Source organism: uncultured Anaerococcus sp. (assembly GCF_937934665.1).
Taxonomy (GTDB): Bacteria; Bacillota; Clostridia; order Tissierellales; family Peptoniphilaceae; genus Anaerococcus.
Window position 1 is genome coordinate 1 of record NZ_CALGYW010000042.1, and the last position, 43,358, is coordinate 43,358.

Sequence of the window (43,358 nt, forward strand, 5' to 3'; positions counted from 1 at the left end):
TATTCATAAAATCTCCTCTCTTTTTTTATTTCTACCCATTTTATAAAATTTTTCATAGAAAAACTCCTTCCGTCTGTGGAAAGAGTTTTGTTTTCATATATAGTTTCTTTTGCACTTATCTTCTATACCTGTGCTTAGGATTAGAAAGCCGATGCCTAGACCTGTAACAAGGCCCCTTGCAAGGTCTGGCAAGTCTTGTCCTAAAATTAGTGCTAGGCTTATAAGGGCTAGTCCTATTAGCATATAGGCTTTGTTATTTTTTATCAATTTTCAGCCATCCTTTCAAATTCTATGGAGAATTTATTTAGGATTTTTTTCTCAAGTCTTGATACAGTCATCTGGCTTATATCAAGGCTTTCTGCTATGTCAACCTGGGTTCTGCCCTCATAGTACCTAAGTTCTAGGATTTCTTTTTCTAGGTCGGTTAGCCTTTCCTTGGATTTATCTATCAAGTCCTTAAGCTCGATTGAATCGAAGTTCTTATCTTCTTCACCTATTATTTCTGCAAGGTCGATAGAATTTTCTCCCTTTTGGACAGTGTATTTCATATCGAGGGACTGGGGAGTGTAGACCTTGCTTGCTTCCATGGTTTCAAGGATGGTTTCCTCATCTTCTCCCAGGTAATCAGCTATGTCTGCTATGGTTGGCACTCTTTGGAGTTCCTGGGGAAGGATTTTCTTGGCTACATTTATCTTTTTGTAAAGATTTTGGATACGTCTTGGCACCCTTATTACCCAACCCTTGTCCCTAAAATATCTCTTAAGCTCTCCCATAATTGTCGGAGTTGCAAAGGAGGAGAAGGCATAGCCTTTAGTTGGGTCAAAGCGGTCTACAGCGTTTATTAGTCCTAAGCTTGCTACCTGGTAGAGGTCATCTTTTTCGATTCCCTTGCCTACATACTTATTTGATAGGATATCAACTATATACATGTGCTCTTCGATTAGCTCATCTCTTAGCTTTTTATCGCGAGTTTTATAAAATTCCTCAAACTTTTTATTTATTTCTTCCTTGTACTCTTGGCTGGCATTTGGCTTAGGCATGAGTCTTCCTCATAGTTATACTCAAGAGGTCTCCCTCGGTTTTTATCTCATCTGCAAGGGCTTCTAGGATCGCATCTCTCATGGCTATAGCCCTTGGATCGTCTTTTTTATCTTGGCCAACTACTTCTAGGGTTAGCTTTTCATCTCCTACAAGGAAATTTAGGTCAAGACCTTCTCTTCCCATCTTGTAGTTTATAGACTCACTTACTAGGACCTTCAAATCTTCGATTTGCTCTATATTAAAACCCATTTCTGAGCCAAGGCCTGCTACAAAGAGTCTTACTGACTTTTGGTATTTTTTGTTAGCTGGTATTTTTATACTTATCTTATCCATACTTACTCCATATTAAAGACATCTGTTAGGTCTGTAATTTTGAAAAGTTTTAAGATATTTTCCTTTGGATTTATTATGGATACTGACCTATCTTTTTCCTTGGCAATCTTATAGATTTTCATAAATAGGCCCAGGCCTGTAGAATCTAGGTAGTCAAGGTCTTTTATATCTATTAAAATATCCCTATCTGCCCCTTCGATTTCTCTTTCTATAAAACTTTTAAATTCATCTTCTGCATAGATATCAAGATCGCCTTTTACTTCTACTAGGAGAAATTTTTCCTTATCGTAAATCTTACTTTCAAACATCTTTTTCCTCATCTTCCAACATGTTATCATAGGTTGTAACTGAAACTATAGCATCTTCTTCGCTGGCGAGATTTTTAAGCTTAACACCTAGGGTATTTCTGCCTGTAGTTGATACATCTCTCGCTACAAGTCTTATCATATCACCTTTTTTAGATACCATCATGATATCTGTATCTAGGTCTACTGGGAGGGTATCTACTACCTTGCCGGTTTTTTCATTAACCTTATGGCATCTTACACCCTTGCCGCCCCTGTTTTGGTTTTTGAAGTTGTTAAAGGAGGTTTTTTTACCAAATCCATTTCTTGTCACAACTAAAAGATAGGTCTCATCGCCCTTGATATTCATACTTACTACTGCATCGTCCTTATCAAGTCTTATAGCCCTAACCCCCATGGCGGTCCTGCCCATGGTTCTGACGTCTTTGGTGTTAAACTGGATAGTCATACCATTTTGAGTAGAGATAATTAACTCTTCGTCCTTTTCAATCTGTCTTACAGATATTAGCTTATCGTTATCTTTTAGGGAAATAGCTATAATGCCATTTCTTCTAATATTGGTGAAGTTTTCTGCGTCGGTTTTTTTGATTTGACCGTTTTGGGTTTGAAGGACTACCTGGCTATTTTTATCTATTTCCGAAAGGGCCATCATTTCTGTGATTTTTTCGCCACTTTCTAGATTTAGGATATTTATTATAGCCTGTCCCCTTGATGTACGGCTTCCTTCTGGAATCCTGTAGGCTTCTAGGGAGTAAACCTTACCTAGGGAGGTAAAGATTAAGAGGTCTTCGTGGGTGTTGGTTGTGATTATCTTTTTGATAAAGTCACCTTCCTTGGTATTGCCAGCTGCAATGCCCTTACCACCCCTATTTTGTACCTTGTAGGTATCTATAGGAAGTCTCTTGATGTAGCCATCCTTGGTTAGGGTAATTAGGATATCTTCTTCTTCTATTAGCTCGGTTATATCAAGTTCTCCCTCATCTGGGACTATCTTTGTACGTCTATCATCGGCGTATTTTTCCTTGATTTCTGTAATTTCATCAATTATTAGGTTAATTAAAGTCTCTTCAGAGTTTAGGATTGAGAGTAAGTACTCAATAGTTTCTTTAAGTTCCTTATTTTCTGCCTTTAGCTTTTCAATTTCTAGACCTGATAGACGTTTTAATTGCATGTCTAAAATCGCTTGAGACTGAGCATCTGATAGTTTATACCTATCAAAGAAGATCTTTTTGATTTGGTCATTGTCATAGGAAGACCTAATAATTTTTATGATCTCATCTATGTGGTCTATGGCTATAATAAGACCCTCTACTATATGTTTTCTCTCGCGGGCCTTGGATAGGTCAAAGTTGGTCCTACGGGTTACCACTTCCTTTTGGTGCTCTACGTAGTTTGCTATAAGGTCTTTGAGAGTTAAAACCTTTGGCTCCCCATTAACAAGGGCTAGGTTTATAATACCAAAGGTATTTTCTAGTTGGGTATACTTATAAAGGTTATTTAGGACTATATTTGCATTGGAATCTCTCTTGATTTCAATGACAATTCTCATGCCCTTTCTGTTAGATTCGTCTCTGATATCAGAAATGCCCTCTACTCTTTTTTCCTTAACAAGGTTGGCAATTTTTTCTATAAGTCTTGCCTTATTTACCTGGTAGGGAATTTCTGTAATTATTATTCTTTCCCTATTTTTCTTAAAAGGCTCGATTCTTGCTACTGCTCTTTGCTTAATCTTGCCTCTGCCTGTCATATAGGCATCTCTAATGCCAGATTTGCCTAAGATATGGGCCCCTGTTGGGAAGTCTGGTCCTGGGATGATTTTTAGTAGGTCATCTATTTCGATTTCTGGGTCTTTCATGTAGGCAATACATGCGTCTATAGCCTCACCCAGGTTGTGAGGGGCCATGTTAGTTGCCATACCTACGGCTATACCGTTTGACCCATTTACTAGAAGATTTGGAAATCTTGAAGGAAGGACAGCAGGTTCCATCTCTTCGCCATCGAAGTTTGGTACAAAGTCTACTGTGTCCTTGTTTATATCCCTAAGCATCTCCTTGGCAATCTTGCTCATCCTTACTTCTGTGTAACGCATGGCAGCTGCCGCATCGCCGTCTATAGAACCAAAGTTACCCTGGCCTTGGGCTAGAGGGTACCTGGTTGAAAAGTCTTGGGCAAGCCTTACTAGGGCATCGTAGATAGCAGAGTCACCATGAGGGTGAAATTTACCCATTACATCTCCGACAATCCTGGCTGATTTTCTGGTTGGTTTATTTGGATCAAGGCCTAGCTGCTGCATACCGTAAAGGATTCTCCTGTGAACAGGTTTTAAGCCATCACGGACATCAGGTAGGGCCCTTGCTACTATTACAGACATCGAATACTCAAGATAAGATGTTTTCATCTTCTTTTCGAGGTCTATATTAATTATGTTTTGATTTTCTGTCATTTAAGCCTCCTATACGTCTATATCTGTAACGTACTTGGCATTTTCTTGGATAAAGTTACGTCTAGGTTCTACCTTTTCACCCATTAATAGGGAGAAGGTATCATCTGTAGTTGTAGATTCTAGGTCTTCTTCAACCCTTAGTAGAACACGCCTATCTGGATCCATGGTTGTCTCCCATAATTGTTCGGCATTCATCTCACCTAGACCCTTATACCTATTTATCTTATAGGATGCACCACCTAGTTCTTTGATAAACTTATCCTTTTCGTCATCGGAATATACATATCTTTCTTTCCTACCCTGGCTAATCCTATATAAAGGAGGAAGGGCTACATAAACGTGGCCTTCATCTATAAGTTCTTTCATGTACCTATAGAAGAAAGTAAGGAGCAGGGTCCTGATGTGGGCTCCGTCCACGTCCGCATCTGTCATGATTATTATCTTTCCGTAGCGGAGTTTTGATATATCAAATTCCTTGCCTATACCTGTACCGAAGGCTGTGATCATATTTTTAATTTCTTCTGAATTTAAAACCCTATCTAGGTGGGCCTTTTCTACGTTCATAATCTTGCCCCTAAGTGGAAGGATAGCTTGAATCCTATTATCTCTTCCGCCTTTGGCAGATCCACCCGCAGAGTTACCCTCGACGATAAATATTTCATTTTCGCCTATGTCTGTTGATTGACAGTCAGCAAGCTTGCCTGGAAGGGTTGCAGAATCAAGGATTGACCTTTTACGTGTTAGATCTCTTGCCTTTCTTGCTGCTTCTCTGGCACGTCTACTTGCTAGAGCCTTATCAATTATAGATTTGGCTGGTTTTGGATTTTCTTCAAGGAAGGCAGCTAGATTTTCTGATACATAAGAATCTACCGCTCCCCTTACTTCTGAGTTACCAAGCTTAGACTTGGTTTGCCCCTCAAATTGTGGCTCAGAAATTTTTACAGATATGATGGCTGTAATACCTTCTCTGATATCCTCTCCTTGGAGGTTGTCTTCATTTTCTTTTATAAAGTTATACTTTCTGGCATAGTCGTTTAATGTTCTTGTTAAAGATGACCTAAGACCTGAAAGGTGGGTACCACCCTCTGGAGTTTGGATATTGTTGGCATAGGATAGGATATTTTCGCTATAGCCATCTGTATATTGGAAGGCAAATTCTACCTCTACCCCTTCTTGGCTGCCGTCAAAGTGAGGAACCATATTCATGATTGGGTCTTTGTTGCGGTTTAAGAAGGTTACAAATTCTGAAATACCCCCATCAAACTTAAAGGAAATCTTAAAATCTTCCCTTTCGTCTTCAAAGATTATCTCTACTCCCCTATTAAGGAAGGCCATCTCCCTAAACCTATTTTCTAAGATAGATCTTTCAAAAACAATTGTATCAAATATTTCACTATCTGGCTTAAAGGTAATAGTTGTACCTGTTTCTGTTGTATTTCCAACTATTTCTATGTCCTTGGTGACTTCTCCTCTAGCAAATTCCATCCTATAGATGTGACCGTCTCTTTTTACCTCTGCTATGAGGTATTCTGAAAGGGCGTTTACTACTGATACACCAACACCATGGAGTCCTCCTGAAACCTTGTAGGCTGAGTCATCAAACTTACCACCTGCGTGAAGAACTGTAAGAACAGTCTCAAGTGTTGACTTATGGGTTGTTGGGTGCTCTTTAACAGGGATTCCTGATCCGTCATCTTCAACACTTACAACATTATCCTTATCAATAGTTACCTTTATGTAGTCACAACGACCTGCTAGGGCCTCGTCTACTGAGTTATCCACTACCTCATAAACTAGGTGGTGAAGTCCTCTTGAACTTGTTGAGCCGATATACATACCAGGTCTTAGTCTAACGGGTTCTAGTCCCTCTAAGACCCTGATATTACCAGCATCATAATTGTTTTCTGTCATATTTATCCTTTCTAATTCTGCCATCTGAGATGTAGGAAATCTTATCAGCTGAAACATTTTCCAAACTCTTGGTGTTGGTTGCTGTGATTATAGTTTGGTAGTCGGATAGATTTTCTAGGAGAAACTTACTCCTAGTCTCATCTAGTTCCGAAAACACGTCATCAAGCAAAATCACAGCCCTATCGCCACTTATCTCCCTCAATAGTTTAACTTCAGCAAGCTTTATATTGATAATAGCTGACCTTTGTTGGCCTTGGGAGGCAAAGAGCCTGGTGTTTTTTCCGTTGATTTTGATTATTATATCATCCCTGTGGATACCAGCTTGAGTGCTAAGGTACTTTAAGTCCTCATTTCTCTTTGCCCTAAAATTTTTATAGTATTCTTCCATATTTTCTGCACTTATATCTGGAAGGTAGTCTATTTCTAACTTTTCCCTTCCTTTGGTAAGGGCTGTTTGAAAGTCCTGGGCATATTTTTCTACAAATTTTACAAACTTTAGCCTTGACTTATAAATCCTATAGCCTTCCTTGACTAGGGACTTATCAAAGGCATCAAGCTGCTCATTAAAGTAGGAGGACGATTTATTTTTAAGTAGTTTATTTCTAGCAATTAAAATCTTGTCATAGTCTTTTTTAACCCTTGCATAGGAAGAGTCTATAGATGTGATTATCTCATCTAAAAGATCTCTTCTAAGGTTGGGACCCTCTTTAATAATAGAAAGGTCCTCTGGGGTAAATAAGACTAGTTTAAAAAGCGATTTTAAATCCTTGTTCCTCTTATATTCTACTTCATTTACGAAAATATTCTTATCAGACCCTTCGACCCTAATTAGGACCTTCTTGAAGGAACGTCCCTTTCTGATAGTCCCTGAGATTTCCATCTTATCTTGGCCAAAATTTATTATGTCCTTATCCCTTAGCTTTTTAAAGGATGTGGCATTGGCCAAGTAATAGCAAGACTCAAGTAAATTTGTCTTGCCCTGGGCATTGTCTCCGATAAAAATATTTGTGGAGTCATTAAAAGAAACTGACTCATAAAAATAATTCCTAAAATTGTATAGTTTTATATCCTGGATCCACATTATTTGATAATTATCTTCACCTCATCGAAGATAACTTCATCTCCTGGGTGGATTTTCTTGCCGGCTATATAACAAGGTTCGTTATTTAATAAAACGCCTTCTTCCCTTATTATAAGCTTGGCTAAGCCTCCTGAAGGGATGAGGTCTGTCGCCTTTAGGAGATCCTTAAGTTTTATTTCTTCTGTTTTAAATTCTAATACTTCCATTATCTTACCTTGCAAGCCTTACTGGGAGAACTAGGTAGGTATAGTCCTCGCCTTCGTGTTTACTAGATGTAGGGTAGATTAGACAAGGATTTAGGCTTGATTTGAAGTTTAGTTTGATTTTTTCGCTATCGCAAGCCTTGACTCCATCTTGCATATACTTGGCATTAAAGGCTATATCGAGTCCTTCTCCTTCTTGGTCTATTTCTATTACTTCCTTAACATCCCCTATTTCAGAATTGCTTCTTAATGTCATGGCCCTATCTTCAATATTAACTCTAATTAGGTTGGCCCTGCCTGGGTCTGATAGGACTTGAGCCCTATCAAGGGCTGATGTTAGGGATGATTTTTCTACTATAACTGAAGTTTCTGAGATATCGTTGATGATATTTCTGTAGTCGATAAAGTTTTTATCTATTACCTTGCATAACATGGTAGTATCTTCTGATACAAACATTAGGTCATTATCATTCTTATATAAAAGAGTCTTACTATCATCAGATACAATCCTTGACCATTCTATAAGAGATCTTTTAGGGATAATATATTCTGTATTTTCAAAATCAGCTGGGTAATCAAGCTTAATTTTTTTAAGAGCTACCCTGTAGCCATCTAGGGCTACCATATTTAGCTTTCCTTCCCTAAGTTCAAAGAGAATACCTGTTAGGGCAAGCTTGGTTTCATCTAGGGTTGTGGCAAATTCTGTTTGGTTTATAGATCTTTTTAGCTTGTCATTATCTATAGAAAGAGCCACTGTATTTGGGATTTTTATTTCTTCCTTGTCAAAATATTCAAAGGCAACTAGGTTGAATTTACTTCTCTTACAAGAGATTTTAATCTTGCCATTATCTAGTTCTATCTTTACTAGCTCATCTGGTAGTTTTCTTATAATATTAGTAATTAAATCTGCCTTTACTGCCATAACTCCATCTTTTATGATTTTTGCGTCAGCTAGGGTTTTTATAGATATTTCACCATCAAAAGAAGTCATTGATAGTCTATCATTTTCTGTACTAAAGTATATTAATTCATGTATCTGTATATTGGTAGATTTAGATACAGCCCTATTTACTATGGAGAGGGCTTTTATTAATTCTTTTTGTTTTATTTCAAATTTCATGGATAGCTCCTTAACTATTATTTAAACTTAGTAGTATTAGTAGTAGGTGGTGTATAAATGTGGATATCTTTTTAAAAGACTTATATTTCAAGCTTTAGCTATGTTTATAAGTTATGGATAAACTGAGGTATAAATCGCTAGTTTTCCACACTTTGCACATAGGCTTTAAGCAAATTCTTTTTAAAAAAGTTATTAACATACTTATCCACAGCCTTATACCCAAATCAGTCCCTAATTTCCTTTATTAGGGTTTCTAGTTCAATTTTAAAATCTTCATCTTCATCTATAAGATCTGTTATCTTATCTATACCATGGATGACAGTTGTATGATCCCTATCAAAGGCATTGGCTATGGTTACTAAAGAATCATCTAGGAGTTCTCTAGAAATATACATGGCAATTTGCCTTGGATTTACTATCTCCTTCTTCCTAGACTTACCCTTAAGGTCTGCAAGTTTTACATTATATTTATTACAAACAGCCTGTTGGATATCTCCTATGGTTAGCTTTTTTCTCTTGTTTTTGACCCTGGTTCCTACGCCCTTTATGGCATCTTCCATTGAAACTTCAACCCTACCATCACTTTTGGCATAGGCTATAGCAGTTGAAAGAGCTCCCTCAAGATCTCTTATATTGGTATCAATCTCATGGGCTATGTAGGATAATATAGAATTATCAATTATAGCCCCCAAATCTTCTAGCTTTTTTTGAAGAATTGCCACGCGGGTTTCATAGTCTGGTCTTGAAATATCAGCTATGATACCATAGTTAAACCTTGATACCAACCTATCTTCTAGGTGTTTTATCTCCCTAGGTGGCTTATCAGAGGTGATTACTATCTGCTTACCTGCATTATAAAGGTCATTAAAGGTATGGAAAAACTCCTCCTGGGTAGCTTCTTTGTTGGCTATAAATTGGATATCATCTATAAGAAGGATATCTGCTGAACGGTATTTTTCTCTAAATTCTTGGTTTTTATTGGTTCTTAAAGCGGCTATCATTTCGTTGGTGAATTTTTCACTAGATAGGTACATAACATAGGCATCATCCCTTGATTCAAGGATTTGATGGGCTATAGCTTGGATAAGGTGTGTTTTTCCAAGTCCACTTGATCCATAGATAAAAAGTGGATTATAAACCTTTGATACATCTCCCCTAGAGATAGTATCTGCTACAGCCTGGCTAATACTAAGAGCATATTGGTTGGACTTGCCCTGGACAAAGTTATCAAAAATATTAGCCTCTTCTAGCTGAGGTTTTGGAAAAGATTTTACCTCATCGATTTTCATCTGTCCGTTTTTGTCGTAGTCTTTACCCAAGGTTAAGATTTTTTGGTAGTTGTCACCATCCTTAGCTACCACTTCTATTTTAAGCTTGCCTCCAATTTTTCCTTCTATACTATTAAGGGCCTGTTGAAGTTTAGGCTTCCAGATACCTTCAAAGATAAAAAGAGTATCTTTTTTAGGAATTTCCAAATATAAAACTCCATTATAGAGGTTTAGAGGTTTTAAAATATTAATCCATGTATCAAATTGCTGGTCATCAGATACATGCATTTTCATTTCTTTTTTTAATTCACTCGTAATGAATTCTAGATTTTTCATCTAAGCATTCCTTTCTTAAGCCTTATCCACATCAAATTTATCTTGCAATTACAAGCTTTTTAAGAAAAATATAGACCTTATCCCCAAAATTGGGATAAGTTGTGGATAAGTCTCTTGTTGATAAAATTAGTCTTGATATTTTAGGATTTGTTAGAATATAAATCATAAATCACCTAGGATTTATAAGTTTTATCCACAAGGAAAAGTAAAAATTCCTGTAAATCCATAGTTTTACCCCTACTTTTACACATCTAATTTTACCATATTCAAGCCATCATTTCAACTTATCCACATTTCCTGGACAAAAACCTTGATAAGTCTAAAAGAGTCAATTAAGAGAGTAAAAAAGTGCTGTTGATATGTGGATAAGTCTGTGTATTTATAAAAGTTTTGTATATAAAAAAATGAAATTTGTCTATTTTAAGGAATTTTATCAGGTACTTAATCAGAAATTTTTAAAAATATTCACCCTAATTTTTTCTTTATAAGTTGTGGAAAAAGAAAAAGTCCCCAAAGATATCAACAATAAATATTTATACAAAAAACCAACCTAAAAAAGAATAAAAATACTTAAATAAGGGCAGAAATTTATTCACAGAAAATAAAAAAATAAACTTGCCTAAGCTTAATAAAAAAAGCAAATAAATCTTGACAGATGAGCTTATTTTCAATATAATAGTAAGAGTCAAAATTTATTAGGAGGTGTAAAAATGAAAAGAACCTATCAACCAAATAGAAGAAGAAGAAAAAAAGATCATGGGTTTAGAAAAAGAATGTCTTCTCCAGGCGGCAGAAGAGTGCTTAAATCTAGAAGAAAGAAAAATAGAAAAAGACTTTCTGCTTAATCATCTCAAATAATATATGGAAAAGAGATTAAGTTTAAGGAAAGATAAAGACTTTACTAAAGTCTACAAAAAAAACTTTGCATGCTATAATAGAGATTTCACAGTCCTTGTTAGAGAAAACGGCCTAGATAGACCGCGATTTGGATTTTCCATATCTAAGAAAATCGGCAAGGCCCACAGTAGAAATCAACTAAAAAGAAAACTTAGAGAGATAGTAAGGATAAACTATAAAAACTTAAACGGAGTAGATATAGTTATAATCCCCAAAAAACATACCACAGAATTTGACTACCAAAGACTAAAATCCTCTTTAGGTCATGCCCTAAATCAAGCATTTAGAAAAAAGAAGATATTTTATGCTAAATAAAGTTTTTATACAATTGATAAGATTTTATCAAAAATTCATTTCTCCACAATTAGGCCATGGAAAATGCAAATACTACCCAACTTGTTCCAACTATGCCCTAGAGGCATTTAGGAAATATGGGCCAGTTAAGGCTTTTTTTATGTCTTTGTGGAGAATTTTACGATGCAATCCATTTTCAAAGGGTGGCTACGACCCAGTAAAATGAGAACTTACCCCAGATAATACCATAGATTAAAATAGATAAAAACGGAGAATATATGTTTAATTTTATAGCAACAATACTCGGTAAGCTAATGAGAGTCATCTATGATTCTCTTGCAAATAACTTTGCCGAACCAGAGTCTATAAGCTACTATGCTATAGCAATCATAATAATGACCCTGCTTGTAAGTTTAATATCGATACCAGTAACCATATCAACCCAAAAGCAAGCAGAAAAAACCAGAGCCTTTAAACCAAAAATGGATGAAATCCAAAAGAAATATGGCTACGACCAGCAAGTACTTCAACAAAAGATGCAAGAGCTATACAAAGAAGAAGGAGTAACACCAGGACTTGCAGGATGTCTACCAATGATAATCCAATTATTAGTCCTCTTTGGCCTCTTTAGGATGATGAGAGATACAGGAGTATATGTATTTCCTGAGGGACTAGAGCACTTAAGAACAGACTTCGCCTGGGTACCAACCCTACTAGAAGCAGATCCACTCTGGTACGGCCTACCACTCCTTACATCCCTATCCCAACTATTAACAACACTTTTCTCAATGAAAACAAACCCACAGCAACAACAAGCCATGGGTGGTATGAATACAATGATGCTAGCCATGCCACTGATATTTTTCTTTACCTTTAGACAACTACCAGCGGGTCTACCACTCTACTACACCCTATCATCAGTATTCAGACTCGTAATAATGGTAGTGATGCACTTAACAATGAAAGGTAAAAAGGTAGAAGAAAAATGAAAAAATCTCTAACAAAATCAGCTAAAACAGTAGATGAGGCAGTAAGGCTCGCCCTAGATGAAATAGGTAAAGATAGAAGCGAAGTCACAGTAGACGTCATAAAAGAAGGAAGCAGCGGATTTTTAGGCCTAATAGGCGGAAAAGACGCTGTAGTAAGAGTATCTTACGACGAAGACATGGACAGTGTCCTAGAAGAAATCAAAACTGAAATCGAAATAGACTCTATAAGAGAAGTAGAAAAATCCTACGACGTCAAAAAAAGAAGAGAAGAAATAAAAAGAGAAGAAGGCATCTTAGAAGACGAAGAAGAAAACACCGTCAAGGAAGAAGCAAGAGACCTAGGCCAAACTATAAAAGAGAAATCTTCCGAAGTTGAAGAATTTATAGAAGAAAAAAGCGAAGAAATCTTTGAAGATGAGGATAAAGATCAAGAAGCTACTCTAGCAGAAGAAAATCAAGAAGATGAAGCAAGAGAAAAAAGAGATTACGCCCTATCAAAGAAACGATCAAACATAGACAACTACTACAAGGCCAAAGAACTTTTAGAAGAAATCCTAAAAGCTATGCACTTTGAAAACGTAAGCGTAATAGGAAACCTAGAAGGATCAATCATAAAACTAGAAGCCAAAGTCGAAGAAAAAGACACAGGCATCGCCATAGGAAAAGGTGGATCTACCCTAGATGCAATCGAATTTATCATAAGAAAAGCAATCGACTCAAGAGCTAACAACCTAAGAGTCAACATAGATATAAACAACTACAAAAGACGTAGAGACGAAAAAATCGCAAGACTAGCAAGAGACACAGCCCAAAAAGTAGCCCAAAGCGGCAAATCATGGAACCTAAGATACATGAACTCCTACGAAAGACGCCTAGCCCACGAAGAAATCGCAAAACACAGAAACGTCTCAAGCCATTCAGAAGGCCGTGAACCACAAAGATATGTAGTAGTAGACTACGTTGAAGAATAAATACAAAGGAGTATCCGAAAGGGTGCTCTTTTTTTATGGGAAAAGTTCATAGGAGGATCTTTATTAAGCGAAAGAGTAAAGTAACTTATAACATCATTAAATAGAAAGGGTGCCTATGAGTGAACGAGCAAAAGAGAATTTAGCCAAACCATTTTTAAAATGGGCTGGTGGGAAAAGTCAATTATTATATGAAATAAGAAAATATTATCCATTTAATGATACGATCAATAAATACTGCGAACCCTTTGTTGGAGCGGGCGCAGTTCTATTTGATGTCATCAATAATTTTGGTTTAAAAGAAGTCTATATTAGCGATATAAATAAAGAAGCCATGAATTTATACAAGGTAATTAGAGATGATGTAGATATTCTAATCGAAATATTAGATGGTTTTCAGAAAGAATATCAAGGATTAAACCATGAACAAAGAAAAATTATTTATTATAGAAATAGAGAAGAATTCAACTTACTAAAACTTTCAAAAAACTCTAATAGTTTAAGAAAAGCAGCTTTATTTATATTTTTAAATAAAACTGGATTTAATGGTCTTTACAGAGAAAATATGAGTGGAGAATTCAATGTCCCTATAGGCTCATATAAAAATCCTAAAATATTAGATAAAGAAAATCTAATAAATGTAAATAAAAAACTTCAAAATGTTCAAATAGTTCACGGTGACTACAAAGAATCTAAAAGCTTTATAGATGCCAATACATTTGTATATTTTGATCCGCCATATAGACCCATAAAACCAACATCAAATTTCACTGCCTACACAAAAGGCAGCTTTAATGATGATAATCAAAGAGAATTGGCTGATTTTTTCAAAGAGATGGATCAGAAATCTGCTCACTTACTACTTAGCAATTCAGAACCAAAAAATTATGATCCAGATGATTCTTTTTTTGATGATTTATATGATGGTTTTAATATAAATAGAGTTGTAGCAAAAAGATTTATAAATTCAGACAAGAATAACAGAGGTTTCGTATACGAACTTTTAATAAACAACTTTAAGGAGGATGAAGGTGAGAGATTTCAACAAATGGCTTTTAACATTCACTAATTTCTTGAGAACATATGAATATTATGTAGATTTTGACAAAGTATATAGAAATGCAAATAAATATAAAGTAGAGCTTAATATATTAAACTCACTTATAGGTTCTGAAAACATAGAAAAAGATTTCTATAACATAATAAAAAAATATCCAGAATGTCTAAAAGCTATACCACTTCTATTAGCTGTAAGAACAATAGAAATCCATGCTTTTGATGATAATGGTGATTTCATTTATTCTTTTGATGAAGTAAATCAAAGTCCCGAACAATATATGTATTTTATGAAAGAAACAGGATTATTTGATTTGATGGAAAACAAAATCACTAGCAATTTATTTGATTACGCTATTGGAGTCGAAACTGGTCTTGACTCCAATGCTAGGAAAAACAGAGGTGGTCATATAATGGAAGATCTAGTTGAAGATTTTATCATAGATGCGGGATTTGTTAAAGATAAAAATTATTTCAAAGAGATCTATGCCAAGAATGTAGAAGAAAAGTGGGATATAAACCTAGGCTCAATAGTTAATAAAGGAAAATCTAGTAAAAGATTTGATTATGTAATAAAAACTGATAAAAATATTTATGCTATTGAAACAAACTTCTACAACAGCGGCGGTTCAAAACTAAATGAAACCGCAAGAAGTTATAAAAATTTAGCTTTAGAAGCTGAAAATATAGATGGATTTAAGTTTGTTTGGATAACTGACGGATTTGGATGGAAATCCGCAAGAAGAAATCTTCAAGAAACTTTTGAATGTATGGATTTAATCTTTAATATAAATGATTTAAAAAATGGTAAACTAAAAGAGGTAATTATATAGATGGCTAAAATAAAAAAATGGGAACCAGATGATTTTGAATTGGAAATGACTACTCATTGGTCTTTTCCTAAAAGAGGAAACTGGGCAACTCATGATGCGAAATGGAGAGGAAATTGGTCACCATATATACCTAGAAATATTCTTTTGAGATATTCAGAGGAAGATGATTTAGTTTTAGATCAGTTTGCTGGAGGAGGTACAACTTTAGTTGAAGCTAAGCTATTAAACCGAAATATAATTGGTGTTGATGTCAATGATGTAGCCTTAAATAGGTGCAAAGAAAAAATAGATTTTAATTTGAACGATAGACCTATGGGTAAGGTTAAACTTGTAAAGGGTGATGCTAGAAACTTAGACTTTCTAAAAGATGAAAGTATTGACCTAGTATGTACTCATCCTCCTTATGCAGACATAATAAAATATTCAGATGATATTGAAGAAGATTTGTCACTTTTAAAGATAAATGATTTTCTAAAAGAGATGGAAAAAGTTGCTGCTGAATCTTATAGGGTACTTAAAAAAGATAAATTTTGTGCTATTTTAATGGGTGATACAAGAAAAAACAAACATATGGTTCATTTAGGGTTTGATGTTTTAAAAGTTTTTGAAAATGAAGGTTTTAAGTTAAAAGAACTTATAATTAAAGAACAACACAATACAAGGGCAACAGGGTTTTGGAAACAAAGAAGCGTAGATTATAATTTCCTATTAATAGCCCATGAATATTTATTTATATTAAGAAAATAAAATAAAGGGGTTGTTTCAAAAGTCCAAACATAGAAAAAGGTGATGTTGTAAAATAGGTAAATCTATTTTGCCATCACCTTTTTAAGTTTTATCCTCATAGAGATTATATTATAATTTTCTAGAATATATCAAACTTCTCCACGTGGAGGTCGTTTTCTAGAAAGGATACGAAGTGGGCTAGTTCTTCTTGGTCTTTGGGGAAGATTTGGAAGTTTAGGATAAATTTCTCGTCTTTAAATCTAAGGTTGTAGCCTTTTTTGTGGAGGCTATTTTCGTCTATGTAGTTATCGATTTTGCCTATTATATTTGAGTTTCTTGATTCTATAAGGGCTGTGTATTGGGAGTGTCTTTGGAAGATTTCCCCTGGGAACATATAGGATTGAAAGAAAACTATGAAGGCTGTGGCAACTATACCTATAAAATACATCCCAGATCCAAAGGCCATGCCTATTATGGATGTAGTCCAAATGCCAGCTGCAGTGGTTAGGCCTGTTACTCCGTAGTTTTTTACAAAGATTACTCCTGCACCCAAAAATCCTACTCCTGACACAATCTGGGCTGCTACTCTTGCTGCATCGAAATTATCTACATCATAAAATCCATATTTCGAGATAATCATTGCAAGGCTTGCCCCAAGACAGACTAGGGTGTGGGTCCTTGTACCAGCTGATTTGTTTTTATTTTCTCTCTCAGATCCTATTATAAAACCTGCCAATACTGACAGGCTTACCCTTAATAAAAGATACAGGTTAAAGATATCAAAATTTCCCAAAACACCCTCCTAGTTTTATTTTTTTAATTATATATTATAATAAAATTTATGTCAAAAGATGAGTATTTTGCCAAAGCAAAAAGCCCCTTGGCGGGGCTTAGTTTTTAATAAAGGTCGTTACCTTCTGCGTCTTCGATTTGGATATCATTGTGAGTTTTTACTGGCTCTATGGTTGCTCTGGCTATGTTATAAGCGTGGTCGCCGATTCTTTCCATGGTGGATAGGATGTCGTTGTAGACATAAGATGCCATGGTTGTCATGTCTATACCTGTTTTTAGCCTTGCGTAGTGGCTCTTTCTTAGGGAGATTTCCATAAGGTTTAGGGCCGCTTCGTCTTCTGTAAGCTTATCAAACCTGCTTAGGTCCTCTTCTTCAAAGATTTCTATTGCTGATACTATATTGTTTATTACTAGGTCACAGATGTCGTTTAGATCGTCTAGGGCTTCCTTGCCGTAGCCTGTGCCTGATTCGTAAATCTCATGATAGTAGTCAGCCAAGTTTTCTGATAGGTCTGAGATTCTTTCGACATTCATTTGTACCTGCAAATAGGTCTGCATATCTTTTTCTATCTCTGGTGGCAGTTGGTTTTGAGATAGGTTTAAGAGGTAGGCTTGGATTTTTGTATCCATGTCGTTTACCATAGCTTCTGCTTCCTTGGATGTTTCGTAGTATTTTTTATCCTTGGTATTGAGGTAGGATTTGGTTGCCTTGATGTTTTCAAGGGCTACTACTGATTCCTGGATAACAGCTGTTTTTGTTTGTGATAGGGCAGCTGCTGGGAAGGCAGATATTAGTTTTTCATCTAGCTCGATGTTGCCAAGATCTGTAAGGATTGAGTCTTTGCCTGGGATGACTTTTCTTAGGAATCTTGCTACTATTTTTATTAATGGTATGAAAATTATCATTCCTATGAAGTTGAAGGTAAAGTGTCCTACCGCTATAGTCATTAGGTCACTTGCACCAATGGCTCGCGATATGGCTCTGACTAGGCTTTCATATGCGTCTAGGATTATTAAAAATACTAGGGAGATTGATACGTTAAACAAGATATGGAACAAGGATGTCCTTTTTGCTGACAAACTTCCTCCAAGACTTGCTAGTATGGCGGTTATACAAGTACCTATATTTGCACCAAACATTAGGGCAAGAGCTACGTTTAGGCTGATTGCGCCTGATGCGAATAAGGACTGAGTTATACCTATAAAGGCTGATGATGATTGGAGTAGGGCTGTTAGGGCTGCACCTATTAGTACTCCTAAAAATGGTCTTTGGCCTACATTTGCTACTATATCCTCAAAGCCTGGGATGTTCTTTAACTCTTCTAGGGATCCTCCCATCATTTCAAGCCCTATAAATAAAAGGCCGAAACCAATAAAGATTTCTCCTATGTATTTATTTTTTCTCTTAGCAGAGAACATAAAGATCAATACACCTAGGAGGGCTATAAAGTAAGATAAATAGCCTAGGTTAAAACCTATTAAGATAGATGTAACAGTTGTACCGATGTTGGCTCCGAGAGTTACTCCTATGGCCTGCTCTAGGCTCATGATTCCTGCTTTTACAAAGGATATCGCTATAACTGTAGTTGCTGATGAGGACTGGATGAGTCCTGTAATTACTATACCTACAAGGACACCCTTGATAGGGTTGGAGGTGTATTTTTCAACATAACCTCTCATTTTTGGTCCTGCAAAATTTGTTAGGGCATCACCCATTAGGCTGATACCAAATAAAAAGATAGCAAGTCCACCTGCTATTAGGTTCCATTGTAGGGAAGATAGTGATGATAAGTTCATATTTCCTCCAAAAATTTTTCGTTACTTCTAATATATCATATTTAGCCAAGAAAAGAAATAAATTTTGTGGAAATTTTGCAAATTTTTAATTTTTCTGCATATATTTCAAAAAAAATCCTCTATAAATGGCTTATAGTCAAGCTTTTATATTGACAAAATAGTAAATTCCACTATAATCTTTATGTTACAGACCACTAGTGAAAGTAGTGGATTATCACTAATAGCATAAGGAGGATTTATGGCAAAGACAATAGCAGCTATCTCAACTCCAGCAGGCACTGGTGGGATTTCGATAGTGAGAATGACAGGGGATAGGACCCTTTCTATAATAAATGAAATTTTTAGGCCGATAAATAAAAGGCCAATAGATCCAGATAAGGATAATAGGTACCTTCGTTATGGCCATATAATAGGAGTTGACGGAGAGATAGTAGATGAGGTAATGGTTGCCTTTATGAAGGCTCCTGCCACCTATACAAGAGAAGATGTGTGTGAGATTAATTGCCACGGATCTTTTGTAGCAGTAAGGGAGATTTTAAACCTGCTTTTAGATAAGGGGGCTGACCTTGCAGAGCCAGGTGAATTTACAAAAAGAGCCTTCTTAAATGGAAGGATAGATCTTTCTCAGGCTGAGGCGGTCCTTGATATTATTAATTCGACCAATAAGTTATCAGCTAGCCAAGGCCTAAGTCAGCTTCAAGGTTCCCTAACCAAAAAAATCAGGGAAATAAGGACAGACCTTAAGGAAGGCCTCGCCCGCCTTGAGTATTCGATAAACTTTACTGAAGACGGCGAAGACCTGCCAGTATCTGATATCACGGCTTTCATAAAAACAGCCAAGGCTAAAATTGATGACTTGGCAAACACGTCCAACAAGGGCAAACTTGTAAAAGATGGGATAAATACAAGTATAGTTGGTAAGCCAAATGTAGGTAAGTCTTCACTTTTGAATGTGCTTTTGGATGAAAATAGGGCCATAGTGACAGACATACCAGGTACAACTAGAGACCTTATCACAGAGTATATTTCCCTAGGAGATTTTACCCTAAAGATAAATGATACAGCTGGGATTAGGGATACAGACGACCTAGTTGAAAAAATAGGGGTGGACAAGTCGATTGAGCTTATAGATGAGTCAGACCTAATCCTTGCAATTTTTGATATGTCTAGAGACTTTGACGAGGAGGATAAGAAAATCCTCGACCTTATTAAGGAAAAAAATGCCATAGTGATTTTAAATAAGGCAGACCTTGATATTAAATTTAGCGAAAAAGATTTTGACCTTGACCTTCCTATTATAAAAACTTCCATGGTTGACCAGATGGGTATAAAAAAATTAGAAGATACCATAAGGGATATCTTTGATACCAAGGAAATAAATAGGGAATCAGTTTTAATAACCAATACCAGACACGAAAGACTTTTAAAACAAGCTAGGGCTAAGATAGAAGCCTCTCTAAATGATATGGAGGCGGGCATCCCTATAGATGCTTGCGAAGTCGACTTATCTTCTGCCTATGAAGATTTGGGTTTAATTATCGGAGAAAGTGTGTCAGGTGAAATAATGGATAAAGTATTTAAGGAGTTTTGCGTTGGAAAATAAATATAAAGCAGGATCCTATGATGTAGTTGTTGTTGGTGCAGGCCACGCTGGTTGTGAGGCGGGGCTTGCGGCAGCAAGACTTGGGATGAAGACTTTAGTTTTAACTACATCCATGGAGTCAATAGCAGACATGCCATGTAACCCAAACATAGGAGGAACTGGCAAGGGACACATAGTTAGGGAAATAGATGCACTTGGTGGAGAAATGGCGATAAATATCGACAAGACCTTTATCCAATCAAGGATGCTAAACACATCCAAGGGACCAGCTGTCCACTCCCTAAGAGTCCAAGCTGACAAGAGAAAATATCACGAAGAGATGAAGAAGGTTCTCGAAGATGAAGTAGACCTTTTTGAACAAGAAGTAGATAAGATAAATTACAAAGATGGAAAAATTGTTTCATGTGAAACAGTTGAGGGAGCAATCTATGAAACCAAGGCCCTAATAATTTGTACTGGTACCTACCTAAATGGCAAAATCCTAATAGGTGATTACGAAAAGGTAAGTGGACCTCACGGCCTATCTGCAGCAACCTACTTGACTAATAGCCTAGAGGAAATGGGTTTTCCTATCCGTAGATTTAAGACAGGAACACCTGCTAGAATCCATAAGGACTCTGTTAACTACAAGCTAACTACAGTCCAAGCTGGAGATAAGGAAGTAATACCATTTTCATTTTTAAATGAAGGCAAGGACTACTCAGATAGAAACCAAGAAGATTGTTACCTGACCTACACCACAGAAGAGACAAAAGAAATCATAATGGATAACCTAGAAAGGTCTCCAATCTATGGTGGCAAGGTCAAGGGCATTGGCCCAAGATACTGCCCATCTATAGAAGATAAGATGGTAAGATTTCCTGATAGGGACATCCACCAAGTCTTTATAGAACCAGAAGGCCTTACTACCAATGAAATGTATGTCCAAGGTGTATCATCATCCCTCCCTCAAGAAGTACAAATGGACTTTTATAAAACCATAATAGGCCTTGAAGATGTAAAGATAATGAGACCTGCCTATGCCATAGAGTATGACATGATAGATACAAGAGAGCTTAAAAGAACTCTAGAATCCAAAGCCTATAGCGGACTTTATTTTGCAGGACAAATAAATGGCTCATCAGGCTATGAAGAAGCAGCAGGCCAAGGTCTTGTAGCTGGTATAAACGCAGCCCTCAAGATAAAGGGAGAAGATGAATTTATCCTAGATAGGTCAGACGCCTATATAGGGGTTTTAATAGATGACCTAGTTACAGAAGGAACCAATGAACCTTATAGGATGATGACATCTAGGTGCGAGTATAGGCTAACCATGCGTCAAGATAATGCAGACTTGAGATTATCTAAAAAGGGCCATGACCTAGGACTTGTAACAGATGAACGCTATCAAAAAATGCTAGATAAGCGTGCTAAGATAGATGGTGAGATAGAAAGACTTAAGAAAATCATGCTAACTCCAAAAGAGGCAACAAACAAGGCCCTAGAAGAATTAGGCACAACACCAATAAATAAGGGAGTTACCCTCTATGAGCTTATAAAAAGACCGGAAATCACCTACGAAGCTACAGCAGTTTTTGATCCAGATAGAGTAGAACTTCCATCTTTTATAAAGATGAGTGTTCAAACAGAAATCAAATACGAGGGTTACATCAAAAAGCAAATGGCCGATATAGAAAAATTCAAGAAGCTAGAAAGCAAAAAGTTAAGCCATGATATAGATTATGAAAAAATCCCTGGCCTTAAGAAAGAATCTGCAGAAAAGCTAAACGAAATAAAACCAGATTCGCTTGGCCAAGCTTCAAGGATATCTGGGGTAAGCCCAGCCGATGTAAACGTACTTCTAATTAGACTAAAGACAGGAGAACTTTATGGATAAGAAATACCAGGCCTATACCGATTATCTTTTGAAGGTAAATAGCCACACCAACCTAACAACAATAACAGATCCAGCAGAAATCGAAGTAAAACACTTCAAAGATTCCCTTACAGTTTTAGACTATATAAAGGAAGGCGACAGAGTCCTAGACCTAGGAGCCGGTGCTGGATTTCCAGGCATACCCCTTAGGATAGAAAAAGAATTCGACCTTACTTTGATAGATTCAGTTAATAAAAAAGTAAAATTTATGAATGAGACTATAGAAATTTTGGGTCTATCAAAGGCTCGTGCCATCCACACCAGGGCGGAAGACTATGCTAAGGACCATAGGGAAGGATTTGATGTGGTGGTATCTCGTGCAGTAGCAAATATGGCAACCCTTTCTGAGCTATGCTTACCTTTTGTAAAAGTCGGTGGGCTTTTTATAGCCCTCAAGGGTCCAAAGGCTGAGGAAGAAGTAAAGGCGGCAGGAAATGCCCTTGATATCCTAGGTGGAGAAATAATCAAGATGGATAAGATAAACCTAGATGGCAATGAAAGGGTAAACGTATTAGTAAAAAAAGTCAGGTCATGTAAGAAAACCTACCCAAGGGGACAAAACCTACCGAAGAGAAAACCCCTATAATGTTTCATATGAAACAAAGGAGATGATATGGATAAATTTAAAAGAGGGATAAAAACCTTCTTTATTATAATGGCCTTTGTGCTTATCAATGTCCTAATAGATGCTTTGACTGGGGCGCTAGTCCCAAGCCTAATAGCAATCCTCATGACAGGGGATCCTCTAAATTCTATAGATTATCTGGCCTATGGGCTTTTAGCTGGCCAATTGGTGAAATTTACTATCCTAGTTTTTTATATAGAAAAAAGGGATAGGACCTATAGGGCCCTTGATAAAAGATATATACAAAGAGGAAAGCTAGCAGAACCTATCAAGCTAGTAGGGATAGGTCTTGGCACAGTTGGTTTTGGACTCACCCTTACCAACATTATCATGAAGGTTTTTGAAAATACTGAACTTTTAAAGGCAGCCCAAGACCTAATGGAAAATGCCTTTAATGGAGTGGGAATAGTCAGTAACCTAGTTATATTTATAGTAGCAGTTGTTGGTGCACCAATTGTAGAAGAGTTACTATTTAGGGGAGTTTTGTTTGAGGAGATAAGAAATGAATGCTCTCTAAAGATGACAATATTTTTAACAGCCCTAGTCTTCGGGATTTATCATTTTAATATAATCCAAACTCCAAATACATTTTTTATGGGGCTAGTCTTAGCCTACGTCTACTATAAGACCGGTACAATAAGGGCACCGATTATTATCCACGCCACAAACAATATACTTGCAACCATACCCATCATCGACCAGGGTTTAACTCCTCTAGGGATAACTATTAATATAGTATTAATTGTCATTGGCCTCTATTCACTTATAACGCTTAGGAAAATTTCCTAGGTGTTTTTTTGTTTCACAAAATTAGAAATCCTTATAAATAGGAGTAAAATATAGGTAGAAAAGTTTCACGTGAAACAAAAAGGAAGAAATGATGAAAGCAACAATATATTCAGTAGGCACAGAAATCCTACTAGGAACAATTGTAGATACCAATTCAAAGTTTATAGCAGGTAGGCTTCAAGACCTGGGTATAAACTTATATAAGATGGTAACTATAGGAGATAATCCAACTAGGTTATATGATGCCTTAAAAGAAGCTGATGGCAAGTACGACTACGTCTTTATAAGCGGAGGGCTTGGACCAACAGAAGATGACATAACAAAAGAGATGGTGGTCAAAGTTTTAGGTCTTGAAGATCAATTAGTTGTCGACGATGCGTCTTATAGAGAGCTTAAAAGATATTTTAATTATGAAAAAAAGGCGATGACAGTCAATAAGAAACAGGCTATCTTTCCAAAATCAGCCACTATTCTAAAAAACGACCAGGGAACAGCCCCAGGTTGTATAATTGGAGATAGAACCAAGTATGTATTGATGCCAGGACCACCAAATGAAATGGAACATATGTTTGACTTAGAGGTAGTGCCAAGGATTCATACAGACCTAATGATAAGGTCTATAAATTGTAAGATTGCCCTTTTAGGTGAGTGGAAGGTTGCAAATATGATAGACTTATCTGGATCAGACCCAACCATAAGCCCCTATGCCAAAAGTTCGGGAGTAGAGCTAAGGGTAACAGCAAGTGCTGATAATAAGGAAGAGTTGGAAAAATCCCTAGCTAGAGGGGTGGAAAAGGTAAAAGATGCCTTCGGTCCCTATCTTATATGCACAGACGAAAGGTCTAGGGAGGAAGTCCTCATAGATGAGTTGAGAAAAAGAGGAGAGTTTATCTCTGCTGCAGAATCTATAACAGGAGGCCTTGTTGCTTCGTCTATAATAAATGTATCTGGCGCAAGTGATGTCCTAAAAGAATCATATATTACTTACGCAAATGATATAAAACACAAGTTATTAAATGTTTCATATGAAACAATTGATAAATATGATGTGGTAAGCGCTGAGGTGGCAGGAGAAATGCTAGATGGACTAAAAGAAAGAACAAAATCTGACCTTTGCCTTGCCACAACAGGCTACGCCCACCTAGGAATAGCCTATGCAGGTATCCTTTATAAGGGAAAGAAGTATATAAGAGAAGTGAGAGTCAAAGGAGACCGTAACAAGGTCAGAAGAGTAGTAAAAAACAAGCTAATCGACATGAGTATATTAATTTTAAGAGGTGACTATGAAGACAATATCAATTTTTAATCAAAAGGGTGGGGTAGGTAAAACAACCTCAGTAGTAAATCTATCTGTAGCACTTTCCTACCTTGATAAGAAGGTTCTAGTTATAGATATGGATCCTCAGGCCAATGCCACAACAGGTCTTGGCATAGATAAGAATAAGGTAGATACATCTATCTATGACTTATTTTATTTAATAGATGAAAAAAATAAAAATGTTAAGAAAAAAGAACCAGAACCAGAGAAGAGAAAAGCTTTAGAAGAAGAAGTAAAAAAAGAAGAGAAAAAATCTGTTGGTGGGGCAAGGTTTATAGACCTAGCTGGATCTAGTGAAAAAATGAGAGCTGAAAAAAGTGAAGAAGTTTCACAAGAAGAAAAAGAGGAAAATAAGGAAGAGATAAAGGAAGAATTACCAGATTTTGATAGTGTGGATGACTTTATCATAAAAACTAAGTCAGGTGTAGATCTTATAGCTTCAGAGAATTCTCTTTCAGGATTAGAAGTAGAACTTGTAGATCTAGACCCACTTGAAAGGACAAGGAAGTTAAAGGAAATAATTGAGGATATCAAAACACCTTATGACTTTGTGCTTATAGATTGTCCACCATCCTTGGGACTTTTATCAATAAATGCCCTTGTGGCGAGCAATTCAATAATTATCCCAATTCAAACTGAGTATTACGCCCTAGAGGGAGTAAGTGAGCTTATGAATACCTTTGAGCTTGTAAAGGGAAGCTTAAATAAGGACCTTTATGTAGAAGGAGTCCTACTATCCATGTTTGATAAGAGAACCAAGCTTGCCTATGAGGTGGTAGAAGAAGTCAAAAAATTCTTTAAAGATAGGGTCTTTATGACCATGATCCCAAGAAATGTAAGGCTAGCTGAGGCACCTTCCCACGGAAAGTCCGCCATAGAATATGACGCCAAAAGCCAGGGAGCCATGGCCTACATTAGCCTTGCTTCAGAAATAATTGATTAGGAGGAGATATGAGCAACAGAAGATCTTTGGGTAGGGGCTTAAGCTCTTTAATACCAGATGTAAAAGAAGAAAAGAAAGACCTAAGTCAAGAGGAGCTTGGCGAAGATTTTTCTAAGGTTCTAAGTCTTCCTCTAGATAAGATTAGACCGAGGGATGGCCAGCCAAGAAAAGATTTCGACCCAAAGGCCCTTGAAGACTTGGCCCAATCCATAGAGGAATATGGACTATTAAATCCCATAACAGTTACCAAGGTGGGTGATCACTACGAAATCCTGGCTGGTGAAAGAAGGTATAGGGCGTCTCTTTTAAATAAGGCAGAAACAATAGATGCCATAGTAAAAGACTTCGAGGATAAGGATGTAGAAGTTCTATCTCTTATAGAAAATGTTCAAAGAGAAGACCTATCAGCCATAGAAGAAGCCACAGCCTATAAAAAACTTGCTAAATCCTACGGTCTAACCCAAGATGAGATAGCTAAGAAAATGGGCAAGTCCCGTTCCTATATAGCAAATACTATAAGACTTCTAAAATTAAATGATGAGGAAAAATCAGCCCTAATTGAAGGATCAATATCCCCATCCCAGGCCAGAAGTCTCCTATCCTTAAATGATGGAGAAAAAAGAGATAAGGCCCTGGATGATTATATAAATAAAAAAGCAGTGGTTAGAGATGTAGAGAAAATCTCAAGAGAAGATAAGGAGCCTCATAAGAAATTTATCGACCTAAGTAGCAAGAAGCCTGCTGGTGATAGCAAGACAAAAGAGACCAAAGAGACAGAGGAAAATTTACCAAATTTAGATTCTCTTTTGTTTGATGATTTTGAAGAAAAATTTATGGATAAACTAGATACCAAGGTTAGGATAGAAAAATCTAAAGACAGCTACAAGCTTGTTATTGATTGTTTTTCTGTAGAAGATATAGAAAAAATCTATAAAAGGATAGGCCATGAAGATTAATGAATTAAAGATCAGCGAGCTTATAGAAGAAACCAGAAAAGTAAACGCCAAGCCGGGTGGTGGAGCAATAGTAATCTTATCTGCAAATCTCGCTGTAAACTTAATTTTAATGATGGATAAGAAAAATTGGGGAGACCTTGAGTCTAAGGCAAAGAAGAATCGAGAGCTTATAGGAGAGATTTCTGACATACTTACTAAGTGTGCTGACGAAGATATTTATTATGCAAGTCTATTAATAGATCAGTTTAAAACCGGGAGTTATATAGATGAGAAGTACTTTATAGATGCAACAAGACCTCAAGTTAGACTAAATACCCTTAGCCTAAAGGCCCTAGAAATCATAGGCTTTTATCTAGAAAACGGAAGAAAATCTACCCTAGCAGACGGAGAGATAGCCAATGAAATGCTCTTATCTGCTATTAGGGCATCAATATCTACTATAAAAGCAAATTTAAAAGATACAAATTATAAGTATAATATAGAAGAAGTAGTTGATAAGGCTAATAATTTATATAAGCATAATAGAGATATTATAGAAAGAAGGAAAGCTTGACAGGAATATATATAGGAATGGGCCTTTTGGCAGTAATAGTCATCTTACAATTTGCCATGCTAAAAAGCCTCCAAGATAGAACTCGTAGGCAAAAAAATAGGTACGACCATCTTTTGAGGGGAAACGACCCTGATTTGAATATAGAAGAGTTTCTAAATAATTTAAATGACCAAATAGAATCCTCCCACAAGGAATTAAGAAATATAAACAAGACTGCAGCAGATGCTAAGGATACAACTATGGGAGCTGTATCAAATATGGCAGTTGTTCACTTTGACGCTTTTGAAGGCCAATCACGTGAGCTATCTTTTTGCCTCTGCATGCTAGATAATTTCCACAATGGAATCATCCTTACAAGTCTCTACGGAGCTGATGGGTCCAATGTTTACCTAAAAGAAATTGCAAACGGTTCTTCAAAAGAAGAATTATCTGAAGCAGAAAATAGGGCTCTTAATAAAGCTAAAAGATAAAATTGCAAAAAATTTGCAAAAAAACTAGCTTTATGTGGGATAAACAATATAATATAAGTAATAAAAAACAAGGAGGATTTAATGGCTAGAATTGGGATTTTAGAACAAGCTATTAACATTATAAAAGGAAAAAACCTTACTATAGTCTTACCAGAAGGTAATGACCCAAGAGTACTAGAGGCTGCTTTAAAGCACCAAGAAGAAGGATTACTTGAGCCACTTGTACTAGGTGACCAAGGAGAAATCCAAAAGACAGCAGATAAATTAGGCAAAAGCATATCAAAAATAAGGATATTAAATCCAGAAACTTTCGAAAAATTTGACGAAATGGTTGATGCCTTTGCAGAAATCAGAAAAGGAAAAATCGACAGAGAAGAAGCAGAATTTATCCTAAGAAGAGACTTAAACTACTTTGGTGTTATGCTAGTAAAACTTGGATATGCAGACGGACTTGTTTCAGGAGCTATCCATACAACAGCAGATACAATTAGACCAGCCCTTCAAATCATAAGAACCATTCCAGGTAGAAAGAGAGTATCTGGTGTAATGGTAATGTTAGGACCAGATGGTGAACAATTAGTATTTGCAGATACAGCAGTAAATATAATACTAGAGGCAGACGAGCTTGCAGAAGTAGCAGTAGAAACAGCTCACACAGCTAAGACATTCGGACTTGACCCATATGTAGGTATGCTATCATTCTCAACCCACGGTTCAGCCCACCATGACTTAGCAACAAAGGTAGCTAGAGCAACATCACTTGCTAAAGAATACAATCCAGACATCAAGATTGTTGGTGAAATCCAATTCGACGCAGCCATCGATCCAGACACAGCTAAAAACAAAGCTCCAGAATCTGATGTAGCTGGTAAGTGCAATGTATTTATATTCCCAGACCTGCAAGCAGGTAACATTGGCTACAAGATAGCTCAAAGACTTGGTGGTTACAAGGCCCTAGGACCAATACTCCAAGGACTAAATGCACCAGTTAACGACCTTTCAAGAGGTTGTTCAGCTCAAGACGTGTATGAAATAGCTATAATTACAGCTATGCAAGCAGCTGAAAGAGCAAGAGAAGCGGAAGAGGCTAATAAATAAGAATAATACAAAGGGCAATCTATCTTTGATTGCTCTTTTTTTATAAGAAAGAGGGTGAGCCTTATATTTATAGATGAAATAAAAAATACATCCAAGTCGGTAATACCCATTGCCATCCTAGTTGTGATTTTGAATTTTTTTGTAGGAGTTAAATCACAACTCCTAGTTAATTTCTTTTTAGGATGTGTTGGAGTAATCCTGGGCCTGGGAGTGTTTTTAACAGGAGTAGAAATATCCATATCAGAAATTGGTTCGATGATGGGAGAATTTCTTGGAAGGTTTGATAAGTTAATAAAGGTAATTATCTTTGGAGTTTTTATTGGTTTTACCATATCAATAGCTGAGCCAGATTTACTAATCCTTGCAGGAGAAATAACAAGTGCTGTAGGTATCCCAGCCCAAGTCATAGTTATGATAATATCTCTAGGGGTTGGAATAATGATCTCCTCTGGCCTATATAGGATATTTAAGGATATAAGACTTTCTACCATGATGAGTATAATTTATGGGACAGTTTTTATCCTAATGATTTTTACAGAAGAAATGGGTCATGCCATAGCCTTTGATGCCTCAGGAGCTACAACAGGGGCTATGACTACTCCCTTTATAATAGCCCTAGGACTTGGGGTTGCGGGTCTTAAGGGAGAAAAAAGTCAAGATGATTCCTTTGGCCTTGTAGGTCTTGCCTCAACAGGGCCTATCCTTGCAGGACTTTTGATGAATCTTTTATCAGGTGGCGGAGGAGAGATTTTAGCTGAAGAAGCGGTAAGTTACTCACCCCTTATGTCAGGTTTTATAAATTCTACCTTTGCTATAGTACCAATAGCCTTGGTATTTTATGTGATGAATTTTTTATACTTCAAGATAGAAAAAGATGAGCTTAGGTCAATAAGCCTAGGGCTTATCTACACCTATTTGGGTCTGATTTTATTTTTAACCAGTGTAGAAGGTGGCTTTATGGAACTTGCAAGAGTGATGGGTGAAGGCTTATCAGATAGCAAATTCTTACCACTTATAGGCTTCATCCTAGGTCTTTTGGTAGTTTTAGCAGAGCCTGCTGTGGCAGTTCTTGCTGAACAAGTAGAAGACGTTACAGGAGGTTTTATACCTAGAAAAAATATCCTAGTTGCCCTATCAATAGGGGTAGCCTTTGCAGTAATGCTTGCTATCTTTAGGATAAGGATAGAAGGTTTTGCTCTTTGGATGCTAATAGTACCAGGATTCTTAATCTCCCTAATCCTTTCAAGAAGGGTAGATCAGATTTTTGTAGGTATAGCCTTTGACTCAGGAGGGGTAGCATCAGGACCGATGACTGCGACCTTTATCCTAGGTTTTTGCCAAGGAGTAGCAGGAAATATCGCAGACGGCTTTGGAGTAATCTCCTTTGTAGCCATGATGCCAGTATTAACTATAATGATTATGGGTAATTTGTATAAGGGAGCAAACTAATGCAGCTATTAAGAATAATCTTACCTAGGGGTAAGGGAAGTAAATTTATGAATATCCTTAAAGATCACGGGGCAAGTGCTATAGGGTGCTTCTATGGAGAAGGATCTGCACCTATTGAGATTCTATCAGCCCTTGCCATAGATAAGACAAAAAAAGAAATAGTAACAGCCCTTATAGAAGAAGAATCTGTAAGGAAGGTAATAGAGAAAGTATCTGAAAAGCTTGCTGCGGTTAACTCAGCTGTGGCCTTTTCTACATCATTAGAGGGAGAAAATAAAATGGAATATGTTTGTTTGTATGTAATTGTCGACAGACACCAAGGACAAAAAGCCATCCATATAGCCCAGGATAATGGAGCGAGAGGAGCTACAGTCATCCACGGCAGGGGTTCTGGAGAGGCAGTAAAAAGCAAATTGTTTTTATCAATGAATATAGAACCAGAAAAAGACCTAGTAATAATGCTTGTTAAAAAAGACCTGGTAGAAAAAATTCGCCAAGAAATTTACGAGCAAATGGATTTAGAAAGCGATGGAAAGGGTATAATATATTCACTACCAGTTGATCATGTAGCAGGACTGGTAGAGCAGAACGATTAAAAATTAAGGAGCACATATGCAAAAATTAGATACATTTGAATTTAGAGAAAAGGTAGAAAATGGAACAGGGCTCTCTCTGGTAGATTTTTCTGCAACCTGGTGTGGACCATGCAAGATGCAAGCACCAATCTTAGAAGAATTATCAGAAGAAGTTGACTATGAAATCTACAATGTAGATGTAGATGAGTCAAACGAGATAGCAGGCCAATACAATATAAATGCAGTTCCATCTCTTTTAATATTTAAGGATGGAGTTTTAAAAGGAAACCTAGTAGGTTTTCATCCAAAGGAAGCTCTTAAAGAAGAAATGGCAAAATTCATATAATGACCTATGATATTGCAATAATCGGCGCAGGTCCTGCTGGATTTAGCGCCGCTTTAAATTCTAAAATAAGAAATAAGTCTGTAATACTCTTTGGGAGAGATAGCGAAAAGCTAGTTAAGACTAAAAAAATCTCAAACTACTTAGGAATAAAAGATATAAAGGGATCAGACCTAAATGATTCTTTTAAAAAATCACTAGAAGATTTTGACCTAGCTAGGGAAGAAAGCAAGGTTAAAACCATCTACGCCATGGGAGATTTTTTTGCTATAGAGCTTGAAAATAAAAGTGAGATGATAGAAGCTAAAGCTGTCATAATGGCAACAGGCCTAGAGCTTAAAAAAGACCTAGCAAGAGAAGATGAGTTTTTTGCCAAGGGGGTAAATTACTGTGCTACTTGCGATGCGGCCCTATATAAGGGAAAGAAAGTCGTAGTCATAGGCTATAATAAAGAGTCAGTAGAAGAGGCTAATTTTACCTCAGAGATTGTAGGAGAGCTTGTTTTTGTAAACATGACAGGGAGAGATGTTTCCCTAAAAGTTGGCATAGAAGTAATCGAGGGAGAGATTCCTCTAGGTTTTGAAGGAAGAGAGAGGGCAGAAAAACTCATTTTTAAATCTGGAAGAGAAATAAAGGCAGATGGATTTTTTATAGAAAAAGATTCATCCAAGCCTGAAAGACTGGTGCCAGGTATAAAAATGGAAGAAAGTCATATTCTAATAAAGAAGGATATGTCAACCTCTATTAATGGACTTTTTGCAGCTGGAGATATAACTGGTAAGCCTTATCAAATAATGAAGGCTGTAGGCGAAGGCCAGGTAGCAGCCCTTAATGCTTGTGGCTACTTAGCTAGTAAAAATAAATAATAATATAATTAGTGTAAAATATAACTTTTTATATTGACATAAAATTTTATATATGTAAAATATTTATATAAGACTAATATTTGGAGGTGGCTATGCCAGATAAACACATTAACTTTTTTGAATTTAACAATAAAATTTTCTCTATGATAAGGGAGATATCTCATAAAATAGACTTGCTGCTTCAAGATACGGCAAATAGTCTAGATTTAACACCTCTTCAGCTAAAAATAATAATAGCACTTTATTCATCAGATAGGGATGTATCCATAGGAAACCTAGGCAAGACTATAGGGGTTACAGGTGGAAATATCTCAAACATCTGTAAGAAACTTGAGAAAAAAGGTTTTGTAGATAGAATAAGAAGTGAAGAAGACGAAAGAGTGGTTAATGTCAGGTTAACCGAAACAGGAATTGCAGCCAGTAAAGAACTGGGAGAATACTTCTATAAGATAAGGGAAGAATTTCCAGATGATGCTGTAGATGTAAACCTTGAAACAATTGTAGAAGAACTAAAGGAACTTGACAAACTACTTGATAAATATATATCAAGGAGAGCTATATGAATAAAAAACCAAGAAAAAATAGGCCCCTACTCTATTATTGGATAGGAGCCATAGTAATATATTTCATATTTTCATATGTCTTTAGCCCTATTGCCGGTCAAGATGGGGCCAAAGAAGTATCCTACAGCCAATTTGTAGAGATGATTGAAAATGACCAAATAACTGAAGTTAATAAAGACAACCTAAAATACACCTTCAAGGCCAAGGTTGAAGGAGAAGAAAAAACCTATCAAACAGGTCTTTGGGAAGATACTGACCTTACAGAAAGGCTTTTAAAAGCCCAAAAACGTAATGACAAGCTAGTTTTTGGTAAGGAAATAGAAACAAGGATGAATCCTTACCTATCTCTATTTTTAACAAGTGTACTGCCATTTATCTTTCTAATAGGAATATTCTACTTTGCATCCAGGTCCCTATCAAAGACCATGGGAGGCAGAGGAGGATCTGACTTTATGAATTTTGGTAAATCCAATGCCAAAATCTATATGGAAAATGAGACAGGCAAGTCCTTTAAGGACGTAGCCGGCCAAGAAGAAGCCAAGGAAAGCTTAAACGAAATAGTAGACTTCCTCCACAACCCAGGCAAATATAAGGAAATCGGTGCGAGAGTACCAAAGGGAATCCTACTTGTAGGTCCTCCAGGAACAGGTAAGACCCTCCTTGCCCAAGCTGTCGCAGGCGAAGCCAAGGTACCATTTTTCTCAATATCAGGATCTGAATTTGTGGAAATGTTCGTAGGTATGGGAGCTTCTAAGGTAAGGGACTTATTTAAGCAAGCCAAGGAAAAGGCCCCATGTATAGTCTTTATAGATGAGATCGACGCTATTGGTAAAAAACGTGACGTATCAGGACATTCAGGTAATGACGAGCGTGAGCAAACCCTAAACCAATTACTTAACGAGATGGACGGTTTCGATGCAGCAGAAGGGGTAGTATTACTTGCAGCAACAAATAGGCCAGAAATCCTAGACCCAGCCCTAACCAGACCAGGTAGGTTTGATAGGCAAGTTCAAGTAGAACTACCTGACCTAAAGGGCCGTGAAGATATCTTAAAAGTTCACGCAAAAAGAATTAAAAAAGATAGTGAAATTGACTACGAAGAGATAGCAAAGAGAACTGCAGGTACATCAGGAGCTGACCTTGCAAATATTGTAAACGAAGGTGCTTTAAGGGCAGTAAGGGAAGGTAGAAACAAGCTTACCCAAGAAGACCTTGAAGAATCAATCGAAACAGTAATAGCTGGTATGCAAAAGAAAAATGCAGTAATCTCAGATGATCAAAAGAAAATCATAGCCTACCACGAAGTAGGCCATGCCCTAGTAGCAGCCATTCAAACCCACAAGACACCGGTAACAAAGATAACCATAGTCCCAAGAACAGGTGGTGCCCTAGGCTATACCATGACAGTCGATAAAGATGAAAAATATATCATGACCAAGCAAGAGCTAATCGACGAAATCGTGACCTTTGCAGGTGGTAGGGCAGCAGAAGAATTAATCTTTAATACCAAGACCACAGGGGCTTCAAATGATATAGAAAAGGCTACAGCCATGGCTAGAAACATGGTCACAATATACGGTATGGACGACGAATTTGATTTCATGCAATTAGAGCAAATCCAAGGTCGTTACCTAGGTGGTCAAAGATCCATGATAGTCTCAGACGGCACAGGCAATAAGATTGACCAAAAGGTTGTAAAAATCATAGCCGATGCCCACTTTAGAGCTGTAGAAATTCTAAAGGAAAATATCGATAAACTTCACGAAATCTCAGCCTACCTTCTAAAAGAAGAAACCATAACTGGAGAAGAGTTTATGGAAATTCTTGAAGGAAAGAAGGATAAAGAAGTAAGTGAAGAAAAAATCGAAGATAATACCGATGTGGATGTAAAAAATCTAGAAAATTCAGAAGAAAATCAACCACAAGAAGAATCTGAAAAGTTAGTTAAAAATGAAAATAAAACTGAAAATAAAAATGATTCGGAAAATGAAGCTAGCGAAAATGTGGAAGATAAAGATAAAAAATTTATAGACTTATCAAAAGACGATGAGTAAAACCAAGCCAGCCTGAGGGGTGGCTTTTTTGCTGACAATTTTAGGCGAAATATGAAAAAGGAATAAGAATAAATAAGAAAAATTAAAAAGATTAGGTATGAAAAAAGAGCTGGGATTGCCCAGCTCTTTTAAAATTATAAATTCACCTTAAAAATAATAGTGTATTTAATAAAAGAATATGCTGACCATTTCTCATTTGTAACAGGGATTATCTGTACAAGCTCCCAACCTTCCCCCGCATTTTCATTTATAATCTCCTTACACCTCTCAAAAGTGTCAGTTTTACCTGCCTTAAGACCTCCATCTGGAACGACGTCGATAAATTCGTACTTAAACAGAAATGCCTCCATATGTATAATTCTATTAATTATATACCCAGTTCTATCTAAATAATAAGTATTAGTAGAATATCTTTGCCCAGGATTTATAAGCGCAATTCTAAGAGAGAAGCCCTCAGATAGTTTACCCCGAGCGAAGTCGAGGGGACGAGGAAGCTTATAAATTAAAGAGAAGAATAAATAAGATATTAGTCAAAAATAGATATAAAAAACCAGGACCTCTTTTCAGTCCTGGTTAGGCATTACTTTTCAATTTTTACCACCAAAGCCCTCATCAAATCGTAGGCTTCTTTTAAAGATATTCCTTCATTTTCTGCTAAATCTTTGGCGGATTCGTATTCTGGATAGGTGTAGGTTTTATCCTTATAACTAACTTGCTTTGCAAGGTAGTCCTTATTCTTATAGGAAATTTTGATGATTTTCCTATCTAAGATTGTCCTTTCTAGGTCAAATTTTCTGATTCCTATGGATGTGGTTTCGGTAAAGATTATATCTTCGATTTTCTCTTCGTCCTTTGCTTTATAAATTACAGACAATTTATAGGCTGGGCGGTTTTTTTTCATAAAAATTGGCGTGTAGTAGCAGTCAAGGGCTACTTCCATGATTTTTTCTAAAACGTGGCCTAAGATTTCTCCACTGGTATCGTCTATATTTGTTTCAAGTAGTCTTATAGTTTTTTTTTACCAGTTTCTATTTCCATTACCCTTAGGATATTTGTGGACTTTTCAAAGTCCTTATTACCTGCTCCAAGACCTACTTTTTTTATTTTAAAGCTTGTTGGAGCTTTTTTATAGAAGTATTTAACGATGGCCGCTCCTGTTGGTGTGATGTGCTCGCCTTCTTCTCCTATAAAGTTTAGATTTATACGAGAATCTGCAAGGATGTTGGCCACAGCTGGCACTGGTATTGGCATTGGGCCGTGGGCACACATTTGATAGCCGTGGCCTTCATAGAGGTCTGAGAAGTAGATATTTTCCACTCCAAGATCATCTAAGCATATGCAAGTGCCGACAATATCGATTATAGAATCGATAGCTCCAACTTCGTGGAAATGGACTTCACTCTTATCTATGCCGTGGGCCTTGGCTTCTGCATCGCCAATTATATCGAAAATGCCTAGGGCATTTTTCTTTATATTTTCATTAAGATTTGAAGAATTGATTATTTCTGCAATTGAGTCTAGGTTTCTATGAACATGGCTATGACTGTGATCTTGGTCATGAGAATGGCTGTGGCCATCTTCATGGGTGTGTTCATGGCAATGTTCGTGATTATGTCCGTGGTCATTATGGTCATGGTCATGACAATGTTCATGAGAATGAGTATGGCCATCTTCATGCGCGTGGTCGTGGTTATGATTATGGTCGTGGTGGTGGCCTACTAGGATTACGTCAAAGTTATAGGCGTCTATGCCATTTTTCTTTACCCTTTCAAAAACTAGGTCGTAGCCAGTTAGGCCCAAGGACTTGATGTCGTCTAGGAGTTTTTCCTTACTAGCACCCAGGTCTAAAAGAGCCCCGATTGTCATATCTCCAGCGATCCCTGAATACATTTCAAAATATAGGTCCATTATTTGTTTCCTTTCGCAATTAGCCTATTTATTTGACAGGCTTGGTAGGCTGCACCGTAGCCGTTGTCTATATTAACTACACTTACTCCTTCGGCACAGGAGTTTATCATTGATAAGAGGGCAGTAATGCCTCCAAGGTTGGCTCCGTAGCCGACTGAGGTTGGCACAGCAATGATTGGCTTATCAACAAGACCTGCAAGGACTGTTGCAAGGGCTGCCTCCATGCCTGCTATGGCTATTATTACATTGGCTTTTTTAATCTCTTCTGTCTTATCTAAGAGCCTGTGGACTCCGGCAACGCCCACGTCCCTGTAGGCTTTCACCTTTGCTCCTAGAAACCTTGCAGTAATTTCTGCTTCAAGGCTTACTGGCAAATCAGATGTACCTGCGGATACTATGGCGATTTCGCCGATCTTATCGCTCTCTTTGGAGTAGTCAAGGCTAATAATTTGGGCAAGGTCTGAATACTTTACATCTGGTATGGCTTTTTTTACAATTTCGTATTGCTTACGGCTTGCCCTGGTTCCTATTACAGATTCGCGTCTGTCATAAAAGGCTTTAAAGATTTGGATTAGACTTTCATCATCCTTAGATGCACAGTAGATTGCCTCTGGAAAACCACGTCTGTCTTTTCTTGAAAAGTCAATTTTTGCGACATCTCCTACATCTTCATAACCCTTATCTTCTAGGATTTTAAGGGCGGCCTCTTCTGAAATTGTCCCCTCTTTTATTTGTTTGATTAAGGTTTTTTTATCCATTATAGGACCCACTTTTTCTTTTCTTCTTCTGTTAGGCCCTCATCCATTGATCCTGACCTAAAACCCTCTAAATCTAGTGTGACATAAGAAAAACCAAGGTCCTTAAATTCTTTTGTTACTTGGTCTTTGATTTTCATAAATTTATCGAAATCATCAGCGACAAGTTCTATTCTTGCTATATTGGCGTGATCTCTTACCCTAAATTTGATAAAGTCAAGGTTCCTTATAAAGGCTTCGGCTTTTTCAAGTCTTTCTAGTTTCTCTGGGGTAATCTTTGTCCCATAGGGAAATCTTGTTAATAGACATGGGGCTGATGGCCTTTTGGCGACACTTACACCAAGGTCTGCCGCAAGAGTCCTTACCATTTCTTTAGAAAAGCCTGCCATATTTAAAGGACTTACCACTCCCAAATCTTTTAGGGCGGTTAGACCTGGCCTATAAACCTTGTGGTCATCGGTATTGGTTCCGTCTACCACATAACCATAGCCGAATTCTCCTTTTAAAGCTAGGGCTTGGTTAAAGAGGTGGCTCTTGCAGTGGTAGCACCTATCCTTAGAATTGTTTATGATGTGATCATCTACAAAGATATCCACATCCTTTATATATAACTTAACCTTAAAATCTTCTGCTAATTTCTTGGCGTTTATTAGATCTTCTTCAGTACTTGATGGCGCCTTAAAGAACATAGCGACTACATCGTTTTCATCCTGCCTTAAGGAAGATGCTATTTTTAAGATTAAAGCAGAATCTACTCCACCGGAAAAGGCTAAAACAATCTTTTCCTTAAGTAAATCTTCTATGATTTTGTAAAGTTTTTTGGTAGATTTTTCCATAAAAACACTCCTTTTTCTAAAAATTGATAAAAAATAATTAAGCCATATAAAAATACAGCTTAATCTTTTTTATGTAAATAGCTCCGGGCTGGAGCTATACATAACAATGTAATCGAGTGTTAACGATAATTGTAATGCATATATATTGTACTGATAGTCCTACAAAAATGCAATCGTCTTAATTAAGTCTTGATTAGTTTTGGGTATAATATAAGAAAGCGAGAATTAATTTTAAAGGAGTGTTTATGAAAAACAATGCAAAGAGATGGATAGCAGTAGGCCTTGCCCTGGTAATTCTACTTGCTTCTAGCCTAACTGGCTTTAAAAAAGAAAAAAAAGAAGAATTGAGCGCATCCTACATCAATAAACTTAGCAAACAAGCCCTAGTTGATGAAGAAGTCCTAAGGGGAACTAATGCTAAGGAAAAAATAAAGGTTGTTGACCTAAGTGGGGTTATCCAGTCAGGATCAAATAGTGATTTTGTAATAAAAGATTTGAAGGCAGCGGCAGAAGACCCAGCTGTTAGGGGAGTAATTTTATCAATAAATTCTCCAGGAGGCTCTGTTTATGTGTCAGAGCAAATTGCCAAAGAAATAAAAAATCTAAAGGAAAAAAATATCCCGGTTTATTCAGTTATGAAAGAAATGGCTGCATCAGGTGGCTACTATGTATCTGCTCCTACAGATAGAATTTACGCCTCAAATGAAACCCTAACAGGTTCAATTGGTGTAATCATGCAGATGTATTCCCTAGAAGGACTTTTTGATAAGTACGGAATCAAAGAGCAAAATATAACCTCTGGCAAGATGAAAGATGCAGGAAGTCAGGGAAGAGACTTATCAGCTGAAGAGAAAAAATACTTTGAGGACCTTGTAAATTCAGCCTATAAGAGATTTGTAAAAATAGTTGCTGATGGCAGGTCAATGAGCGAAAAAGACGTTATAAAAATCGCAGATGGTAGGGTATACGATGGGGCCCAAGCCCTTGAAAATGGTTTGGTTGATAAGATAGGTGACCTTGATAGCGCCATAGATGATATGACTGAAGAAAATAAGTTAACTGACCCCCTTGTTGTTTCCACTACAAGCCTAGGTCCATCCTTTATGTCATTTTTCCAAAAGGCCAAAGACTATAGACAGGGATCATCTGATCTTGCCATAATCAAGGAATTCATGGAAAAAAACACCCTAAGCCCTATGTACCTATATGGGGGAGCTTATGGAAAATAGAGAAGCTATACAAGAGAAAAAAGTTTTTAAAGAAAGAGACTATGCTCACGCCTACGCCTCCTTTGGCCAAAGGGCTCTAGCTTTTATAATCGATATGCTAGTAGTAGGAGCCTTAACTAATATAATAAGAGGGATTTTAAATCTTGATCCTAACCTAAGTTTTTATGGTTTTGCCATGACAGATATCCTAAGCTGGGTTGTAACCCTAGGCTATTTTACAATAGCAAGCCTAGTAAGTAAGGGCCAAAGCCTAGGAAAGATTATTGTGGGTATAAGAGTGGTAAGCCTAAGTTCAGATAAGCTTGACCTAGGACAAATCCTAATTAGAGAAATAGCAGGTAGGTTTATCCAAAATACCCTCATGCTAATCTATATCCTTCCGATTTTCACCCCTAAAAACCAGGGTCTAATTGACTTTTTTGTTGATACAGTGGTGGTAAAAGAAGATGCCTTTAGGGATCTTTATGGGATAGATTTTAGGTAAATTTACTTTTGGTAAAAATATCCTATTAAAAAAATGTTTTTATAAAAAAGCATGAAGATAAGCTTTGAAGGCCTTTGTGCTTTTTTTATCTAGATTTCACTCTAGACCCCACATAAGGTATGATAAGTATAGAATTTGAAAAAATACCACTACATCTAGTAGTTAGGATGGAGAGATAAATGAAGATTATAAAAAGAGACGGGTCAAAGGTTAACTTTGAATTAGAAAAAATAAAGAGGGCGATATTTAAGGCCTTTAAGTCAGTTGATTCTACGATAACTGATGAAAAACTTGAATATATTGCCCAAAAAATTGTAAAAACTATAGAAGAAAAATTCCCAGCTGACCACACAGTGACAGTTGAGGAAGTACAAGACTTGGTAGAGCTAAACCTAATCGACGAAAACTATTATAAGGAAGTTAAGTCCTTTATCCTCTACCGTGCCAAGCACAACATGGATAGGAAGGTAATATCAGACTTTGAAAATTACGTAGATGATAAGGACCTAATGGAGATAATTTCCAAGGTGCAAAGAGAATTTGATAGCCAAAGATATCCTATAGAGTCCTTGTATTTCAAATTTGAATCTTTCACCAAGCCAGAAATGAATGACAAGGAAGTTTTAGATGCAGTAATCCGTGCAGCAAGCGAGCTAACAAGCAAGGAAGCCCCTGATCGGGAAATAATTGCTGCGAGATTTCTAGCCTACAAGATAAATCTAGAGATAAGAGAAGAAGAAGAACGCTACGACATCTATGATTTCAAATCAAAGATTAAATTTTTAACAGAAAAAGAACTTTACGGATCCTATATCCTAGAAAATTATTCGTCAGAAGATATAGACGAATTAGAAAAATACCTAGACTACACAAGAGATGACATCTTTACCTATTCAGGTCTAGACCTATTAAGGAAAAGATACCTTATAACAAATTACGACGGACGTATCTTAGAAAGAGTCCAAGAAATGTTTATGGGTATAGCCATGCATCTTGCTATTCCAGAAAAAGATAGGGTAGCCTTTGCCAAAAGACTTTATGATATATTGTCAACACTTAAGGCAACTATGGCAACCCCAACTATGACCAATGCCAGAAAGCCATTTAACCAGCTTTCCTCATGTTTTATAGAGACAGTTCCAGATACCCTAAAGGGCATTTACAGGTCTGTGACAAATTTTGCTGAAGTAAGTAAACACGGCGGCGGCATGGGTATGTACTTTGGCAAGGTAAGGGCTAATGGCTCTGATATCCGTGGTTTTGAGGGAGTAGCAGGTGGAGTTATCCGCTGGATAAGACTTGCCAATGACACAGCAGTAGCAGTTGACCAACTAGGTGTTCGCCAGGGAGCAGTAGCAGTTTATCTTGATATTTGGCATAAGGATATGCCAGAATTTTTGGGCCTTAGGACCAACAACGGTGATGACAGGATGAAGGCCCACGATGTCTTCCCAGGAGTATGCGTACCAGATCTTTTCTGGAAAGAAGTAAGGGACAACATGGAAGGCGACTGGCACATGTTCGACCCACATGAGGTAGAGAAAAAATATGGCAAGGCCATAGAAGATACCTACGGGGAAGAATTTGAAGAATTTTACAAAAAATTAGTCAATGATAAAGACATATCCAGAAGGGTCATGCCAATAAAGGACATGGTAAGGCTATTAATTAAGTCTTGGTCAGAAACAGGCACACCTTTTATCTTTAACAGAGACCTAGTAAATAAGGCCAATCCAAATAAGCATAAGGGAATAATCTACTCATCAAACCTATGTACAGAGATAGCTCAAAATATGAGCCCATCAGAAACCATATCTACAGAAATAGTCACAGAAGATGGGGATACAGTAATAGTAAACAAAACCAAACCAGGTGACTTTGTAGAATGTAACCTAGCAAGCCTAACACTAGGCAAGCTTGATGTAAACAACGAAAAAGAGTTAGAAGAAACTGTAAGAACAGTGGTAAGGGCCCTTGATAATGTAATAGACCTAAACTACTACCCAACCCCATATGCGGAAGTAACCAACAAAAAATATAGGGCCATAGGACTTGGAACTAGCGGCTACCACCACATGCTAGTTAAAAACGACATAAGATGGTCAGACGAAGAATCCCACGCCAAACTTGTAGACAGGGTTTATGAAGATATAAACTACTATGCTATAAAGGAAAGTGTAGAAATCGCCAAAGACAAAGGCAGCTACCAAGTCTTTGAAGGAAGTGACTGGCAAAACGGTAACTACTTCACAGATAGAGACTATACATCTGAAAGATGGGAAAAACTTGCTGCAGATGTTAAAGAATACGGCCTAAGAAACGGCTACCTAATGGCAATTGCCCCAACAGGATCAACATCAATAATCTCCGGCACTTCAGCAGGAGTAGACCCAATCATGAGCCGCTACTTCTTAGAAGAAAAGAAAGGCGCCATAGTACCAAGAGTAGCACCAGGACTCACAACAAAAACCTTCTGGCTCTACGAAAATGCCCACGATATAGACCAAAATATCTCAATGAGAATGGCAGGAGTAAGGCAACGTCACCTTGACCAAGCCCAATCAGTAAATATCTATATCACAACAGAATACACCATGAGACAGATATTAAATGTTTACCTAACAGCTTGGGAAAGTGGAGTAAAGAGCATTTACTACGTAAGAGGAAAATCACTAGAAGTGGAAGAGTGTGATACTTGCTCCGCATAGGATTTATACAATATAAATATTTTTTAGGAGGCGAAAGCCTCCTTTTCTTTCTATCTAAATTTATATTTATCTTTTATAGAATTATTCTATTAACTATTTTTCTTCGTAATGTTGTAAATTAGACTTTTATTCTACTTACAATTGAATCTTCGTTCAAAGGGGAGGCCCTAGGGGGCGGCAGATGCCCCCTCACCCGCCTCCCCTTAAACCCCTCTCGGCTACACCCCCGACTGCTCCTTAGCGGAGTGCGGATAAGGTTGCTTGCTTGCAGCAAGCTTTTATTGGTAGAGGTGATAGCCTTGTTTAAGTTAACTGTTAGACTCACAGACTTCTAATCTTCGGTCACCTAAAAATCGCAAACTCGGCTAAAGCCTCAAACAGTGCGATTTTCTTAACGATGACCTTGATTAGAAATCATCATCAGGTAGATAAGAGAATTAGTCTCGGGGTATAAGTATTACTAGGCTCGTTTGGCTTTACCAAACATTGCTTGATGACGATAACTTAAGACCTAGTATTTTTGAAATTCAGTTGGCGTATAAAAATTTGATTGTTTGAGCGATAGCGAGTTATCAAATTTTAGCCGACTGAATTTCAAAAAAGTATGAATTTTAACCATCTTAAACGAGGGCTCCTCTATATCAATGGTTTGCCGATAGGCAAACACCTTATCCCCCGAGAGGACTTAAACATCCCTTGATTTGGGATGTTTAAGAGGAAAACTTAGTGCGAGAGCACGGAAGAGTTTGCGAAGCAAACGGGTTTTCCTACGCCGGAGTGCTTGAATACCACAGGTTTATATCAAATTCGAACTACGGGAACGTGCGACGCTCTCGGCCGCTAGGCAAATTGTTCCCTAGGGTTTCCCCTTTGACGAAGATTCAATAGTTTATAGAAAAATCATATATATTACCAAATTACGACG

45 protein-coding genes are annotated in these 43,358 nt (G+C 37.0%); 27 read left to right on the top strand and 18 right to left on the bottom strand.

Going from position 1 to position 43,358, the window contains the following annotated elements; genetic code table 11:
• Positions 1-93: 93 nt before the first annotated feature.
• The 11 genes from Q0410_RS01680 to Q0410_RS01730 all read right to left on the bottom strand — a co-directional run bounded on the left by Q0410_RS01680 (position 94) and on the right by Q0410_RS01730 (position 10,207).
• Positions 94-267 (bottom strand): hypothetical protein, encoded by a 174-nt coding sequence (locus tag Q0410_RS01680; protein ID WP_299032232.1) that lies wholly within the window; start codon positions 265-267, stop codon positions 94-96.
• The gene (locus Q0410_RS01685; RefSeq protein ID WP_299032234.1) at positions 264-1,040 is read right to left on the bottom strand and encodes a SigB/SigF/SigG family RNA polymerase sigma factor; all 777 of its coding nucleotides are present in this window, start codon (positions 1,038-1,040) and stop codon (positions 264-266) included. The genes Q0410_RS01680 and Q0410_RS01685 overlap by 4 nt, the downstream gene beginning before the upstream one ends.
• Positions 1,033-1,374: an anti-sigma regulatory factor gene (locus Q0410_RS01690; protein WP_299032236.1), complete on the bottom strand. Its 342-nt coding sequence runs from the start codon at positions 1,372-1,374 to the stop codon at positions 1,033-1,035. Before Q0410_RS01690 ends, Q0410_RS01685 begins: the two co-directional genes overlap by 8 nt.
• A gap of 2 nt (positions 1,375-1,376) precedes the next feature.
• Positions 1,377-1,682 (bottom strand): STAS domain-containing protein, encoded by a 306-nt coding sequence (locus Q0410_RS01695; protein WP_299032238.1) that lies wholly within the window; start codon positions 1,680-1,682, stop codon positions 1,377-1,379.
• Complete coding sequence (gene gyrA / locus Q0410_RS01700) at positions 1,675-4,122, bottom strand: DNA gyrase subunit A (protein ID WP_299032240.1); 2,448 nt, start codon at positions 4,120-4,122, stop codon at positions 1,675-1,677. The genes Q0410_RS01695 and gyrA overlap by 8 nt, the downstream gene beginning before the upstream one ends.
• Before the next feature lie 9 nt (positions 4,123-4,131).
• The gene (gene gyrB / locus Q0410_RS01705) at positions 4,132-6,033 is read right to left on the bottom strand and encodes a DNA topoisomerase (ATP-hydrolyzing) subunit B (protein ID WP_299032316.1); all 1,902 of its coding nucleotides are present in this window, start codon (positions 6,031-6,033) and stop codon (positions 4,132-4,134) included.
• Positions 6,014-7,114, bottom strand: coding sequence for a DNA replication/repair protein RecF (gene recF, locus Q0410_RS01710; protein ID WP_299032242.1), 1,101 nt, complete (start codon positions 7,112-7,114; stop codon positions 6,014-6,016). The genes gyrB and recF overlap by 20 nt, the downstream gene beginning before the upstream one ends.
• A complete protein-coding gene (locus tag Q0410_RS01715; RefSeq protein WP_299032244.1) occupies positions 7,114-7,320 on the bottom strand; it encodes an RNA-binding S4 domain-containing protein in 207 nt (68 codons plus the stop codon). Before Q0410_RS01715 ends, recF begins: the two co-directional genes overlap by 1 nt.
• 4 nt (positions 7,321-7,324) lie before the next feature.
• Entirely contained in the window at positions 7,325-8,437 is a 1,113-nt protein-coding gene (gene dnaN / locus Q0410_RS01720; RefSeq protein ID WP_299032246.1) for a DNA polymerase III subunit beta, read from the bottom strand.
• 224 nt (positions 8,438-8,661) lie between these two features.
• Positions 8,662-10,041, bottom strand: a complete 1,380-nt coding sequence (dnaA, locus tag Q0410_RS01725; RefSeq protein WP_299032247.1) for a chromosomal replication initiator protein DnaA — start codon at positions 10,039-10,041, stop codon at positions 8,662-8,664.
• A gap of 37 nt (positions 10,042-10,078) precedes the next feature.
• The gene (locus Q0410_RS01730) at positions 10,079-10,207 is read right to left on the bottom strand and encodes a hypothetical protein (RefSeq protein ID WP_299032249.1); all 129 of its coding nucleotides are present in this window, start codon (positions 10,205-10,207) and stop codon (positions 10,079-10,081) included.
• A 544-nt stretch (positions 10,208-10,751) separates the two neighbouring features.
• Here Q0410_RS01730 and rpmH point away from each other — a divergent pair.
• From rpmH to Q0410_RS01770, 8 genes are all read left to right on the top strand, one after another.
• Positions 10,752-10,886, top strand: coding sequence for a 50S ribosomal protein L34 (gene rpmH / locus Q0410_RS01735; protein WP_296112656.1), 135 nt, complete (start codon positions 10,752-10,754; stop codon positions 10,884-10,886).
• A gap of 16 nt (positions 10,887-10,902) precedes the next feature.
• Complete coding sequence (gene rnpA / locus Q0410_RS01740) at positions 10,903-11,253, top strand: ribonuclease P protein component (RefSeq protein WP_299032251.1); 351 nt, start codon at positions 10,903-10,905, stop codon at positions 11,251-11,253.
• The gene (gene yidD, locus Q0410_RS01745; protein WP_299032253.1) at positions 11,243-11,458 is read left to right on the top strand and encodes a membrane protein insertion efficiency factor YidD; all 216 of its coding nucleotides are present in this window, start codon (positions 11,243-11,245) and stop codon (positions 11,456-11,458) included. The genes rnpA and yidD overlap by 11 nt, the downstream gene beginning before the upstream one ends.
• A gap of 52 nt (positions 11,459-11,510) precedes the next feature.
• Entirely contained in the window at positions 11,511-12,221 is a 711-nt protein-coding gene (locus Q0410_RS01750) for a YidC/Oxa1 family membrane protein insertase (protein WP_299032255.1), read from the top strand.
• Entirely contained in the window at positions 12,218-13,192 is a 975-nt protein-coding gene (jag, locus tag Q0410_RS01755; protein WP_299032257.1) for an RNA-binding cell elongation regulator Jag/EloR, read from the top strand. Before Q0410_RS01750 ends, jag begins: the two co-directional genes overlap by 4 nt.
• 115 nt (positions 13,193-13,307) lie before the next feature.
• A complete protein-coding gene (locus tag Q0410_RS01760; protein WP_299032259.1) occupies positions 13,308-14,258 on the top strand; it encodes a DNA adenine methylase in 951 nt (316 codons plus the stop codon).
• On the top strand, positions 14,215-15,078 hold the full coding sequence (locus tag Q0410_RS01765) for a type II restriction endonuclease (protein ID WP_299032262.1): 864 nt from the start codon (positions 14,215-14,217) through the stop codon (positions 15,076-15,078). Before Q0410_RS01760 ends, Q0410_RS01765 begins: the two co-directional genes overlap by 44 nt.
• Complete coding sequence (locus Q0410_RS01770; protein WP_299032264.1) at positions 15,079-15,825, top strand: TRM11 family methyltransferase; 747 nt, start codon at positions 15,079-15,081, stop codon at positions 15,823-15,825. It abuts the gene before it with no gap.
• Between the two features lie 118 nt (positions 15,826-15,943).
• Here Q0410_RS01770 and Q0410_RS01775 read toward each other — a convergent pair whose 3' ends face one another.
• The gene (locus Q0410_RS01775; protein WP_299032266.1) at positions 15,944-16,597 is read right to left on the bottom strand and encodes an MgtC/SapB family protein; all 654 of its coding nucleotides are present in this window, start codon (positions 16,595-16,597) and stop codon (positions 15,944-15,946) included.
• A gap of 104 nt (positions 16,598-16,701) precedes the next feature.
• Entirely contained in the window at positions 16,702-18,393 is a 1,692-nt protein-coding gene (locus Q0410_RS01780; protein ID WP_299032268.1) for a Na/Pi cotransporter family protein, read from the bottom strand.
• Between the two features lie 238 nt (positions 18,394-18,631).
• Between Q0410_RS01780 and mnmE the strand changes: the two genes are divergently transcribed.
• The 16 genes from mnmE (at position 18,632) to ftsH (ending at position 34,513) form a co-directional block, all read left to right on the top strand.
• Positions 18,632-19,996: a tRNA uridine-5-carboxymethylaminomethyl(34) synthesis GTPase MnmE gene (gene mnmE, locus Q0410_RS01785; protein WP_299032270.1), complete on the top strand. Its 1,365-nt coding sequence runs from the start codon at positions 18,632-18,634 to the stop codon at positions 19,994-19,996.
• Positions 19,986-21,872, top strand: coding sequence for a tRNA uridine-5-carboxymethylaminomethyl(34) synthesis enzyme MnmG (gene mnmG, locus Q0410_RS01790; RefSeq protein WP_299032272.1), 1,887 nt, complete (start codon positions 19,986-19,988; stop codon positions 21,870-21,872). Before mnmE ends, mnmG begins: the two co-directional genes overlap by 11 nt.
• Complete coding sequence (gene rsmG / locus Q0410_RS01795) at positions 21,865-22,497, top strand: 16S rRNA (guanine(527)-N(7))-methyltransferase RsmG (RefSeq protein ID WP_299032274.1); 633 nt, start codon at positions 21,865-21,867, stop codon at positions 22,495-22,497. Before mnmG ends, rsmG begins: the two co-directional genes overlap by 8 nt.
• Before the next feature lie 27 nt (positions 22,498-22,524).
• Entirely contained in the window at positions 22,525-23,325 is an 801-nt protein-coding gene (locus Q0410_RS01800; RefSeq protein ID WP_299032276.1) for a CPBP family intramembrane glutamic endopeptidase, read from the top strand.
• Between the two features lie 91 nt (positions 23,326-23,416).
• Positions 23,417-24,631: a CinA family nicotinamide mononucleotide deamidase-related protein gene (locus tag Q0410_RS01805; RefSeq protein WP_299032278.1), complete on the top strand. Its 1,215-nt coding sequence runs from the start codon at positions 23,417-23,419 to the stop codon at positions 24,629-24,631.
• Positions 24,609-25,586, top strand: a complete 978-nt coding sequence (locus Q0410_RS01810; protein ID WP_299032280.1) for a ParA family protein — start codon at positions 24,609-24,611, stop codon at positions 25,584-25,586. The genes Q0410_RS01805 and Q0410_RS01810 overlap by 23 nt, the downstream gene beginning before the upstream one ends.
• An 8-nt stretch (positions 25,587-25,594) precedes the next feature.
• Complete coding sequence (locus Q0410_RS01815) at positions 25,595-26,542, top strand: ParB/RepB/Spo0J family partition protein (protein WP_299032282.1); 948 nt, start codon at positions 25,595-25,597, stop codon at positions 26,540-26,542.
• Complete coding sequence (locus tag Q0410_RS01820; protein WP_299032284.1) at positions 26,532-27,095, top strand: cyclodeaminase/cyclohydrolase family protein; 564 nt, start codon at positions 26,532-26,534, stop codon at positions 27,093-27,095. The genes Q0410_RS01815 and Q0410_RS01820 overlap by 11 nt, the downstream gene beginning before the upstream one ends.
• Positions 27,092-27,565, top strand: coding sequence for a DUF4446 family protein (locus tag Q0410_RS01825; protein WP_299032286.1), 474 nt, complete (start codon positions 27,092-27,094; stop codon positions 27,563-27,565). Before Q0410_RS01820 ends, Q0410_RS01825 begins: the two co-directional genes overlap by 4 nt.
• An 81-nt stretch (positions 27,566-27,646) precedes the next feature.
• On the top strand, positions 27,647-28,663 hold the full coding sequence (pta, locus tag Q0410_RS01830; protein WP_299032288.1) for a phosphate acetyltransferase: 1,017 nt from the start codon (positions 27,647-27,649) through the stop codon (positions 28,661-28,663).
• Positions 28,664-28,717: 54 nt separating this feature from the next.
• Complete coding sequence (locus Q0410_RS01835) at positions 28,718-30,112, top strand: DUF1538 domain-containing protein (RefSeq protein WP_299032290.1); 1,395 nt, start codon at positions 28,718-28,720, stop codon at positions 30,110-30,112.
• Positions 30,112-30,708, top strand: a complete 597-nt coding sequence (locus tag Q0410_RS01840; RefSeq protein WP_299032292.1) for a P-II family nitrogen regulator — start codon at positions 30,112-30,114, stop codon at positions 30,706-30,708. Before Q0410_RS01835 ends, Q0410_RS01840 begins: the two co-directional genes overlap by 1 nt.
• Before the next feature lie 16 nt (positions 30,709-30,724).
• Positions 30,725-31,033, top strand: a complete 309-nt coding sequence (trxA, locus tag Q0410_RS01845) for a thioredoxin (protein ID WP_299032294.1) — start codon at positions 30,725-30,727, stop codon at positions 31,031-31,033.
• Positions 31,033-31,896 (top strand): NAD(P)/FAD-dependent oxidoreductase, encoded by an 864-nt coding sequence (locus Q0410_RS01850; RefSeq protein WP_299032296.1) that lies wholly within the window; start codon positions 31,033-31,035, stop codon positions 31,894-31,896. Before trxA ends, Q0410_RS01850 begins: the two co-directional genes overlap by 1 nt.
• 92 nt (positions 31,897-31,988) lie before the next feature.
• On the top strand, positions 31,989-32,459 hold the full coding sequence (locus Q0410_RS01855) for a MarR family winged helix-turn-helix transcriptional regulator (protein WP_299032298.1): 471 nt from the start codon (positions 31,989-31,991) through the stop codon (positions 32,457-32,459).
• Positions 32,456-34,513 (top strand): ATP-dependent zinc metalloprotease FtsH, encoded by a 2,058-nt coding sequence (ftsH, locus tag Q0410_RS01860; RefSeq protein WP_299032300.1) that lies wholly within the window; start codon positions 32,456-32,458, stop codon positions 34,511-34,513. Before Q0410_RS01855 ends, ftsH begins: the two co-directional genes overlap by 4 nt.
• A 134-nt stretch (positions 34,514-34,647) precedes the next feature.
• On the opposite strand, the gene Q0410_RS01865 is transcribed toward ftsH, so the two are convergent.
• The 5 genes from Q0410_RS01865 to larE form a co-directional block, all read right to left on the bottom strand.
• Positions 34,648-34,863, bottom strand: a complete 216-nt coding sequence (locus tag Q0410_RS01865) for a DUF4177 domain-containing protein (RefSeq protein WP_299032302.1) — start codon at positions 34,861-34,863, stop codon at positions 34,648-34,650.
• Between the two features lie 230 nt (positions 34,864-35,093).
• Complete coding sequence (gene larC, locus Q0410_RS01870; RefSeq protein ID WP_367178687.1) at positions 35,094-35,522, bottom strand: nickel insertion protein; 429 nt, start codon at positions 35,520-35,522, stop codon at positions 35,094-35,096.
• Positions 35,519-36,421: a LarC family nickel insertion protein gene (locus tag Q0410_RS01875; RefSeq protein WP_299032304.1), complete on the bottom strand. Its 903-nt coding sequence runs from the start codon at positions 36,419-36,421 to the stop codon at positions 35,519-35,521. Before Q0410_RS01875 ends, larC begins: the two co-directional genes overlap by 4 nt.
• Positions 36,421-37,179: a nickel pincer cofactor biosynthesis protein LarB gene (gene larB / locus Q0410_RS01880; RefSeq protein WP_299032306.1), complete on the bottom strand. Its 759-nt coding sequence runs from the start codon at positions 37,177-37,179 to the stop codon at positions 36,421-36,423. The genes Q0410_RS01875 and larB overlap by 1 nt, the downstream gene beginning before the upstream one ends.
• Positions 37,179-38,012, bottom strand: coding sequence for an ATP-dependent sacrificial sulfur transferase LarE (gene larE, locus Q0410_RS01885; RefSeq protein ID WP_299032308.1), 834 nt, complete (start codon positions 38,010-38,012; stop codon positions 37,179-37,181). Before larE ends, larB begins: the two co-directional genes overlap by 1 nt.
• 245 nt (positions 38,013-38,257) lie before the next feature.
• Here larE and sppA point away from each other — a divergent pair, with 245 nt between their 5' ends.
• The 3 genes from sppA to Q0410_RS01900 all read left to right on the top strand — a co-directional run bounded on the left by sppA (position 38,258) and on the right by Q0410_RS01900 (position 42,433).
• Positions 38,258-39,241, top strand: a complete 984-nt coding sequence (gene sppA, locus Q0410_RS01890; protein ID WP_299032310.1) for a signal peptide peptidase SppA — start codon at positions 38,258-38,260, stop codon at positions 39,239-39,241.
• Positions 39,231-39,725: an RDD family protein gene (locus Q0410_RS01895; RefSeq protein ID WP_299032312.1), complete on the top strand. Its 495-nt coding sequence runs from the start codon at positions 39,231-39,233 to the stop codon at positions 39,723-39,725. The genes sppA and Q0410_RS01895 overlap by 11 nt, the downstream gene beginning before the upstream one ends.
• 179 nt (positions 39,726-39,904) lie before the next feature.
• A complete protein-coding gene (locus tag Q0410_RS01900; protein WP_299032314.1) occupies positions 39,905-42,433 on the top strand; it encodes a ribonucleoside-diphosphate reductase subunit alpha in 2,529 nt (842 codons plus the stop codon).
• Positions 42,434-43,358: the final 925 nt, after the last annotated feature.

Coding starts and splice junctions, on each gene's coding strand:
- Q0410_RS01685 (WP_299032234.1), bottom strand. CDS start 1,040: ATGCCTAAGCCAAATGCCAGCCAAGAGTACAAGGAAGAAATAAATAAA.
- Q0410_RS01690 (WP_299032236.1), bottom strand. CDS start 1,374: ATGGATAAGATAAGTATAAAAATACCAGCTAACAAAAAATACCAAAAG.
- Q0410_RS01695 (WP_299032238.1), bottom strand. CDS start 1,682: ATGTTTGAAAGTAAGATTTACGATAAGGAAAAATTTCTCCTAGTAGAA.
- gyrA (WP_299032240.1), bottom strand. CDS start 4,122: ATGACAGAAAATCAAAACATAATTAATATAGACCTCGAAAAGAAGATG.
- gyrB (WP_299032316.1), bottom strand. CDS start 6,033: ATGACAGAAAACAATTATGATGCTGGTAATATCAGGGTCTTAGAGGGA.
- recF (WP_299032242.1), bottom strand. CDS start 7,114: ATGTGGATCCAGGATATAAAACTATACAATTTTAGGAATTATTTTTAT.
- Q0410_RS01715 (WP_299032244.1), bottom strand. CDS start 7,320: ATGGAAGTATTAGAATTTAAAACAGAAGAAATAAAACTTAAGGATCTC.
- dnaN (WP_299032246.1), bottom strand. CDS start 8,437: ATGAAATTTGAAATAAAACAAAAAGAATTAATAAAAGCCCTCTCCATA.
- dnaA (WP_299032247.1), bottom strand. CDS start 10,041: ATGAAAAATCTAGAATTCATTACGAGTGAATTAAAAAAAGAAATGAAA.
- Q0410_RS01730 (WP_299032249.1), bottom strand. CDS start 10,207: ATGATTTATATTCTAACAAATCCTAAAATATCAAGACTAATTTTATCA.
- rpmH (WP_296112656.1), top strand. CDS start 10,752: ATGAAAAGAACCTATCAACCAAATAGAAGAAGAAGAAAAAAAGATCAT.
- rnpA (WP_299032251.1), top strand. CDS start 10,903: ATGGAAAAGAGATTAAGTTTAAGGAAAGATAAAGACTTTACTAAAGTC.
- yidD (WP_299032253.1), top strand. CDS start 11,243: ATGCTAAATAAAGTTTTTATACAATTGATAAGATTTTATCAAAAATTC.
- Q0410_RS01750 (WP_299032255.1), top strand. CDS start 11,511: ATGTTTAATTTTATAGCAACAATACTCGGTAAGCTAATGAGAGTCATC.
- jag (WP_299032257.1), top strand. CDS start 12,218: ATGAAAAAATCTCTAACAAAATCAGCTAAAACAGTAGATGAGGCAGTA.
- Q0410_RS01760 (WP_299032259.1), top strand. CDS start 13,308: ATGAGTGAACGAGCAAAAGAGAATTTAGCCAAACCATTTTTAAAATGG.
- Q0410_RS01765 (WP_299032262.1), top strand. CDS start 14,215: ATGAAGGTGAGAGATTTCAACAAATGGCTTTTAACATTCACTAATTTC.
- Q0410_RS01770 (WP_299032264.1), top strand. CDS start 15,079: ATGGCTAAAATAAAAAAATGGGAACCAGATGATTTTGAATTGGAAATG.
- Q0410_RS01780 (WP_299032268.1), bottom strand. CDS start 18,393: ATGAACTTATCATCACTATCTTCCCTACAATGGAACCTAATAGCAGGT.
- mnmE (WP_299032270.1), top strand. CDS start 18,632: ATGGCAAAGACAATAGCAGCTATCTCAACTCCAGCAGGCACTGGTGGG.
- rsmG (WP_299032274.1), top strand. CDS start 21,865: ATGGATAAGAAATACCAGGCCTATACCGATTATCTTTTGAAGGTAAAT.
- Q0410_RS01800 (WP_299032276.1), top strand. CDS start 22,525: ATGGATAAATTTAAAAGAGGGATAAAAACCTTCTTTATTATAATGGCC.
- Q0410_RS01805 (WP_299032278.1), top strand. CDS start 23,417: ATGAAAGCAACAATATATTCAGTAGGCACAGAAATCCTACTAGGAACA.
- Q0410_RS01810 (WP_299032280.1), top strand. CDS start 24,609: ATGAAGACAATATCAATTTTTAATCAAAAGGGTGGGGTAGGTAAAACA.
- Q0410_RS01815 (WP_299032282.1), top strand. CDS start 25,595: ATGAGCAACAGAAGATCTTTGGGTAGGGGCTTAAGCTCTTTAATACCA.
- Q0410_RS01820 (WP_299032284.1), top strand. CDS start 26,532: ATGAAGATTAATGAATTAAAGATCAGCGAGCTTATAGAAGAAACCAGA.
- pta (WP_299032288.1), top strand. CDS start 27,647: ATGGCTAGAATTGGGATTTTAGAACAAGCTATTAACATTATAAAAGGA.
- Q0410_RS01840 (WP_299032292.1), top strand. CDS start 30,112: ATGCAGCTATTAAGAATAATCTTACCTAGGGGTAAGGGAAGTAAATTT.
- trxA (WP_299032294.1), top strand. CDS start 30,725: ATGCAAAAATTAGATACATTTGAATTTAGAGAAAAGGTAGAAAATGGA.
- Q0410_RS01850 (WP_299032296.1), top strand. CDS start 31,033: ATGACCTATGATATTGCAATAATCGGCGCAGGTCCTGCTGGATTTAGC.
- Q0410_RS01855 (WP_299032298.1), top strand. CDS start 31,989: ATGCCAGATAAACACATTAACTTTTTTGAATTTAACAATAAAATTTTC.
- ftsH (WP_299032300.1), top strand. CDS start 32,456: ATGAATAAAAAACCAAGAAAAAATAGGCCCCTACTCTATTATTGGATA.
- Q0410_RS01865 (WP_299032302.1), bottom strand. CDS start 34,863: ATGGAGGCATTTCTGTTTAAGTACGAATTTATCGACGTCGTTCCAGAT.
- Q0410_RS01875 (WP_299032304.1), bottom strand. CDS start 36,421: ATGGACCTATATTTTGAAATGTATTCAGGGATCGCTGGAGATATGACA.
- larB (WP_299032306.1), bottom strand. CDS start 37,179: ATGGATAAAAAAACCTTAATCAAACAAATAAAAGAGGGGACAATTTCA.
- larE (WP_299032308.1), bottom strand. CDS start 38,012: ATGGAAAAATCTACCAAAAAACTTTACAAAATCATAGAAGATTTACTT.
- sppA (WP_299032310.1), top strand. CDS start 38,258: ATGAAAAACAATGCAAAGAGATGGATAGCAGTAGGCCTTGCCCTGGTA.
- Q0410_RS01895 (WP_299032312.1), top strand. CDS start 39,231: ATGGAAAATAGAGAAGCTATACAAGAGAAAAAAGTTTTTAAAGAAAGA.
- Q0410_RS01900 (WP_299032314.1), top strand. CDS start 39,905: ATGAAGATTATAAAAAGAGACGGGTCAAAGGTTAACTTTGAATTAGAA.